Origin of the sequence: Arcanobacterium buesumense (assembly GCF_012563545.1) — a bacterium.
In the GTDB taxonomy this organism is placed as follows: domain Bacteria; phylum Actinomycetota; class Actinomycetes; order Actinomycetales; family Actinomycetaceae; genus Arcanobacterium; species Arcanobacterium buesumense.
Genome location: NZ_CP050804.1, coordinates 230,687 through 288,357 on the forward strand (window position 1 = coordinate 230,687; position 57,671 = coordinate 288,357).

A 57,671-nucleotide genomic window follows, 5' to 3' on the forward strand; every position below is an offset into this window, starting at 1 on the left:
CTCGGTGGGCACCGTCGTTTCCGTCGTTCAGACATTGTTGCTATCCTAGAAAACAACACCACTGAAATTGATTAATCTTTAGTGTTTCCTCCGATAATAGTTGTGTGGCCGAAGATCTGAGATCTTCGGCCACACAACTATTATCGACACGATGGTTAATCGGTGAATGCCATGATTTTTATCGTGACTATTTCATGGCTTTACGTACAATCAGAGCACCAAGTCCTAGAGCAACGCCAGCGATAATGCCGATCGCTTTCATGTCTCCGCTAGCTGCATCATGCGCAAGCGCCTGGGCCTTGGCTTTGATAGAATCAACTTTCGCCAGCATTGCTGTTTTAAGATCCTCTTTCAAAACCTCAGGGTCTAATTTAGCTGCCAAGTCATTAACTGTTGCTGTTAGTTCCTCACGGACCCGTTCAATATCGCGTTGGATTTCTTCGGCTGAGCGGGTGTCTTCGATCCCTACTGGGGCTTCATAATCCGCAGCTGTTTTTGATTGCGCTGCTACTCGGGCAGATTCGTTAATGCTACTCACTTGTCAAATCCCTTCTTGATTGCTTCAACGTTTTTAGCAAGCCCATCTTTAGGAGCGATTTTGGCCTGCGAAGCCTTCGTTAGAGACCTCTTACCAAGAAGAGCCAAGATGAGAATGACGAGGAGAATAATGCCGGCGGTGATCAGGTACCCTGCCCAGACCGGAACGAGTTCCGCAAAAGCCCAAGCAATACCTGCAAATAAAAAGCCGAGCATGTAGAGGGCCAAGACGCCAGCGATAGCAAAAAGTACGCCTCCTGCGCCGAGCTGTTTGACTTTAGTTTTCGCCTGTAGGCCAGTGTATTTAATTTCATCACGGACAAGAGCGGAAAATTGACTGGTTATTTTGGCGACCAGCTCACCAATGGAACTACCAGCGTGCGAGGTTGAGGATTTTATGCCATCAAGCTTCTTCGCTGGATCGGTATGTTCAGTAGCCACGAACTACTCCTTCACGGGCTATACCAGCCCCTGGGTAGATTAAGATTATGTCCCTATTCTGTCACGAATTAGCTCAAAAGTTCGACTCCCTAGGGTAAAACTCCCCACAATCACGCACGTTTATCGCCTTGAGCGAGAAAGAATCTTGCGGAAAATCGCCCGAATAGGACCGAGGAGAATTTCACCTTCAGGCATTTTTGAAAGCTTTAAAAGTACGACGAAGATACTGGACATGACGAACGTAACGACGATAATCGAGACTATGGCTAATGAGAAAGAACTTGCTACCGCGTCATATCCGAAACCTAACATGATGGCGTATCCAACCAGGCTCACGATGATTCCCAATCCGCCAAGTTGGAGATGGGTACGGATGATTCGTCGCGTATCAAGTCCGCCAAGACGGCGACGAAGAACCCACGCGTGAATACCAATGAAAATAACATTTTCAAAGGAAGAGACTAAACACAAGCCGACAACCGTCCACTGTGGCGGTAGGAAAACGGTTTGTAGATATAAAATCGGAGTCAAAATATGGAGTGGTAAGACGGTTAAAAACGCTGTTTTCGTATCTTCGAAAGCATAAAAAACTTTCATCAATACTGCGTCAGCTGAACCGAAAACTAGTCCGAGAGTCAGGGCTGCCAAAACCCAGGCTAACGCCCATGCTTCTTGCGAGGTCGACGTCGGCGTCACAACTTTTGCTACCGGAACAGCAAGAACGAAAATAAGCGCAGAGGCTAAAACGTTAAAAACACCAATAGTTCGAATAGATATAGAAACGTCGGAGCGCACCGCTGCAAAATCGTTACGTGCGGCGGCTCGGGACATGCGGGGGAAGACTGCAGTGATAATCGAAATAGCTACGAGTGAAGATGGCAGCGAGTAAAGTGCATAGGCGATGGTATACATAAAATTGCCCGCTACCAGCGTTGTGTCTTGTCCAGCGTCGATCGCGCGTTGGGTTGCACCAGCAGCGATATTAAGCAAAATCATAATGGGAACCATGCCGGTGAACATCAGAGCCAAGACCCAGCTCCCGGCCCGGCCCACGGCACCAAGGCCTGAATTGCGCCATTGGAAATCAGGTCGATAGCGAATGCCTAGGCGATAAAGCGGGACAAATAAGATTAATGCTTGAACAACAATGCCTAAAGTGGATACGCCAGCCAAGATCATGGTGGGGGCGCCGGCCCAATCGGCTGCTGATGATGGGTTCGTTGAATCCTCCGGACCAAACAGAGCGAGCATCGTGATTAAGCCGCCAATAGCGACGACGTTATTAAGCGCCGGTGACCACATATATGGCCCAAACTTTTCGTATGCATTAAGGATCTGTCCCAGCACTGCATAAAGCCCGTAAAAGAATATTTGTGGCAAGCACCAAAAAGAGAAAATAACCGTTAACTGATACCACTCAGATGACATTGTTGAGGCGTAAAAATTAACGATCAGTGGTGCTGCTGCCGTAATGACAAGCGTCATTGCGCCGAGCGTGACAAAAGAAAAAGTTAAAAGTTTATTGATGAAAATAGCACCGTCAGTCCGCGATTTCTCAGTTGCCCGCACGATAGCAGGTACGAGGACGGCGTTGACTAGGCCGCCGGCAATAATGCCGTACAGCAAATTTGGCACATTGTTGGCAATATCGAAAGAATTAGCAACCGGCGTTGAGACACCAACAACAGCGCCGAGTAAAATCGGCGAACGAACCATTCCGAGTGCGCGGGAAATGAGCGTACCCAAAAACATAATGAGTGACGAACGCGCAGCCGACGTCTTCGGTGCGTGAGACTCAGTGTTAGCCTGTGGAGGCGTTGACGGCTCGGTGCTTGTGTGTGGTGCCGTTAGCGTACGTATGGACCGCGTCCCAGATACTGGAGTAGATCCTTGTCCGTGCCGAGGATTGAAGCGGTTTCGAGAACGAAAGTGCATGAAACTAGTGTACCGATCTTTACGATGAAGGGGAGATATGAAAAGTCCCCTTGCAATAACGGCAAGGGGACTTTTCAGAGCGACCCTGACGGGACTTGAACCCGCGACCTCCGCCGTGACAGGGCGGCGCGCTAACCAACTGCGCTACAGGGCCAGAGAAACATCTGGCGATGCTTTGACCGAAAATCCCCTGCCGTGGCAGGGGATTTATCTGGTGGCTCCGACCGGCGTCGATCCGGTGACCTTTCGATTTTCAGTCGAACGCTCTACCAACTGAGCTACAGAGCCAAGATAAGAAAACACCCGGTTTCCCGGGAGTTCCTTAGCGACCCTGACGGGACTTGAACCCGCGACCTCCGCCGTGACAGGGCGGCGCGCTAACCAACTGCGCTACAGGGCCTTACGGCCGATATCTTGCGATATCTTAACTTCCTGACGGAAGTAGTACCCCCAACCGGATTCGAACCGGTGCTACCGCCGTGAAAGGGCGGGGTCCTGGGCCGCTAGACGATGGGGGCGAAACCCTAAGGTCTCTCGTTCCGAACACTTGCGTGTCAGTGGAACCCCTATAGCTTAGCCAGATTTCGGGTCAGAATGCAAAACGAATGAGGTGTGTTGCCTGTCACTGTTCGCTAGAAGCCTGTTTTTCGTTGATAGTACGCGGGTTTAGCATAAGCTAGGAACATGACTGTATCGATTATTTCCCAGATCGCGCCGTATTTTTTCTCCCCCTTGGCGCAAGACCCGCCGGATACTCCAGCTGCCGAAAAAGCCGAAGCAGTTGTGGAAGCAACGGTTGACGTTTTAAGCGTGCTCATTTCGGGTGCTATCGGCGCTCTCATAGGAGCTTTCACCACAATCGTCGTCATGTCGATCAGCCACGTCTTCGCCAAACGTTACAAGTATTACGCACCCGTTCACAGCACGATACGTAAACCATTAGGATTGACACTCATCACCTTAGGCGCCTGGATCGGCTTCGATCTAGCAACAAAAAATCTTGACGATGCCACCGCACCCGAATGGTTACCGTTATTCGATCACGGATTCTTAATCCTCTTTATTGCCGTATCGGCAGCAACCATCGTGGCCTTAACCAACGGCCTCGTGAAATCGGTCTACCTTCGGATGGAGTTTTCCTCCGAAGAACGAGCCAGCCGAATCGAAACTCAAGTACAAGTCATTCACCGCGTCGTCGGCGCAATCATCTGGGTTTTAGCCTTCGGTGCAATATTACTCACATTCCCGGCTGCAAGAACTGCAGGAACGTCCCTTCTCGCATCGGCCGGCTTGCTCTCCGTCGTCGCCGGTCTAGCCGCTCAATCGGTACTCGGTAACGTCTTCGCCGGTCTGCAACTGGCTTTCTCCGACTCAATGCGCGTAGGCGATATCGTCGTCTTCAACGGGTCAATGGCAACAGTCGAAGAAATCACCCTGACATACATCGTCCTCGCCGTGTGGGATGGCCGACGCATTATGGTGCCATCAACCAAAATGACTGCCGAACCATTCGAAAACTGGACCCGGCGATCCCCAGAAATGATGGGCGTCGTCGAATGGGAAGTAGATTGGAATATCCCCGTCAAACAAGCCCGCAAACAGCTTGACTACCTCCTCCACGCCACCGACCTCTGGGACGGTCGCACAGGCGTCCTCCAAGTAGCTGAAGCAGTCGACGGCACAATCCTTATGCGTGCCGTCGTTTCGGCCGCCAACGCCGGAGCCATGATTGACTTGCGCCACTACCTGCGCGAAGCAATGGTTCAATGGATTCAAGACGAAGCCCCGCAAGCCATTCCGCACTATCGCAGAATCGTCGACGAAGCTCCCGATTTTAAGACCGTAACTGACGCCACGGCAGCCCTAGTCAATAAACGCGTAGCTGTAAAAGCGCCAGTGTATACGCCAGACCCCGCAGTTGTAGAAACCGCCTCAACCGTTGTCATATCTCAAGCCGAAGTGGAAAGCTTTTCCCGGACGCCGCTTGCCCAACGGGTAGGAGATGACGACTTCCAGGTACACACAACCTCCGCTGAGTTCGCCGTCGTGCCCGACGACGATGATGACGGTCCCGCTGGCTACCAATCAGCGATTTTCCACGGTTCAGAAGAAGCCGAAAAACGCGCTGAACAATATGCCGGGCCAGGTCAAGACGTCTATGAAGAACGCAACAGAAAACTGGAACAGACCGACGATATGAAAAAATTAGCCGATAGTGGCGAACAAAAAATCGACGAAGAAGAGGAAGGAAAATAACCATGGGATACGCCGACCAAACTCCACAGCCAACAGACGACATCAACTACAAGCTCAACAAAACCCCACAAGAGTGGCGCAACCTACTAACCGATATGGAGTTCTTCGTACTACGTGAAGCTGGGACCGAACGGCCCGGAACCGGCGAATTGCTCTACGAAAATCGCCCCGGAACTTACCACTGTAAGGCCTGCGACGCCCAACTCTTTAGCGCCGACAAAAAATTTGACTCCCACTGCGGTTGGCCGTCATTCTACGATCCAGATGAAAAAGGCGCCGTGGTCTACATCGAAGATCGCTCTCTTGCTCCGCGAATTCGCACCGAAGTGCGCTGCGCAACATGTGGATCCCACCTCGGTCACGTCTTCAACGACTCACCACAAACACCAACCGGTTTGCGCTACTGCATGAACTCCGTCGCACTGCGATTCGTACCAGGAGAAGACCACAACGAATGACACTTCGGTGCTTGACGCTCAACATTGAGCATGGACGATCCGCCAACAGTGAATCTCATGCTTTTAACAAAGCATTAGACGAGCTACAAGAGCTGGCACCGGACATTCTTATGCTTCAAGAGGTCGATGGGCGGCGCCGAGTGCAATTAACCACTCGGAATGCCACACGAGTTAGTCAAGCAGAACAAATAGCGCAAAAACTCGGCATGCACTATGTTTACGCTCCTTCCGCATTCGGATATGGCGTAGCAATACTTAGCACAATGTCGATCATGGCAGCGCGCTTTTTGCGCCTGCCACCAGTTGTGCTACCACTTCAGCGGCCAGCGGGCGCGCAACTAGTGCGCGCCCGCTGGCCGGAACCACGTACGGCGCTCTATGCCTATCTGAACCATCCACACAAGCCGCTTATCGTGGCTACTACCCACCTTGATATTGACCAAAATGCCGCCCCGCATCAACTTGATATTGTTGCTCGCGGATATGAAAAAGTTGCCCAATATTGGCAAATACCTGGTGCGGCCACATCCTCATCGCTTCTATTAGCTGGTGATCTTAACCTGCGGCCAGCAGCCGTATCTAAAGTTCTGGAACAGATCCCAAGCAAATATTCAATTCCACGCGTCCCTCTGGCGGCAGGGTTGACCTATCCGCGCCGCAATCCGAAGTGGCAAATTGATCACATGTTGGGCTACCGACTCACATCAAGTAGCTCTAGAGTCATTTCTACAGCAATATCTGATCATGTTGGACTGCTAGCGCATATTGATATTTCGTGAAAGGGTATTTGTGATACGGAGTGAAAAAACTAGTGAAACTTGGCCGTTAGCGCCATTCATTTTACTTCTCACGGCGGCTATTCAATACAGTGGCGCAACGATTGCGGTTGGTCTATTTTCATCCGTTGCGGTTATTGCTGTTGCGTGGGCGCGCGGATTCTTTGCCTCTCTTATGCTCGTTGCTTGGCGTCGCCCATCTCTTAACCTCACCACTCCACAAGGTCGGCATGCTTTTGTTTTATCGTCAATCTACGGGCTATCCATAGTGTCAACTAATGTTATTTTTTATTTAGCCATTGCCCGAATTCCCCTTGGGACGACAGTAGCTTTAGAATTTTTAGGGCCAGTTATTCTTGCCGCCATTGTCGGTAAAGGGTGGCGCATTCGGCTAGGGATAATTCTTGCTTTGAGTGGAGTTTTTCTTATCTCCTGGATTGGGGTAGATATACATGCTCCGGGAGTAAGCACGGGAATAGTGATCGCATTAATCGCTGGATTATGCTGGGCTATTTAATTTATATGTATGTTGGGCGGCGGATTGCAGTAACTGGAAATGGTCTGGATTCGTTGGCCGTTGGGATGCTGACGGGATCTTTGCTGTGGTTGCCAATCGCTGGTATGTCTTTGGGGCCAATTTTTTCTAACCAACGGATATTCTGGTTAGTGATGCTAGTGGCGCTTTTATCTTCGGTCACGCCATATGCTATGGATACGGTGATTATGAGACGCATTAACGCCTCAACATTTGCTCTGTTGAACTCTCTTCTACCAGCTACTTCATTTGTTGTTGGGCTTGTTATCTTGCATCAGGTTCCGACGATTGGGGAACTTGCTGGGCTGGTGCTTATTACTGCTGCTGTTGGTTTGGTAGGAATGCGTCCCAATGCAAAATAATGCCTGAGGTAGCTCAAAATAGGGTTTTAGAATGTGGGCGCAATAAATCTATTAACAGGGTGTAGCAACCAACAGGGTGGGGCAACCTGGCAGTGGGGCAACGGAATTTTAGACAAGGAAAAATCGCTGGTTATGAAAGAATTCGTAACCAGCGATACTAGTAGGCCCCGTGGGACTCGAACCCACAACCTACGGATTAAAAGTCCGCAGCTCTAACCAGTTGAGCTAGAGGCCCCCGCTTGAAACAAGCGTGATTTCGCCGGGTTGGCGACGAAACTTTTACTAGTATAGCTCCTAAAGTGTGTTGTGTAAAAATCAAACGACATCTGAATTCAGGTGAGGAAATTGTGGGAAATGCAGATAATTCTGAGAGTTTATGTGCCATAAAGACATTTTCTTCCGTTGTGATGTGTGTGACAATGTGGTGAGATGGTAGTCAGTAATATGAATACTAGGAGCTTTAAAAAATATTTTGTGACAGTCGACACTAGCCTGAGGAGGTTTGTCTCATGAATGCAGTATTTCGCCGGCCAGCACAACTTCGCCCAGAGCAGTTAGAAGTTATTGATGGTGACGTCAACATCGAAGCGCGTTCAGAATTAGCGTACACAACTGCACATGCCTTAATTCCACATGGTGGAGAAGTAGATAATGAAGTCATTGCACGCTTACGCGCATTAATAGCAGAAGAAGGTGTTGATGTTATTGCCGAATCGTGGGTTGATTCACCAGAAACATCATTGCCTGGAATCTTATGGCGGGGGTATCTGTTACGCGAATGGATACGACGATTCTCAGAAGATGTTCACCAGCGTTTTATAGCTGCTCAAAAAGCCGGGGCGTCTCAAGAAAATGTGCTTGAGCCAGAAAACGTCATGAAATTGTGGGACAGCGTTTTTGGTGGTTCTTTTGCTGGTGATTTCATTGATGTTATACGCCAGTCTGCTCGACTAACTGATTTCTTGGCGAGTGTAGAACCTGTGTGGATTGACGAGGATGATCATCCACTGGCTACATTGGTTACGCGACGGGCAACTGGTATGGCACGGACGTCCCAAGAGTTCCGTGAAGCGGGGGAGAAAATATTCCGTGAAGGTGTTGTTCCGCCTAGTGGTAGTGACGTGCAATCCAAGTAGTGCCGTTTAATTCAAGCTGCTATCAATGAACGAGGTGTATGAGCACCTACGTTCATTGTGGCCTACATGAGCAATCTTCCTGCATCAACAATTTATCTTGTCTCAGTTTGCCGGTGCTTGCGTTATTCGCAAGCACCGGCAACTTTTGTGCTGTTTCAAAGAGGGAATGCGGCAAGGGACATTTTGAGATGATGTGCTGTCACAAAAACTCGTTAATATGCAACGGTAGGTGATATCGAAGCGTATCTGCTCTTAATGGCGAGTTTTAGTGACAGTGGGGAAATTAGGTAGATATGAGCCGGAAGGCAATGATAATTGGGTAATTGGCAATCGGGTAATAGTTTCTATAGGGGGCATTCAACGAGGATATGTCTGTGGCATTAGGGGTTCATGTCAACAAAAACGTGGGTGGCTAACCGTAACGGTTAGCCACCCACGAAGTAAGTATCATATAGCTACATGATACTTATTATGCTTCTTCCCGAGCGCGCCGATTAAAGGCAATACCAGGGCCCAAAAGCAACAAGGCAAAAGCTCCAAGAGCTGTAGCGTCTATTCCAGTGTGGGCAAGTTGTTGCTCACTTGCAGTGGTTTTTACTACAGGTTCTTGAGGTGTTTGAGCTGCTGGGCCTAGTGGTAGCGCTGGGATTGTGGTGGTTGCCGGTGCTAGCTTTAGCGCCGGAATAACCTCTACTGCTGGAGTTAGCGGAATCAAATCGGTTGGCGCATTCTTGGCGGTTAGCTGCAGTTGGATCGACATTGACTTCATCGGTGGCACCTGGCGTAGAACTGTAGCTGGTGCGGGAAGCTGCATGTCAATCGTAACGGTGATCTGGCTCCGGTTGGCTACTGCTTCGGACGCCGCGTATGAGAGCACTGATTCATCTAGCGCGATTGTCCAGCCTTTAGCACTTTCCTGATCGTAGCTGAGGGTAATATCTGTTGCTCCAGGGAAGAGCGTGTGGACATCGAAGCTTTGAGTCTTGCCATCTATTGTTACCTCTTTGGCAAGCTCGATTTGGTTGATCGGGTCGCAGGCGTCGCCGATGCCGTCGCCGTCAGTATCGAGCTGGTCTTCGTTAGCTACATCAGGACAGTTATCAACATCTTGGGCGATAAGGTCGCCATCTTCGGTTACGGTCACCGTGATGGTCGTGGTTGCACTTTGCTGATCGGCGTCGGTCACGGTCACTGAAACCTGGTATTCGCCAGCGGAGCCGAAGGCGAAGCTGGTTGTTGGTTCAGTTGTTGTTTGGGTTGCGGCTGGGTCGTTTCCGAAGTGCCATTCGTAGCGAACGATGTCACTGTTGGGTGACAGTGATCCATCGGCGCTGAACTCTATGGCGTTGCCGATTTTTTGGGTCGGTACTTGACCAAGTTTGGCTGTGGGGGCTTCCAAAATAAGTGGACGTAGGTCGCCAAGTAGTTGGATGCGCCCGCCGGTTCGAGTGAAGAGCATCGTCAATGGTTTGGCACGCTCGGTGTCCAGGTCAATGAGATTGAATTCGACGGTGTTGGCCGCAAAAGCACTCAAAAGTAATTGTTCGACGGATTGTGAGACGCTCTCGGTATTTTGGTCAGTTTCAGCATCCCCAATAACGACGACGATCTTGCGGGCTTGGGCGCGCCATGGCGACGATTGTGTTACCTGTGTGAGTGTGGTGAATAGGTCTGTCGCGTTTTCTTCAGTTGTTGTGTTGAGGTCGTCAAGTGCGCTGAGCACGTGGGCGAGGGGACCAAAATCAGAGTGTGCTGCTGGACCAGCCGGTGGTGTTGGTTCGGTATCTTCCGGGGTATCACTGGGCAGGTCAGGGACTGTTGCGTCAGGTAGGTCAGTAACAGTTGTGTCAGGTAGGTCAGGGACTGTTACATCAGGAACTATGTCTGGTGCGGATTCGCTGTCACCATTGTTTTCTACCGGGGTGAGGTTTTCTTCCTCAGCTAGGTCAGCAGGAGTATCTTGGGCTAGTTCTGGCCGAATGTAGGATCGCAGGCTGAAGCGAGCATCTTGGTTTGCGTTGGTTGATGCGTCGTGTGTTTCTTGCGCGATTCGCTTGATCTGCTTTTTAATCTCCCCGATTTTTTCTTGGGTTTTAGGTGAGGATTCGACGAGGAACGTCACGTCAATTGGTCGGGCGAAGCTAGGTTTTGTGCGGGCAGAATCAGGCACGCCAACGACGTTGTAGACGAGTTTGCCGATTTCTTCATGTCCGGTGATGTTGGGATGGTAGAACATGAGTGTTGTGCCTGACCATTCGGAGACGAGTTTTCCGTTTTCGTCAATGTACCCGTTGGTTTCGGCGAGTTCGTTAAACCATCGTTGTGGATTTGTTCCCCAGAAGTACGGGTCAGGTTCGTGGCCGGCAAATGCGGTATGTGTGGGAACAAAGGTGACCTGTGGATGGGTCGGGTCGGTGTTCCATTTTTTGGTCAGCTCTGTTTGCAGCTCGACGGCTTTGAGTCCGAACTTGCGCACTTCTCGGGCAGCATCGAAGCTACCCCAGGCGAATGATGTGTCGGTTGAGAGGTAGGGGTAGCCAACCATCACGATTTGTGCGTCAGGTGCGAGGCGCTCGGCGAGTTTTTCGAGGATGTGTTCGACGTTGGCGAATGTTTCATCGATTTTGGATTCAGCCACATTCATCGCAGTTTTGCATTTGCTGGCTGAGGAGAGGACTCCGGCGAAACAGCCGGTAATAATGTTTTGGAATTCGATATCGTTACCGCCGATGGTGAAGAGGACAATATCGGTATCGACGGGGACTTTAGGGATTTGGTTTGTTAGCACGCCGTCAGTGATTTGCCCTGATTCGGCGAGATTATGAACGGTGGTATGTACGCCGTTTTCATTGAGTTTATTGGCATAAATATGACCCCAGTTACGCATCGACCGATACGATTCTTCGGGGCCATAGTAGAGACCGATACCGTTTCCGGCGGTGTATGAATCACCTATGAGTGTAAGGGTGAGGTATTTTTCATCCTGTTGGGTTGTTTGGTCGGCAAGGGCAGGTGCGGCCGTGAAAAGAAAAGTCGTTAAAGCGACGAATCCGGCAAGTAACTTCGTTGTCAGAGTTCTCATGCCCTTAATAATAAGTGATAGACACTGCTATGGGAATGTTTTTTCCGGAATTTCCGATAACTTCTTGGGAAGATATTGTGAGCCACTTGGTAGGCTCGCCGGCTGTTTTCTTGGTAGCGCACCATAGTTGCGGGGCAGCGCAAGAGTTATCTGCCACCCAGCCGTCTTGCTCGGCAGTCGTTGTTAGCTCAGTTAGTTTTTCGACGTCGATGCTTCCGGTGCTTTGGTAGCGCACCTCATAGGGGCGAGATTTGCCAAGGAAACCAGCCGAAGGGGTGTGCCAGACTGTGTCGGTTTCAATTCCGAGTTGGTCTGGGTGGGCGACCTTTTCGTTCATGAGAGAAGCAAGAGCTGGCGGTGTTCCCCAATAGTTTAGATGCTGCCCCCAGCGCCAGATGCCACCACCGGCGATTGTGACGAGGACAAGAAAAACAATGAGCACAATAACTACTCGGTTCGACAAAAGAGAAGCGTGAGCAGACGTCGGGGTGGTCATGATGTCTCCTTTGAACAATAGCCGATGATAGTAACTATAAAGGTTGGGTAGCTAAATCGAAAGATTTAGCTACCCAACCTTGAGGTTTGAAGAGTGTTAGATGAAAATGACGTGAATGATTGTATAGAACAATGCCGACACAATTGCGGCGGCGGGCATTGTTAGGAACCATGCGCCGACGATAGACTTTGTCACGGACCAGCGAACCGCAGAAAGGCGTTTTGTAGCACCAGCACCCATAATCGCTGACGTGATTGTGTGGGTAGTTGAGATCGGTGCGTGATAAGCAAATGCGGTGACGTAGAGAACCGATGAGGCGACAGTTTCCGCGACGAATCCTTGCGATGGATCAAGATCAATAATCTTAGACCCCAAGGTCTTCATGATACGCCAGCCACCAGAATAGGTGCCCAAAGAAATGGCAGTTGCAGCGCCAAGCTTGACCCACAAAGGCACCTCATGGCCTTCATGATATCCGCCAGCTACTAGCGCTAACACAACAACACCCATCGTTTTCTGAGCGTCTTGCAGGCCGTGGCCGAGTGCAGTCGCAGCTGCCGAAATCGTTTGGGCATAGCGGAAGCGTCGCATGGTTGGCCGGTATGCGAAATTCGCAAAAACCCGGATAACTACAGACATCAGCGCGTAGGCCAAAATGAAACCAACAAACGGCGAGATGAACATAGGAAGTACAACTTTTTCACCGATAACGGACCAGTGGACAGTAATCGAAGCCGCAATGCCGGCTCCAGCCAATCCACCAATAAGCGCGTGGGAAGATGAGGAAGGTAAACCCAGCCACCAGGTAATGAGGTTCCAAATAACCGCGCCAATTAGTCCGGAAAGAACAACAAATAATGCCACCATTTGATCCGGAACATCTTGAATATCAACGATTCCAGAACCGATGGTTTCGGCGACGCCAGTACCCAGTAAGGCACCGACGAAGTTCATAATCGCGGCCATAATAAGTGCCGTGCGTGGTGCGAGTGCGCGGGTTGCAACCGATGTTGCGATCGCGTTCGCAGCGTCGTGGAAACCGTTGGTGAAATCAAAAGCGAACGCAATGATGATCACCATGGCCACGAGGAGCAAGATTGGATCGAGCATCAGGACTCCTTGATCGCAATACCTTCAATTGAGACAGCGAGAGTTTCAAAGCTGTCGATTGCTGCTTCAAGGGCGTCAACAACGAACTTGATCTTGATGACCTCTAAAGCGTTGGCGTCGTCGTCGGCAAAAATCTCGCGCATAAGTTTGCGGTAGATAATATCGCCTTGGTTCTCCAACTGGTTGATTTCCAACGCATACTTCTTGGTATGTTCGCCCATGGATGCGATGAGTTTCATTGCATCGTTTGTCAGCGCAGCACACTTGGCAATAATGTCAATCATTTCCAGTGCTTTAGCTGGAAGCTCGTCAACCCGGTAAAGAACCATGTTGTCGCCAGCTTCGTCGATAAGATCGACGATGTCATCGACGATCGATACTAGGGCGTAGACGTCTTCGCGGTCATACGGAAGAACGAAACTATGCGCAACCTTCTGTAGGACGTCATGGGTGCCGTCGTCAGCAAGGTTTTCGATTTCGTGGAGTTTCTTGTTCAATTCTTTACGAGTTGAACGATCGGCACTACCCATCTGCACCAATATTTCGGCTGCAGATACGATGTGGCTAGCTTGTTTTGCAAACATTTCTAGCACGGCTTTACCCGGTGCGAATTTACTTAGACTCACAATGCCCTCAGAACACTAAGTGAACAGTTGTCACCTTCACCTTACGTTGCTGAGCTCGAACGCGCTTGTTAAATTCAAAATTTGCGTGGATCGAGTCGTATACTTCACAAGGCCTTTTGTCGCTAACAGAACTTCGGCGCTACTACTTTTCGGTGATAAATCACAGATATTACATGCTGGACAGGTTGAGTATGTAGATAGTCAAGAGGGTAAGATAGTGATGTTTTATATCGATAAATGATGCTGAAAGAGAAGAGGTGTAGGTAATGGCCGGTTATGAGACGATTCAGGTGATGACTGCTTGGTTGGGGAGTGTAAATGATTGGCTCTACACCTGGGTAATGATATTTGCCTTGGTAGGTACTGGTTTGTATTTGACGGTCCGAACCCGTGGCATGCAAGTGCGGCATTTTGCCGGCATGGCTCTTTATCTTGGAAAATCTCGACGTGGGGCGCACGGCGGTATTTCCTCTTTCCAAGCGTTTGCGATGGGTATGTCAACCCGAATTGGGATAGGGAATATTACCGGCATTGCGCTAGCGATGATTTTAGGCGGGCCAGGTTCGTTATTCTGGATGTGGTTGGTTGCTCTTGTTGGTATGGCAACTGCTTTTTCTGAGGCGACCTTGGCTCAGATTTTTAAATTCCGCCACCGAGATGGTTCATTCCGTGGCGGTCCGGCGTCCTATATTATGGATGGCCTGAAATCTCGCCCATTAGCTGTCATTTTCGCTTCGGCGATGGTTTTTTGTATGTTTGTGGCGATGCCGATGGTGCAAGCTAATACGATCGCCCAAGTTATTTCCGAGGCGCATGGGGTAGCTCCATGGAAGATTGGCGTGGTGATCGCCGGGCTAACCGCACTTGTTCTCTTTGGTGGTGTGCGGCGAGTTGCGCAGGCAACGGAAGTTATTTCACCCGTGATGGCATTGTTCTATATCGGTGTTGCAATCATTATCATTATCCTCAATTTTGCTGAAGTGCCACGTTTTTTCGCAGATGTTTTCGCTTCAGCTTTTGGCCTTCGTGAGGCATTTGTAGGAACTGGCTCAGCCTTTGTTGCTGCGTTTCTTAACGGTACTCGGCGTGGGTTGTTTTCTAACGAGGCGGGTATGGGCACCTCACCAAATGCTGCTGCCACCGCAACGGTAGCCCATCCGGTCCAGCAGGGTCTTATCCAAGCCTTTGGAGTGTTCTTGGATACGGTTGTTATCTGTACTGCCACTGGATTTGTCATCTCGACTACTGGAGCTCTCGATTACTCTGCGATCACCCCGGATGATGCTGCGCATATAACGACTGATGCTATTACTGCAACATTAGGTAGTTGGATGGCGTGGCCTATTTCAATCATGATCTTCTTCTTTGGTTTTTCTTCAATTTTGGGTGCTTATGCGTACGGGGAAGCTAATTTAGTCTTTTTGAAGAAATCTCGGCCATTGGAACTAATATCGCGAGCCGTCCTCGTTATTTTCAGCTTCGTTGGCTCAGTCATGGCGTTGACGTTCGTATGGACTGTCATGGACACGGCAATGTTTGTGGTGACATTGCTGAATTTGATTGCGATTATTGCTCTTTCGCCGTGGATTGTAGCCCTGCTTCGTGATTATGAAAAGCAGAGTGCTCGCGGGCAGACACCGATATTTCGAGCAGATCAGGCAGATTTACCTGGGGAAATTCCCACTGATGTTTGGTGAGCCTAGCAATTAGGGAAGTAACGAGCGTAAAGAACAAAGAGCAACAAAGAGCAAAGATAACGCAACAGGGGTCGCAGCCATCCGCCGCGACCCCTGCCGAAGTCTAGGACACCGGATCCGAGAGCGCCTGTCGGCGCGAAGGCCGCTCGTAGCGGCAAATATTTGGAGCCCGGGGCTTTCACAACCCGGTGTCTTGACTAAAACTATAGACGCTCTCATCGTTATTTTCTAGTCTTAAAAGTGCACGTTTTCCATCAGTGATGAACGCTTGTGCGGGCACGTGTTTGAGCGGTGCAGCCTTGTGACCGAGTTTCCTCACGATAGGGCAATAACACCCGCCACAACTGTAAATCCGATTGCTATTACACATCTCGTAGCTTTCTTATGAAACAATGTTTATTGTGAATACGAGTGAACTGCAACCACCTATTGATAACCCGGACGATACATCTGAGTTGGCACACGTCCCGTCAGCCCAGCTATTAACCGCAGCGTGGGAAAAAAGAGCTGGCTATGCCCGGGCATTAATTGGCATTTATGGCGCAACCTCATTGGCAGTAGGTGCTGTTTTTGGTCCGTATGCAATCGCGCTCGCGGTTGCAATCTTGGGTGCCATTCTTATTAGTGGCTGGCCAAATCTTCTTTATCTACCTAACCGCACTATCCCGCGCACTATGTTGACCTTGTTGGCGATAGCGCTTTTGGTGACCGCGTTATTTGGCACGGTGGAGCATACAGCTATTGTGATGGCTGGCAGTGTGATTGCGGCATTTATAGCGGAAATGTTTCGTACTGATGGGCGCAAGCAGTTAATTGAACAGCTGTCGGGCGGTTTTGCTGGGGCTGTGGTTTTAGTAGCGGGTTCATTATGGATTCATACGATGCGTCATGCTCAAGGCAAAGATGTGGTGATTGTTGCTGCGGTGTCTTTAGCAATTGTGGCATTAATGCACGCATTTGATTCGTGGGCTGCGCGGGTTGCTGGGTTTATTAATGGCATTGCGTTCGCGCTAGGGTTTGGTTATTTAACGGAGTTATCTTTTGAGCCTTCATTATTGATTGGAGTCTCGACGGCGGGTGCGTATTTGCTTACTGCACGGGCAGTGGCAGATTTGCCCCGTCCTTCGCCAGCTATTAACGGTGCCTCTCGGGCAATGATTCCGTTGTTAATTGTGGGGCTTTTTAGTTATTTGGCTATCCATCTCTAGGCAGGTTGGGTGGTTGTCGTTTAGCCTTAGACTATGGCTATTCGACTTCCTGAAAATTTAGTTCCTGAAAATACTGCACTTGCGTGGCTGATCGATTCGTGGGTTGGTGGTGGGATTCTCGAGTATGAGAATGTAGAGCCGGCAGCATATATTCACGAGGTGCGTTTTGATGCTTCCGATGGCGGACCATATCTGAAAGTTACCTCGAAGGTATGGCTAGCGAATGAACCGGCTGGCATTGTTGATAAGGAGCTTTCTGGCCAGACAACCTATAACCAGTTGTCTAAGCGTGAGTTGTGGATTCAACATACGGGTTTTATTCGCGTGAATCCGCAAAGTAGTAAGCGCGCCGATGGCTCGATGGAGCTGGAAGCAATGTTAGCCTCCCCGGTTGGTGTTTCACATGCGTGGGTTGGTTTGATTAATGGCCCGCGGTTGCAGATGGTAACTGATTCGGTGATGCGCTCCGGTTCGGGGGCACAGATCGATGCGGCTAAATTGATGGCTGGTTCAGTTGCTTCGGATTTGTTTTATGCAGTTGATATGGCGGCTTTCGGAGCGGATATGCGTTCATATATGGCAGGTAGATTGTCGCGGATGTTCGATGAATCAGTCGATCCAGTTAGTGACGACGGGGAGCGCGCGTGAATATTGGCGACGCCGGCGTGGTTCGATCGCATTATGGCAGTCCGTTTGCTGAAGAACGACGGTTGCGTTCCGGAGATGCTTTCACATTACTGGCTAGGGACGTGATCAGAGTTTCGGGGGCTGACCGGGGGAAGTTACTCCATCTGATTTCCTCGCAAAACTTTGAGGATTTAGCCGTTGGTGATTCTTCAGAGATGTTAGTTCTTGATGCCCAAGGCCACGTTGTTCACGGTAGTGACGTGGTGGTGGCTGAGGATGCTATCTGGTTGATCACTGAGCAGGGACGTGGTGCTGCGCTGATTGAGCACCTTAAGCGCATGACATTCATGATGCGGGTGGAGACGGTTGCAGTAGACTCGATGGCCTTTGGTTTGATGGTTACCGCCGCACAATTGCCTGATGCATTTACTCACATTGCTACGGTTGTGTGGCAGGATCCGTGGCCTACCACAGCTCCTGGAGGAGCCCATTACGGAGTGAAGGATGCTGATCATCCAGCTTTCAATAGCCGGCGCTGCGTCGTCGTCGTTCCACGTGGTGAAACTGAGCATGCGATTGAAACGTTACTAAATGCGGGGCTTTCCGCAGCAGGTACTCAAGCGTGGGAAGCTGCGCGTGTGATGGATTGGCGGCCGTCATTATCCGGCGAAGGTAGTTATTCGACATTGCCGAATGAAGTGGATTGGTTACGCACAGCTGTACATACTGAAAAAGGCTGCTATCCGGGCCAGGAAACGGTGGCGAAGTTGATTAATCTGGGCAAGCCTCCTCGTCGTTTAACGTTTTTATATTTGGAAGGCGACGAAGAACTGCCAGAACCGGGCACGCCGGTAACAGTGGGTGGTAAGCCTGCAGGGATAGTGACATCGGTGGCGCGTTCGGTTGATGATGGGCCGGTTGCGTTGGCATTGCTTAAACGCTCGGTGCCACTCGACGTTGTGGTTGAGGTTGGTGATTTTGTTGCATCTCAGGTGGCGGTTGTCAGCCGGGAGGGGAAGTCTTCAGTCTCACCAAGTGAGCGGCCAGGAGCAGGATTGAGTGCTCGGCGATTGGCTAGTTCGCCATCGGCTGTAGAAAATAAATCAGTGAAAGGACGCTGATGCGTGCGGTTATCCAGCGCGTTACGCGAGCAAGCGTGACGGTTCAGGGGCAGATTGTTGGCCAGATTGATACCGGGTTGGCGGTGTTGGTGGGAATTACTTACGACGACGAGCCAGAGCAGGTTGCGAAGTTGGCACGCAAAATTACGCAGTTGAAAATTTTGCGCGATAGTTCTGGGTCGGATGAGCCAAAGCAGCGAGTTGATGTTGTTCAGGCCGGTGCTAGTGTTTTACTCGTTTCACAGTTTACTTTGTATGCTAACGCGAATAAAGGGACAAAGCCGTCGTGGACGCATGCGGCACCGGGGAAGATTGCTCAACCATTATTTGACACGCTTGTGGCAGAAGTTGCCAAGTATGGAATTGCTGTACAAACTGGGCAATTTGGGGCAATGATGGATGTTGAGATCCATAATGATGGCCCGTTTACGATCATCCTCGATATTTAATTGTCATGCCTGTGGCGAACGCATTACCGCAAGAATGAATTTTCTGGCTAAAGTAGGGGTCAGTTACACAATTTTGAAGGAGAAACCACATTGTTTGAAAGGTTCACTGACCGCGCACGCCGAGTGATCGTGTTGGCGCAAGAAGAAGCACGCAACCTCAAGCATAATTATCTTGGTACTGAGCATATTTTGCTTGGCTTGATAAAAGAAGGCGAAGGTGTGGCAGCCAAGGCGCTCGAAGCGCTGGATGTTTCCTTCGATGCTGTGCGTGAGCAGGTTGTAGAAATTATTGGTGAAGGCCAAGAGCAACCTTCTGGCCATATTCCGTTTACTCCGCGAGCGAAGAAAGTTTTAGAGTATGCGATGCGGGAGGGCCTGCAATTAGGTCATTCATATATTGGTACTGAGCATTTGCTACTTGGTTTATGCCGGGAGCAAGAAGGTGTTGCTGCCCAGGTTCTAGTCAAGCTAGATGCTGATTTGCCGAAAGTTCGCCAACAAGTTACTCAGCTTTTGAGCGGGTATCAAGGTGGCAAGGAAGCTGTTGGCGTTGGTGGCGGTGGCCCTCGTGAAGGCGTTAAAGCTGGATCAACTATATTGGATCAGTTTGGCCGTAATCTCACGCAGTCAGCGCGTGATAATAAGTTGGATCCGGTTATTGGCCGGCATAACGAAACACAGCGCGTGATGCAGGTTTTATCTCGCCGTAATAAGAATAATCCGGTTCTTATTGGAGAACCTGGTGTGGGTAAAACTGCAGTCGTTGAAGGTCTAGCTCAAGCTATTGCGCATGGTGATGTTCCGGAGACGTTGAAAGACAAGCAACTGTATTCACTCGATATGGGATCGCTGGTGGCCGGTTCGCGTTACCGTGGCGATTTCGAAGAGCGCATGAAGAAGATCTTGAAAGAGATTAATACTCGTGGCGATATTGTCTTGTTTATCGATGAGATTCACACGTTGGTAGGCGCCGGTGCTGCGGAAGGTGCTCTTGATGCAGCTTCGTTGCTCAAACCGATGATGGCTCGTGGTGAACTACAGGTTATTGGTGCAACTACGCTTGATGAGTATCGTAAGCATATTGAAAAGGATGCGGCGTTAGAACGCCGTTTCCAACCAATACAAGTAGAGCAGCCGTCCGTGAAGGAAACGATTGCGATTCTGGAAGGCTTGCGGGATCGTTATGAAGCCTTCCATCGGGTGACTATTACTGATGAGGCGCTTGAGGCAGCTGCTACGATGGCTGATCGCTATATTAACGATCGTTTCTTGCCGGATAAGGCGATTGATTTGATCGATGAAGCTGGTGCTCGGTTGGCTATTCGAAAGATGACCGCGCCACCAGAGTTACGTGAACTTGATGAGGAAATTGCGGAAGTTAAGCGGCAGAAGGAAGCTGCTATTGACGGCCAAGATTTCGAAAAAGCGGCTTCGCTGCGAGATCAGGAACAACAATTGACGCAAAAGCGAGACGAGCGTGATAAGGCGTGGCGCGAAGGCGATCTTGATGTTGTTGCAGTGGTTGATGAGGATCTTATTTCGGAAGTTCTTTCGATGGCTACTGGTATTCCGGTCTTTAAGCTCACTGAGGCTGAGTCGGCTAAGTTACTGCGGATGGAAGACGAACTCCATAAGCGCGTTATTGGCCAAGATGCAGCTGTGAAGGCGTTGGCTCAAGCGATTCGTCGTACCCGTGCCGGGTTGAAGGATCCAAATCGTCCTGGCGGTTCGTTTATTTTCGCTGGTCCGACTGGTGTTGGTAAGACGGAACTTGCTAAGGCTTTGGCTGAGTTCTTGTTTGGTGACGAAGATGCCTTGATTACCTTGGATATGTCTGAATTCCAAGAGAAGCATACGGTTTCGCGGTTGTTTGGTGCCCCTCCGGGCTATGTCGGTTATGACGAGGGTGGCCAATTGACGGAAAAGGTTCGGCGTAAGCCTTTCTCGGTTGTGTTGTTTGACGAAGTTGAGAAGGCGCATCAGGATTTGTTCAATTCTTTGTTGCAGATTCTCGAAGAGGGCCGATTGACTGATTCGCAAGGCCGCGTTGTTGACTTTAAGAACACAGTGATTATCATGACCACGAATTTGGGTACCAAAGACATCGCCAAGGGTGTTGCTACTGGTTTCCAAATCGATGGTGACCAAACAACGTCCTATGAACGGATGAAGTTGCGGGTTAATGATGAGCTAAAGAATCATTTCCGTCCAGAGTTTTTGAACCGTGTGGATGACATTATTGTCTTCCCGCAGTTGCAGAAGCCTGAGATCTTGCAGATTGTTGATTTGATGATTGGTAAGCTCGATGTTCGGTTGGCAGATCAGGGCATGAGCATTGTGCTCAGCGAGAAGGCAAAGAATCTGTTAGCTGAGCGTGGGTATGATCCAGTTCTTGGTGCTCGTCCATTACGCCGGGCAATTCAGCGAGACATTGAAGATGAGTTGTCAGAGAAACTGCTATTTGGCGAGTTTTCTAGTGGACAGACGATCGTCGTCGATGTTGATGAGGAAAATATCCCGATGTCGTTTACGTTTACTGGACAGGATTCGGACTATCGATTGCCTGAGGGGGTTAAGCCGGCTGCCGATAAGGAAGTAATCAATGGGCTTGCTCAACCTGCATCTCTAAATCCGGATTCAAATTCGACGCAACCTGGAACTGAATCGAAGCCGGCAGCGTTTCCAGAGGTTGATAGTTAATTTTTACACATAGAACGAGTCCAATTTAATTGGAATTTATGTGCTGAGAGTGGGATAGTTAAAAGACTATCCCACTCTTGGTTTCGGATGGGTAGCTCCAAGATGGTGAAGGTAAAACGTTTGGCGAAAAATACTGGCCGTAGATATCTGTTGTTCCCAAAGCATGGCAGATTATCGAACGAAAAATCGACACGGTTAGCAAACCGGAGAACATGGCTAGGGTGCTGGCTTACGTTAGCTGTGCTTTCAACTGTTTTTACTATTGTTCCGACTACGCTACCTTCTGCGTATGCGCTTTATGGGGACGGCGGTTCGTCTGCTGAACACAATTCGCCATATGTAGGAATGATTGATTGGGTAGACTGGTCTCAGCCTGCGAGCGAAGAAGATGCACAAACATTAGAGGCATCTGGAACCGGTGTGTTTAACAATGATCGCGGGACGGTTAATTGGTCGCGCCAAGATGCTGGAACTATTCGTGGTAAAGGAATCCACACTCCAAAAAAGGATGGTTCTGTTGGCTATCAAGTGCGTAGCAAAACCGAAATGGGTGCATCTACTATCGAAACCACTTGTACGTTGCAAAACTTTTATGAAGATGCAGATAAACGTAAGGCTAGCAATAATGCTTGGTTGAATATTCATATTCCGGGCGCCTATACAAAAGACGGTTGGGATGATGTTTACAGTAGTTTCAACGAAAAACAAAAAGTCGGATTGCCGGTGGGAATTGGACGTACTGCAAATTCGCGTGCCCGTTTCGATATTTCGTGTTATGCGCAAATACGGCGTCCGCAAATCGGGTCTGGTAGCGAAGAGCTTGTTGATTTACCGATTAAAGGTCTTGTTTTTGCTGATGCGGAGTCGATGAGTTTACGCGAGTATTCTTATATAACTCCGGCAAAGATTGATTCAAATAAACCGGTTACGTGGCATTTGCTTGAGCAGCATAAGGCCGACGGAGATACCACAACTACCGCTATCGATACGAGCGAACAAGATCAGTTATATCAGTACTCCGGTCTCAAAGATCGTTTAGATACAGCTCACCCGCTCAAATTTAGCGTTGCCGATTATGAAACCAAGGCCGATTTTTCTCAAGTGACAACGTTCTATGCTTCCAATGCTAATGGTGCCTACATTGATTTACGTGGCCGGCCAGGTAATATATTGCCCAATTTGCAATATTTAGGTAATTATCTAGCGATTGGCGTGGTTATTGGTGCGGATCTTGGCGATGGTCCGGAAAGCTATGGGCAAGCTGGGGCGATAGTCCAGCCGGAGGTGACCGATAATATTATTACCGGTTCAACTACAGCTTCGGATCAACCTACTGCAACTGTTAAAGAGGCTGGTCCGCCTTTCCTTGGTTCTCGAGGCCCTGATCTTGATACTCAGTTTGTGCGTGGCAAAGATGGTAAATCGAAAGCTCGATGGAATCCGCTGATTGGCGACGATCGGAATAATTCGACGTCGTCGGCGAACCAGTTTAATGATGAAGACGCTTTTGATCAACCGTTATTGGTTTCTGCTCAACCGGGTAAGGTTGAGCAGATCGTTGCGTGCGTTCCGGCGCAAAAAGGAACGACGACGGTTTCTGGTTGGCTTGACTGGAATGCTAACGGTACTTTTGAAGACACTGAGCGTGCCAACGGTGAATGTCGCGGTAAGCAAGCATCATTGGTGTGGGACGTGAAAGAGCAGATGCTTCCAGCTGCTGATAAGCCTAATGCTGCACCGAGCTTATTGCGGTTAATTGCTACAACTGAATCGCCAGAATCGTTTACGTTTAATTCGATGGTTATTGGTGGCGAAGTTGAAGACCATGCGGTGACTTTGGTGCGTCCGAATCTTACGGTCACTAAGCATATTGTTGGTAGCGATGGTGTAGTAAATCCTGCGGGAGTTCTTGCTGGTTTTCCTTTTACCGCAACCGGATCAGGCCTGACAGTTGCGACTCCAGAGCAGACTACGAAAAATGATGGAAATGTTTCCTGGCCGTTGATTTTTGATCAGCCTGCAACAGGCAAACGTCCTCTCCTAATACCGGACGGAATTCAGGGAGATGTAGCAGATGTAACAGTTCATGAAGGTTCTACGCCCGGTTATACGCCATATTCGGTTCAAAAATGTTCGTCTGCAGTTAAGCCAGACTGGGTTGAGCAAGTTGTTAATAATCGACAAGAACAAGTTTATGCGTGGCCGGCGGTTCAAGAATACGATGTGGTATTAAAAGACGGTTCATTCACGTTGCCGATGACTCCAACATCAATGGTGTCATGCGCGGTTAATAATCAGCCGTATGGCCAGATAGCTGTAACTCCGACTGTGGAATCGACTGAGCTTGAGCCTGGCGTAGTTATTGATCCACAGCTTGAGTTTCAGGGAAAGTACACCTGTACTGCGCCGCAAGCTGGACCGCTTTCCGGGGGTGGAACAGTTACGGGTACGTGGGGTCCAATTAAAGCTCATGAAGTGTGGACTTCTCAGGCTGATAAGGATCGTATCATAGCGGGTTCTTCGTGTACGATTCAACAAGATAGCCCAACCAAGATGCCAGTTGCTGGTAACGCGCAGTATATCTGGAAAGATCGTGTTGACTACCAGGTTGATGGTACTGAAGGTGCAACTATTGTTGCTCAAGCAGGAGCGGTGGGCGAAACTATCCACAAGGTTACTGTTGTTAATACAGTTGAACGTGTTAAGGCGACGGACGTGCGGTGGACGAAAGTTGATGAGGGTAATCGTTCATTGACAGGAGCAGTTTTTGAACTGCGATCTTCGGTAGATCCCACGCAATCGATTCAGAATATTTCCGATTGTACAAGTGAACCATGCACTGGTCCTGATAAAGATCCTCAAGCTGGCGTCTATAAGCTGACGGATATTTTGTTGGGATCATACCAGTTAACTGAGACTGAAGCTCCAGCTGGTTTCACAAAGCTTGAAGCGCCGATTACTTTCACGGTAGCGGCGAAGGATCTTGCTAATGGCAAGGATTTGGGCTCAATCAAAAATACGAAGATTACTGCTTCTTTCTTGCCTAGTTTGCCTATGAGTGGTGGAATGAGCACAGTAATCTTTACTATGTTTGGGCTCGGTACGGTGGCATTAGCTGTCCTATTAGGAGTTATAGCGTTTCGAAAGAAGGTGCGTAGCTCATAGGGTGGATAACGAATATTTTAACGAAATAAGATAAACGCAATATACAAATAACAACAGATAAGGTGAACATGAAGAAGATGAATATTCGCAAAAAGCTCCTCGCTTTTGCGGTAGGAACACTTACGCTTGCAGGGTTGGTGAGTGTAACGCCAGTAGCTTTTGGCGCGGAAGGCAATATTGATACCACGCAAAAGGGCAGTATTACAATCCACAAGCTACAAAATCCTGATGATGGTAAGCATGGAGATGGTACCCTCCAAGACAGCATCGCTAATGAACCTGTTGCGGGAGTTACGTTCTCATATGCGAAAGTTACTGATATCGATCTGACGAAGTCGGCAGGCTGGCAAAAGCTTAAAGAGTTAAAGGTTGATTCTTCCGGAAATGTTAGTTCCGAGAACCAGGATCAATACACGCTTTCGCAGGAGGCTGATACTGCCCCTACAAATGCTTCTGGAGAAACCAAGATTAGTGATTTAGAGCTGGGTGTATACCTGATAAAAGAGAAGACTGGGCCAGACAATATTGTTAAACGCTCTGCGCCATTTTTAGTCACTGTTCCTTACCCAGGAGCAGACACAAAAGGTGGGTGGCTGTACGATGTGCATGTTTACCCAAAGAACACGGTGATCAACCCTTCGGAAATGCCTGTTAAAATCGTAAAGAATTCAGAAGAAGTTCATTTCCCTGGAGATACTATTACCTGGGCTATTACTCAAGTAGTTCCTGGTTTAAGTACCACTGAGCATTTCACCGTTTTTGATATCGTCGATGAACTTCCACAAGGGGTTAATGCTGTTGATGAATCGAACGTTAAGGTTACTGTCGAACAAAATGGTGTTTCGAAGAATATTTCGCCAAATATAACAGTCGAAAACCAAAAGGTAACTGTGTCGTTCTCCTCAGTTGCTCAACAACTCCTGCGTGGAGATAAAATTACTGTTGAAATTACTGCAGTAGTGTCCGAGAATGTCATGGCAAATCTCTCGAATCAGTCACATACTAAGATTCGAGTAGGTGACGATCAAGGTAGCGAAAGCCCAGAAAAAGACTTACCTTCGAAGCCGAATGATCTTGGGCCGAACCCTGTGCCAACTGAAACTAAATTTGCTCCAGTGACAATCACAAAAGTCAACAAAGCCAAACAGAAGCTAGATAGTGCTCAATTTGAAATCTATCCGGCAGGCGAGAATGATCAATGTGTAGCACCGCAGTCTGAAAATGCTAAGCGAACTTTAATCACTGGTGGCAAACCAGGACATAAAGAAGCTGAAGCTGGTGTCGCTGCGATTATGGTTGTTCCTGGAAAATACTGTCTCTTCGAAAAAGAAGCTCCTATCGGTTACACGATTGATCCTGAGTGGGCTGACGCAAAAATTGTTACTGTCGCCGATGATGGATTAAGCACAACGGTTACTAACTTGAGCAATGAGGATGCTGAGGGCAATTCTTTACTACCTAAGCTACCACTGACAGGTGCTGCTGGCTTCATTCTTTTAACTTTCGCAGGTATCGCTATCCTTGCAACCGCGGCGGGCACTGGCTTTGTTGCTGTTGGACGCAAGAAGCGTGAGCGTGAAGCGTAAGTAGATATATCCTCTTCATGTTGTTCTTATATGGTGGCGCACAGTATGGTGTTGATACTGTGCGCCACCATAGTTGTTTGAGATCAAGAAGGTCTGCGTGAGTATCCAGAGTTCACTGCCATCGGCCGCAAAGCCAGCGAAACGTGTGAGGGGTTTTCGTCCGAGCATTATGGGGTTATTAACTGCTGTTTTGCTGATACTTGGGACAACAGTTTTTCTCTATCCGTATGCCGCCCAGTGGGTAAGTCAAGCAAGGCAATCAGCGATCGTTAGCGCGTATGAAAAAGTTGTGGACAAGGTTGAACCTGATGAAGCAACTCAAATCAAGGAAGCTCGCAAGTACAACGAGTATCTAGCTAAAGAACAACTGGTTGATATTGAAGGGCGAATACCGACGGTTCGAGAATCTGCTATCACTCCAGAAAACCTCGGTTTAGCTCCATATAAGGAACAACTTCTGGCGGATAATACTGGATTGATGGCGCGTATTCGGGTGCCTTCGGCTGATATTGATTTACCGGTCTACCATGGCACATCAGATGTGACGCTATTGCGCGGTGCGGGGCATCTTCAAGGTACCGCCTTGCCGATAGGGGGTGAAGGAACGCGGACAGTTATTACGGCACATCGCGGGTTGGCAGATTCAGCAATGTTTACCTATCTTGACCGTGCAGATATTGGAGACACGTTCAGTGTTGAAGTTTTCGGTGAGTTGCTGGTTTACAAGATCAATGACATTAAGGTGGTTCCGCCAGAAGAAACTGAAACTATTAGGCCGGTGCCTGGCAAGGACCTCGCGACGTTAATTACCTGTACGCCATTAGGGATTAATACGCATCGTATCGTCGTGACTGGAGAGCGAATTCTCCCTACTCCGGCAAGTGATTTAGACACTTTGGGGGTCGAATCTGATCTTCCGCGTTTCCCGTGGTGGGTTATCGTCTGGTTTGTTGTCTTTTCGTTCTCTTTATGGTTTGTCTGGTTTACTCGGCGCGAGAACGACGACGATGAGCCCAACGCTTAGTCCAATGTTAAAGAGTTCTGGTTTTTAATAAGTAAAAATTTGCATTTGCCCATTGTTAGGCGTATGCTCAACACATGATGAATCTCAATCGTAACTGGTGGTGGCTCGCTTAGCAGCGGGCTATGTGGTTACGATTTATTCCTGGTTCGCTGACTTCTTCGAAGTGGCGGACCATTTTTTATGAGAGCTCCACAGTTGAAGAAGTTTGTTAGACATTTTCAACGAAAGGTAGCTTTATGTCTCGTCCAACTCTTATTGACGCATATTTTGGTCAATTCGGTGGTCAGTATGTTCCTGATCAACTTCTTCCGGTACTCGATCAATTAGAGCGCGCGTATGTAGATGCCCTTGCAGATCCTAGTTTTTATCGAGAACTGGATGAATTGCGAGAAAACTATTTAGGACGTCCCACGCCAATTACCGAATGTGCAAACCTATCACGCTATGTGGAGGGGAAATCTGGTTGTAACGTGCGAATTTTTCTTAAACGTGAAGATCTCGTTCACGGAGGCGCGCATAAGGGAAACCAAGTATTAGCTCAAGCTCTTATTGCCAAGCACCTCGGAAAAACGCGCTTGGTAGCAGAAACTGGAGCTGGTCAGCACGGTACTGCGACAGCTATGATCGCAGCCCTCATGGGGATGGAATGTACGATCTATATGGGTGCTAAGGATGTGGCTCGCCAGCAACCGAATGTATTACGCATGCGCATGATGGGGGCTAATGTTGTGCCTGTGCGTGGAGATGCCGGATCGATGTCGAACGCGATTGATGTTGCTCTCCAAGATTGGGTAGACAATATGGATACCACGCATTATCTTCTTGGCTCAGCCTGTGGTCCGCATCCATTCCCCACGTTAGTCAAGGAGTTTCAAGCAGTCATTTCCCGTGAGTCGCGTGCGCAAATGATGAAGCGAATCGGCCGACTCCCGGACGTCGTCGTTGCGGCTGTCGGTGGTGGTTCGAACGCGATTGGTGCTTTTGCTGATTATCTGACGGACAAACCTGGTAATAAAGAGGTGGCATTAGTAGGTGTGGAACCAGCCGGAGAAGGTTTGGATTCAGGCAAACATGGTGCGCCGCTCGAACGCGGCCGGATTGGTATTTTGCATGGCAGTAAATCGTATGTGTTATTAGGTGAATCTGGTGTAGTGGAAAATTCTTACTCGATTTCCGCCGGTTTAGATTATCCTGGCGTTGGTCCAGAGCACGCCTATTTAATGGACAGTGGACGGGCACAATATGTTGGAATTACTGATGTTGAAGCACTTCAAGCATTCCGATTGTTGTCTCGGTATGAAGGGATTATCCCAGCATTAGAATCAGCTCATGCGTTTGCATACGCTTTGAAGCTTGCTCAATCGGATGAAAACATGTCGGTAGATGGCGGAGAACTAGCTATTTTGGTTAATCTTTCCGGACGCGGCGACAAAGACGTCGAGTACGTTCACAATATTCTTGGCGATCTATTGTATGACGATCCGTTAGCTAGCCCGGTTACTGACCCGCAAGTGGCCAAAGTGCTGGCCCAAATGACGGCAGAATCGAACGCTCGAGAAGGTATCTGATAGTTTAAAGAACCATTGCGGCAATCCATCCAGCAATCAATAAGGGGATATTGAAGTGGAGGAAGGTTGGAATAACCGAGTCTCTAATGTGATCGTGTTGGCCGTCAGCATTCAGCCCAGATGTGGGCCCGAGTGTTGAATCGGATGCGGGGGAGCCAGCGTCACCTAGGGCGCCAGCGGTGCCAATGATGGCAACGGTGGCAAGCGGGGAGAATCCGAGTGCGCTACATAGCGGGACATAGATTGTGGTGATAATCGGAAGCGTAGAAAATGAAGAACCGATTCCTAGCGTGACGATTAAACCGACGATGAGCATGGCTAGAGCTGCTAGGGCTTTGTTGCCAGCGACGAGTTCGCTCGCTGAAGATACGAGGGATTCAACGTGCCCAGTTGCGTTCATGACGGAGGCGAATCCTTGGGCAGAAATCATGGTGAAACCAATAATCGCCATCATTTTCATGCCGTTTGTGAAGGCTTGGTCAGCTTGGCGCAGTTTGAGAGTTCCGGTAAAAAGAAAGACGCTTAATCCTAATAGTGAGCCGAGGAGGAGAGCGTCGGCTTGATACCCAAGGGTGTTAAGCAGCAGCTGAGTGCCAAAGGTGACGAGTACAGCAAGCACGGCAACAACCGTATTTTTTGTTGGTACCTGAGTTACTGGCGTCGTCGTCGACGACGAAGAAACGTCACTGGAGCTATAAATGCGCGGATTGCGATACGAAACTGTGATCGCAATCAAAACTCCTATCAGCATACCTGTTGCTGGGATAGCCATTGCGTGCATGACGTTAATGCCGGAAATATCTAGGCCAGCATCGGCAATATTCCCCAGCAAGATGTCATTGAGGAAGACCGAACCGAAGCCCAGCGGAATAAACATGTAGGTTGTGACCAGTCCGAAGGTGATGATTGAGGCGACCACTCGCCGGTCTAGTTGTAGCCGATTAAATACTGGAAGTAGTGGTGGAATTAAGATCGGAATGAAAGCTATGTGAACTGGGATGAGGTTTTGGCTAAAAATAGCCATGAGTAAAATACCACCCAGTAGACCGTATTTAACAGTCGCTGTTGATTTGGCGCGTGCATTATTTCCGGTTCGGGATATGAGCCAGGAAGCGAGCAAATCGGGCAGTCCTGATTGTGCAACCGCCATAGCAAAGGCGCCGAGAAGCCCGTAGGAAAGGGCAATTTTCGCGCCAGCTCCTAATCCGTCTTGGAAAGCAAGCATTGTTCCATCAAGGCCTAGGCCAGCCGAAAAACCACCTACGAGGGCGCCGATGAAAAGTGCAATAACTACATGCACGCGTACTAGGGCTAGTACGAGCATGGAAATCACAGCGAGTAATACAGCATTCATGAGGCTACTCTAACTATCCGAGATATATTTTCGTACCAATCTCGAAAACTTCTCACGATGTGGGAAATAATAACTTAGGAAAGTCGCTTTTGCTGGAAAGTTTCTTCTCAAGTTTTTACCGTATTCCTTTATATCGCTTATCTTCTACAGGTAAGACTGGTAATCTTGATATTAAGTTTATATTCTAGCTTCCACTTACTAGGAGAATTTTATGAAGAACCCGATGAAACGGGCTGTTTTATGTGCACTTGCAACAGTCTCGTTAGTTGTGGCGCCGCTGTCTGCTTGGGCAGCAGAAGAAGTTGGTGAAAAGCCTGCACAACCAACTGAGTCTGTACAAGATCCTGCAGAAGCAAACCCGAGCGAAGCCGACAATGTTGTCACGCTCAACCTTTTTAACCTCACTGATATTCATGGGCATATTGAGCCGGTGGAAAAATATAAGAATCCGGGTGTTTATGCGGAATCTGGTTTGGCGGCAGTTAAGTGTTATATTGATGCGGCTAAGAAAGAGAACCCGAACACTCAGTTCACTTTGCTAGGTGATAACATCGGCGCTTCGCCATTCACCTCTGGTTCGGCGATGGATAACCCAACCATCGAAGCATTGAATGCTATGAATGTTTTTGCCTCCACGATCGGCAACCACGAATTCGATAAAGGTATTCCGGCACTGAAATCGCGTTTTGCTGGCACTGATGGTTTTGTCAAGATTGAATTCCCATACTTGGGTGCCAATGTTGATGGATTAGATGAGTTGGGCGACTACAAGATTTGGAAATCGCCATCTGGCGTGAAGGTTGGTTTTATTGGAGCTATCGAGAATGATGTTGCTACCAAGCTTCCAGCTGGAACCGTTGACTCGCTGACGTTCAACGAAGCTGCACCTGTGATCAATCGAATCGCAGACCAGCTCAAAGACGGCGATGAGGCTAATGGTGAAGCCGATATTGTTGTGGCTATGTATGACAATGATGTCAAGCTTTCTTACCCGAAGATGAATGCCAATGTTGACGTTATTATGGGTGGAGATACCCACGTTCCATACTTCGGCTTGGATATGGTTCCAGCTGAAGACGGTCATTTGATTACCGCAACAGCTTCTGGTTCTTTCACTGATAACTTGTCTAACGTTGTCGTTCAGTACGATAAGACAACAAAGAAGGTTGTGAAATCTTATGCCGAGAAAATCACTGCTTCTCAGGTTGTTGCCTGCGGTCAAGACACAGTGGTGAAAGCGATTGTTGACAAGGCAGCAAATAATGCGAAGGCGGAGAAGAGTAAGGTTGTTTCGAAAGGCACCGGTAATTTCTACCGGGGTATCCACACAACTGATCCAAATAAGAATCCGGCGTCAGGCTCGAATCGTGGAGTGGAATCGACAATTGGTGGTCTGATAGCTGATGCTATGAAGGATTCCTTCCAAACTCTTGATAAGAAGCCAATTGATATCGGCATTATCAACGCTGGTGGCATTCGTGCGGATCTGACGCCGAAGGAAGGCGAAGTAACTATTGGTGATGTATTCGCATTCATGCCCTTCTCGAACGAGGTTGGCTATGTGACGTTGACTGGTGATCAGTTCAAGACGTTGCTAGAAGAGCAGTGGAAGACGTTGAGCAAGGACTCGACTCGACCAATGCTTAAATTAGGCTTATCGAAGAACGTTACCTACACCTTTGATCCATCTCGCCCAATGGGGGATCGTATTACCTCCATTATGGTTGACGGGAAGCCGATCGATCCTACAGCTAAGTACACGGTTGGCTCGGTAACCTTCTTGCTCACCGGTGGCGATTCGTTCAATATTCTCGCTGATCCGGCAGTGAAGGCAACATACACTGTTATTCCAGATGGTTTGGACCGCGACTGGATGAAAACTTATCTAGAAAAGAATCCAACAGTTCAACCACGTGATTACACCTCGTCTATCGGCGTTACTATCACTGATGTGACCACCAAGGATGGTAACGTCAGTGCGAAGCTTTCCTTGCGTGGCTTGTCGTTTACGCAACCGACAGAAGCGCAGGTTAAGAAAGTGACTGTGGAATTTGGCGGTCAAACTTTCACGGCTGATGTGGATAATACGGTTGTAGATATTAAGGCAGTTACTGAAGAAGCTGTCGTGGTTGCTGATGGAGCTGGATTTACTCAGCCATTCGCTATTCAAGCGAATGTCCAGTGCCCAGACGGAGCGAAGAGCGTACGGCTTCCGATTGTGGTGAAGAACGAAGCTGGCAAGGAGCTAGTTAAAGCAGCTCAAGATGTGAGTGTTGAGGTGGCATGTCCGAAGCCTGCTGATCCGAAGCCGCAGCCATCTGATCCGAAGCCGCAGCCATCTGATCCTCAAATAGTTGATCCGCAGCCGCAGAGTCCTTCGCACGAAGCAGGGGATAAAGTGGATACTCCAAAGCTGGCAAAGACTGGCGCAACCGTCGGTGTTCTTGCTGGATTAGCAGTTCTTGGTGTTCTTGGTGGAGCGGTGCTGTTGCGGTATCGCAAAGAAAAAGAAGAAGACTAAGAAAAATTAGCTATGAGTCTCAGTGAGGGGACAGGTCACTTTTGGGATCTGTCCCCTCAACCGGTTCTCGCCGGGAAACGATGGAACTGAAAGAAAGTTTCCGACAAGTCGGGTCTTTTAGAATGATGGTCGCGACTAAAGTCCTAAGAATAGTGGCTTGCATCGCATAAAAGTTCTCAGGCGTGGGACTAAGGTGGTAGATTTATCGAGGACTACAGCGGCTGTGTCCGGCCGTTTTCATTTGACCCACTGGAGGGCTACTACATATGACGAAGTATGTTTACAATTTCACCGAAGGCGATAAGGATCAGAAGGATCTCCTCGGAGGAAAAGGTGCAAACCTTGCAGAAATGACAAAACTAGGGTTGCCAGTGCCACCCGGCTTCACCATCACCACTGATACGTGCCGCTACTATTTGGCACAAAACAATGTTCCAGCAGAACTTGATGGGCAAGTAACCGAAGCTATCGCCGGCGTCGAAGAAATCATGGGGAAGAAACTGGGCGATCCACGTGACCCGCTGCTCATGTCAGTACGTTCCGGTGCAAAATTCTCCATGCCGGGCATGATGGAAACCGTGCTAAACATCGGCCTGAATGACCAATCAGTAGAAGGCCTAGCTACTGTTGGAAATGAACGTTTCGCATGGGACTCTTACCGTCGTTTGATTCAAATGTTTGGCAAGACGGTTATGGATATCGACGGTGATCTCTTCGCCGACGCACTCCATGGTCTCCAAGATCGAAAAGGATACACTGGCGATCTAGACATGACCACCGAGGATCTTAAAGAACTCGTTACCATCTTTAAGGAAATTTTCAAGAAAGAAACCGGCCAAGACTTCCCGCAAGATCCACGCCAGCAGCTCAATCTTGCCGTCGTCGCTGTTTTCAATTCTTGGAACACTGACCGAGCCCGCATTTATCGCCGTCGCGAACATATTCCAAATGATCTAGGCACCGCTGTTAATGTCCAAACTATGGTCTTCGGAAACATGGGCGAAGGCTCAGGTACCGGTGTCTGCTTTACTCGCGATCCTTCCACCGGTGATTCTGGAGTATATGGTGACTACCTAGAAAACGCCCAAGGTGAGGATGTTGTGGCCGGCATTCGCAACACTCTCTCGTTAGCTGATTTAGAGCGCCTCGATAAGAAGTCTTACGATGAGCTTGTTGCCATTATGAAGAAGCTCGAAAACCACTACCGCGACCTATGCGATATTGAATTTACCATTCAGCAAGGCAAGCTTTGGATGCTCCAGACCCGCGTTGGTAAACGAACTGCCGCTGCCGCATTCCGTATTGCCAAACAGCTTGTTGAAGAAGGGTTGATTACCGCTGATGAAGCAGTAACTCGAGTAACCGGTGAGCAACTAACGTCACTGCTCTTCCCACAGTTCGACAAGAAGGCACCAAAGACCCTTCTCACCCGTGGAATGGCAGCCTCTCCAGGTGCTGCAGTAGGCGAAATTGTCCTTAACAATGAACAGGCCAAGACGCGAGTAGCTGCTGGTGCATCAGTTATTCTCGTGCGTCGGGAAACCAACCCAGATGACCTCGAAGGGATGGTGGCAGCTTCTGGCGTACTAACTGCACGTGGCGGTAAGACATCGCACGCCGCCGTCGTTGCCCGTGGAATGGGCCGTTGCTGCGTGGTTGGCGCCGATGAACTTCTCGTTGAAGAAGTTGCAGGCACTGTGTCCATTAAGGGCACCGACAAGGTCTTCAAGGCTGGCGATGTAATTTCCATCGACGGCACCACCGGTGAAGTTTTTGACGGTTCTGTTGCCGTGACAAACTCGCCAGTTATGACTTATATTGCACAGGGACTTGATGAGGCACTCAAGGTTGCTGAAGACGAAGATACTAAGGACTTGGTCCGCGCAGTAGACCTTATCCTGACCCGCGCAGACAACGCTCGCAAGCTCCTCGTTCGTGCTAACGCTGACACTCCAGAAGACGCTCAGCGCGCTCGCGAATTTGGCGCTCAAGGTATCGGCCTGTGCCGTACCGAGCACATGTTCCTCGGCGATCGCCGTAAGCTCATTGAAACTGTCATTTTGGCGAAGACCGATGAAGCCAAGCAGGCCGCATTCGATGCGTTATTGCCACTACAAAAGGGTGACTTCTTAGGAATCTTCGAGGCAATGGACGGCATGCCGGTCACAGTTCGTCTCATCGATCCACCACTTCACGAGTTCCTCCCAGATATGACAGCATTGTCAGTCGAGCTTGCCGTCAAGGCAGCTAAGGGCGAAGAAATTACTGAAGAAGAACAAGTTCTGCTTGCCGCGGTGAAGGCTAACCATGAGCAAAACCCGATGCTTGGACTGCGTGGTGTGCGTCTTGGATTGAAGCTCCCAGGCTTGATCATTATGCAGGTTCGGGCAATTGCCGAAGCAGCTGCTGAATTGAAGAAGGCCGGCAAGGATCCACGTCCAGAAATTATGGTTCCGCTTATTGGTTCTTCGCGTGAAATGCAGATTGTTCGCGATATGGCTGAAGAAGTCTTGGCAGAGGTTTCCGCAGAGCATGGCATCGAGTTAGACTTGCCGATTGGTAACATGATTGAGTTGCCGCGTGCAGCTATGTCTGCCGATACAATTGCCCGTGAATCGGACTTCTTCTCCTTTGGAACTAACGATTTGACTCAGACGACGTGGGGTTTCTCGCGTGATGACGTCGAATCGACCTTCTTCAATGAGTACTTCGATTATGGTGTCTTTGGTATCTCGCCGTTCGAGTCCATTGATGTTCACGGCGTGGGTGCGGTTGTTGAGATGGGTGTTGCTCGCGGTCGGGCAACTAAGCCTGGTTTGAAGATGGGCGTATGTGGGGAACACGGTGGCGATCCGGCATCGATTCACTTCTTCGCAGAAATCGGCTTAAACTATGTTTCTTGCTCCCCATTCCGGGTACCAGTTGCTCGTCTTGAGGCCGGCCGGGCAGCGATTTCTAACGAATCGCCGCGGGTAGCTGGCGGAGCTGCGAACCATACTGCATAACATGGCGTAACTGCCGATATTACTCATAGTGCTGGCGCATACCTTCTGGTGTGCGCCAGCACTTGTGTCTGTTCAGATCAGGTGGTGAAGATTCTTACAGTCAGTCATCGAAGGGTTTGTGGGACCGGGAAGTGAGGAGGATCGACGTAGGATAGTAAGTCGAGTAAATCGGAGGTGGGAAGTGGAAAAAGTGCCGCACGGACGCATCTTAGGATTAGATGGTTTACGTGCTATTGCTGCTTTTATCGTTGTGGTTTACCACCTCATTCCGGGGGTAGCCGATGTTGGATATATCGGCGTCGATATGTTCTTCGTTATCTCTGGTTTTCTGATTTCGTCATTATTGATGAAGGAGCATGAAGCCCAGGGTTCTATTTCGATCGGTCGGTTTTGGGTTCGGCGTATTCGTCGCTTAGTGCCTGCAGTGCTTGTGGCCACTATGGGGGCTTTAGCGTTGGCGCGGCTCTTTGGTGGGGATACCCTTACCCAGCTGCGGTGGCAGGCGTTGGGTGCGGTTACCGGTTCATATAATTGGCTACAGATTGTTCATTCGTCATCTTATTTTGATCAGCAGTCGCCGCTGTTGCTTAATAACATGTGGTCGTTGGCCGTTGAGCAGCAGTTTTATATTTTTTGGCCGCCGGTTTTGATTCTACTTTTACTTTTTGCGCCGACGGCGGTGCGTAGCCTAGTGGCTATTGGCCTAGCTATTTTTTCGATAGCAATACATGCGTTGACTGTGGGCACTGATCCGACGAGTGCATACGTTTCTACCATCACTCATTCTTTTGGATTGATGATGGGGGCGGGGTTGGCATTGAACTTGCCAGGTCTGTTAGCTGGCAAGCGTCGGGAGACAACTCCGCTGTGGGGATATGCTTCGTGGATGGCGTTGATTGCGCTCCTAGTTTTGAGTTTTGTGCTTCCTGATGGTTGGGGTATGTATCCGTGGGGGATGGTGTTATTTTCGATTCTCTCCGTGATCATTATTCGAGGTATTTTGCCAGATGTTCCAGGGTTTGGCACTCGATCTTTGCAGGCGATTTTGGAATATCGGCCGATTGTGTGGCTGGGCCATCGTTCTTATGGCATCTATCTGTGGCACTGGCCGTTGCATGTGATCAGCTTTTATCATTCGCCTTTTGGGGCTCGGCCGACGGCGATCGTCGTCCTACTCGTAAGTATCGTTTTTGCTGATATTTCCTTCCGCTATATCGAAACTCCAATTCGTCAACTAGGTTTCTTTGCTTGGTTAGCTAGTTGGCGTGGCACTAAGTCGCACGGCCTGGTGTGGGTAATAGGTTTGATTCTTTTGCTGATTTTAAGCGTTACTGCGTTGGCTACTGAACGTGACGTGTCTTCTGGAGAGAGTATTATTCGTGATGTTCAGACCCAGGTGATTCGGGATGCAGAAAAGCAGGAGCAGGAACAGTCTGAAAGTGATACGCAGGCTGATCAGGAGGAAGAAAAGCCAGAACCGGCCGTATCTCTTCCGGAGGTAGTTGGCGATAACATCACAATTATTGGTGATTCGGTTACGGTGGCATCACAAGCGGCGTTGGTGGAGGTGTTGCCGGGTGCAATTATTGACGGTGCGGTTTCTCGTTCGATAGCTGATTTTGCGCAAATTGCCTCGCAATATGAGCACAATGGTCAGTTGCGCCCGTATGTTGTAGTTGCGCTGGGAACTAATGCAGTGATCACTGCTGATGACGGCGCTGAAATTATGCGTATTGTGGGGGAGAATAGGCGAGTTGTTTTTGTGACTGCTAGTGCGCCCGAATATGCAACATGGGTGCCTATTGCTAATGCCACGATGCGAGATCTGGCCGCTCAATATCCGGACAAAGTGGTGATTGCGGATTGGCAAAAAATTGCCTTAGAACATCCAGAAAAACTCGCTGGTGATCGCATTCACCCCGATAATGAGGGAGCAAAATTATTTGCGGATGCAGTTTTTCAGGCTTTACACAGTTTTCATGCGTAAAATAGAACAGGTATAGGGATAGTTACTTTATCGGGGTATGATAGAGGGCGCGGAGACGTCGATCATTCGATACTATGAGAGCTAGTGGCAGATCAGAAGGGACATTAGGAGCATGGCAGTGTTTGCACTACATAACGGTAGACTTGTCGAAGCTCCGGAGTATGCGCAGTCTTCAGCCGATTTTGCACGCGATATTCTTCGTGCAGTTCAATCCCAGACTCTGGCATTGATCCAGCGGCCGTTGTTTCCAATCGGATATGTAACGAATCAAGATTCGCGTGAACCGCAACAGTCGTTGGTGACGATGGATTCTGACAAGCGAGTCGTTACTATCGAAGTTTTTCATACACTGAATGCGCAAGCTCTTGTGCAAGCAACTGCACGCGCTGGGAGATTTAGTGCTCTTAATCGGCAGCAATTAACCGATATTTATCCTGGCACAGAACAAGATTTTGCGCATAGGTGGGGACTATTTTTAGATAGTACAACGCCCACGCCGCATAAAGCCTCACGACTATACATTTTCTGCCTCGAGATTGATGATCAAGCGCGTAATTCTCTTAGTGGGGTTGATATCGATGTTAAATTGATCCTTCCTCATGATGGTGCTGAAGGTACGCTCGTTGAGGTTGTTGACGTGGATCGCTACGTACCTTGTTTGCTAAATAAACCTGTAGCTCCATGGATGATTGGTTCGAAAGCTAGTGAGGAAGGCTCTGAAGATGAGCTTCTGGATCAGTCTTTATGGAATATTCAAGGGTGGGCACAGCGTCCAGATATTCCCTCATTGCCTTATCATCAGGCAGTTGCCCAGACCTCGCCAAAAGTTGTCATGCCACAAGATGCCCCGGACTTTGTGGCAATATCAGCTGATCGAGCGGATGATTCCGAGGAAAGCACTACACCTGCTCCGCGTGCAGATACGGCAATTATGCTTGCTGAACTATCCAATCCACCGCGGCGCTTGAGCAGGCGAGCACGCCGTCTGGCAAACAATCAATCAGCTACATCAGATACGTCTGCAGATGCTCCCTCTCAAAGTGAAACGTCAGCTATTCCTTCGTTTTCTGAGCCTACTTTGCCAAATTCAAAATCTGGCACGGTGCTTTACGAGCAACTGCTTGAGCGCTCTAAGCGTGCTGAACAACGTTTATGGGATCAGTCTGCTCCAAAAATGCATGCCGAAACAACCATCTATTCAGAAGGCGAATCTGCAACTGAGGCTGAACGTGCGGTGGCGGAAGCAGCCGAGCATGATCGTACGAAGCTTGCTGATTGGATATCTCATCAGCGAGCTGCGTATAACAAATCTAGTATCCGTAGATCACGCAGATCTCGTCGTCACTAAAGACGCGCGTAATGTGCAATCCATGTGCACACTTGTGCGTAGGCTTCAGCGCGAACTTCAGCGCGAGAGAACATGACGTCGTGGATGGCGCCGTTAAGTTTTACTAACGTTGTGTGATTTGATAAGTGCGCTGCACGTTGCCGAATAAGATCTACATCTAGCACACCATCAACGCTACGTTGGCTTGCGTTCCACGTATTCGTAATCTCTGAGCGCGCCGATGTGAGTACCAAAACTGGTAGATCCATCTGCAAGCCTTTGGCTACCTGAGCGTGGCCGTGAAGAACTGCGGAAAGCCACCCTGCGCGAATTGGAAATGACGGGAAGTGGCGGAATCGCGCATCAGGTTTCCAGCCTCCTTCAAAGAACGGATCACCAGGCTGATGAACTGGCATCGGTCCATCTTCGTCTTTCCAACCAGTAAGCACGCGTTGGTAGAACCCGTTGTCTGACGTAGAAATGATTTTCGTTGGTGAAATCCGAGCAATTGCATCGATAGCTGGACGTCCCAGATAGTGAGCGAAGAAAGAATCTTGATATTCCAACCAAGGAGAGTTGAGAATAAGGCCAGCTAACTGGGTAGTGTTGCGGGCTGCCCAGAGGGATGTTGTTAAACCGCCAGTCGAGTGACCGTACAATATCACAGGAAAATCTTGACCGTGCTGCGCCGTGATAATATCGATGGCTGCTTGGATTTCTTCGTCGTAATTTTTCAAATCGCTGGTGTAACCCCACATCTGGCCTTCACGATGGGAACGACCATAGCGACGTAAATCCAGTCCATAAAACCGGCCACCATAATCAGTAATTGCCTGAGCGAATTCAGTTTGATAGAAGTAATCGTTCCACCCATGAACTGCAAGTAGTGCAAAATGTGGCTGTGCACTATCAGTAGGTGCGCTCTGGCTGGCGTCAGCTGGCAGGTGGCGCACAAGTGTAGCCACAACTGGACCTTGGTCATCAGGTTCAAGGTTAATCGTTGTGTAAGAGAAATCGTTTCCAAGAAAGTCGGGGTACCACGTTGTCATGTTTTAAGATTAACGATCTGCGAGGTGTCGCACAAGGCGGGAACTGATAGCGAAATACGGCAAAAAACCTGTGTGTAATTCGTCAGACAATTGGGTTAACGTGTAAAATTTATTCCGTTACACACTAAAGCATGAAAACATAGGGGTTTCCATGGGCTTTCTTCAGCGCAACGGCTTCCATAGTAAACAGCAAATTGCTGCGTTTTTGACAGTTGTATTTTCGGGGCAAATTGTTTATTCCGCCTTTGAATCGTTCAAAATACCGTTTTATCAACGCCTTGTTGAATATTATGGCTTGACTGATACGCAATTTGGTTTGCTCTTCACCATGTTAGGTGTAGCAGTATTCTTTTATATTCCTGCCGGTTGGGTGAATAACCGATTTAATACCCGCACAATTTTAATGTGGGGTTTAGCGTATCGATGTGTTACGGCGCTTTTCATGATTATCGTCAAGCCGGCTTTCATAGTAATGTTAGGGATCACTTTTAGCTGGGGAATTATTGACGCTATTTTCTGGCCGGCAGTAGTTAAAGGTGTGGTGCTCTTTTCTTCGAAGGAAAATAAGGGATTTGCACTCGGAACGTTGACTGCTTTCCGTGCCGGTGGAGAGGCGACCTTAAACGGCATTCTCATTGGTGTCATGGCAATTGCAAATGGGTCTATGTTGGCCTTCCGTGGCGGGATGATTGCCTATGCGCTTCTTGCGCTTCCTCTTATTTTCTTTATTTATCGTTTCGTTCCAGCTGATCCGCAAGAAGACGGCGATGTTTCTGCCGATGCTGGAGTGGTGGAATCTACCAGTAAAGAAGCCCTAGCTGGTTTAATTCAGACGTTGAAGATTCCTCGTGTTTGGTTGGCAGGTTTTGCCGGTATGAATGTCTATTGGGTGTATACGACGTTAATTTACACGACTCCATATTTTGTGCGGGTTTATGGGATGGATCCGGAATTTGCGGCGTTATATGCTACAGTTAATGCGATTTTCTTGGGGTTAGGTGGCGGTTTAGCGGGTGGCTTAGTGGCTGATAAGGTCTTTAAGTCTTCTGCTAAGACGCTGGGAGCAACGTTATTTGGCGGAGCAATTTTCTTAAGTATTTTGGCTTTCTTACCAGCCCAGAAGCACAATGTTTATGTAGCTTTTGCTCTGATTTCAGTTTTTGTCTTCTTAACGATGATGGCCAAAGGGATTCAGCAGGCTCCTGTTGCTGAATTAAACTTGCCAAATTCTATTGTTGGTTCGGCAATGTCGGTGAATTCCTTCTTGGCGTTTGCGTGTATCTTATGGGCGCCTACACTCAATGGGGCCATTCTCGATGCCTATAAGGATGATCCAGCTACCGGCTTTAGTATTATTTTCATTTTGGTTGCGATTATTGGAATGATTGGCGCTGGTCTTTCATGGTGGTTGGCGGTATTGAATACGCGGCATGAGCGTGCAGCGATGAGACTGGATAATGATCTGCAGTGAAGCAGATCTATGTCGATTCTTCAGCTCAAGTTGCATGAGGTGTGCGAGGTGTCTGCCATTTTATGGTGGACGCCTCTGGCGTATATACCCAAAGGCAGTGCAGTGTAGCGATAAAAGAAGATGCCGGAAATGGGAAATAAGTGACTGATGTGACAAGTGTTAAACGTGTTAATCACGTGAATTTTGTTTTACGTGTTTCTTTTTAGTGCAATTTGTTATACGGTCGTTATGTAGCAGTATCAAGCTGGCGGCATAAATCAAGTCGACACGCGGTAGATATCGAAGCAAGTGGAGGTTTTTGTGAAGAAACGTGCCTATAGTATCGCAGGCGCTATTAGTGCTGCGATGCTCGTCATGTCATCGCAGGTGGCGATTGCAGCGCCAGTGACGGATGATGATGTCACGCAATCTCGATCAGCTGAAGAGACAGCAAAAATGTCAATTGCTGATGCAGAACTTGAGCTAGCAAAATTGTCTGGCGAATCTACAAAACTTGAAATGCAGGCTGCTCAAGCAAAGGCAGAGAGTTTAAAAGCTCAAGGTGAGCTAGCGGATTCTATCGCGCAAGCGATACGTACGCAGGAGCAAGCTAATAAGGCGCAAGAAGATGTTGATCGTGCTCGACAGCAGCTTGGCTCGGTGTCTCAAGCTGTCTACCGTGATTCCGCCGCTCAGATTACGTCATCGTTCTATCTCCTCGGTGCCGAAAGCTTCCGGGCAGCTGATCAAAAGACCCGCGCTTTCGATGCGGTCGCAACCCAAGCAGATTCCAAAGTAAAGCACTTCACTGCACTTGAAGAAGTGGCCCGTGTTCTCCAGGGGCAAGCCGATAAAGCAGCAGATGAGCAACGCGACATAGCTGATGAAGCTGCGCAAGCGGAAAAGAAAGCTGAAGAACTTTCTCAACAGGCTCAACAACAAGTAGATATTGCAAAAGATCGGCGAGCTGCACTCGTTACCGTTCTAGCTCACCAGCGTGGCACAACTGAGGCTCTTGAAGCTCAACGTTTAGCAGATATCGAAGCCGATCGGGCAAAACGCTCCCAAGCGGCCGCAGCGGCCCTCATTGCCAGTGCAAATGCTGACCGTTTTGACCAAGCTGTTGAAATGGCACGACAGACCACTCAAGAAGCAAATGCGACAGTTGCGAAAGTGCGAGCAAATCTTGAGGCAGCAGAAAAGTCTGGAAATCAAGAAGCGATCCGTCAAGCCCGCGAAGCTCTAGCGAAAGCTGAGCAATCAAGCCAAGCAGTCGCGGCGAACCAGCGAGCAGTTGAAGAGCGTGCAGCAGCCGAACGCGCGGCAGCTGAACGCGCTGAAGCAGAACGTCGTGCCGAAGAGGCCCGCAAGGCAGAAGAAGCAGCGCAAGCTCGTGCTGAAGCAGAACGCAAAGCTCAAGAAGAGCAAGCCGCCCGAGATCGCGCAGCCGCTGAGCAAGCAGCAGCTCAGGCTCAGCAAACACCTTCGTATTCTGCGCCAGTGGCACCCGCGCCACAACCTTCAGGGAATGCTTCCGGTCAAGCTTTAGTGAATTTTGCTCGGAACTATATTGGAGTTCCGTACGTATGGGGAGCAGAGACTCCAGCAGGTTGGGACTGTTCTGGATTCTTGAAGTACATTTTTAATCAGCATGGGATTTCGGTACCGCGTACTTCTGGTGGATATATCTCGTACGGATACCGGCAAGTTTCAGCTGCTGAGGCGCTACCAGGAGATGTACTCTGGTGGCCAGGGCACGTTGGTATGTATACCGGCAATGGAATGCATATTGCCGCCTATAATCCGGCTATGGGAACTCAAGAAGGTCCAATTTACGGTAGTCCAGTCTACTTGCGCGTAGTTGGAGACTGAGGAGCACTGATATAAAAGGTGTGGGCTGACTCGAAGGTCAGCCCACACCTTTTATATCAGTACTATATCTCAGTGGGTGTGAATATAGTATCCGGTGTCCTCAGCGCGTTTAAATGAAGCGCGGATTTCTTCTTCCGCAGCTTCACGGCCAACCCAGTGTGCACCTTCAACTGATTTTCCTGGCTCGAGATCCTTGTACACTTCGAAGAAGTGTTGGATTTCTAGACGATGGAACTCTGAGACATCTTCGATCTCGGTACGCCATGAAGCGCGCTGATCAGCGGCTGGGACGCATAGAACTTTATCGTCGCCACCGGCTTCATCAGACATGCGGAACATGCCCAAGGCGCGGCAACGAATAACACAACCAGGGAAAGTAGGCTCGTCAAGAAGAACGAGGGCATCTAAAGGATCGCCATCTTCACCGAGCGTGTTATCAATAAAACCGTAATCATCGGGGTAGCGGGTAGATGTGAAGAGCATGCGATCAAGGCGGATACGACCCGTTTCATGATCGACTTCGTACTTATTACGATTGCCCTTCGGAATCTCGATGGTGACATCAAACTCCATAGGTGGCTCCTTTGAGGTGTCAATTATTCTGCTTTTAATGATTGTAGCCGGTGTTTGGCTTCAGCGTGTGGGAGACTTGTAAGGTGAAGAAAGTAAAGATCGGAATTTGCGTATGTTTGGCCGCCGTTGGTAGCTATGTCGTTGCCGACGCGTGGGATGTTGTCCCCGGACTTTTTACTACTAAACCGCCACTTACTGAGCCTTTGCCATATCCAAATTTGACTGAGTGGGAATTCACTGAAAAACAAATTCCACAGTTCGACACACCTGGCAAGCTCGATGATGCACATGTGCGCACAATTATTGATGAATTTCGCACAGATGCGCGAGTAAGTGGGAGTGTTTCCGTCGTCGTCGCTGATCCAACTACAAACACAACGCTTGCCGCGTTCAACGAACAAACCCCAATCCGTCCCGCGTCAACAATGAAATATCTCACGGCAGTGGCGGCATTAAGTAAGCTTGGGCCAAATGCCACTCTTGATACGACAGTTCAGCAAGACGGTTCAACTCTCTACTTGACTGGCGGTGGTGATGTCACACTTGCTGCCGATGCGGGCGATAACCAGGAGATTATTGGCCGAGCTGGATTGGCGGACTTAGCATCGCAAGTTGCGGAAAAACTCGCCGCCGCTAATACGTCCACGGTGAGCGTCTACGTCGATTCTTCACGCTATGCAGAGCCAACTTTCCATCCCACCGTCGTTGCAGAAGGTAATACAGAATTTGTTATGCCGCTGCGTCCTATCGCTGTTAATCGAGGTAAAGTAACTCCGGATAAATGGTCTCGTTTTGTTTCTGACCCAGATATTGACGCTGGGCAGATATTTGCTGATCATCTAGCATCTCATGGTATTTCGGTTAGTTTTGAAGGCCGTGGCCACGCGCCGGCTCAATCACATGAGATCGGGCGCTCACACAGTGCGCCGATTCGTGAACTCGTTGAGATGCTGATGGTGGAGTCAGATAATACGATCGCGGAAGTTTTAGGCCATGAGGTGGCTATTGCGAGCGATAAGCCAGCGGACTTTGCGGGGGCAAGTGCAGCGGTGACGGAAGTTTTAGTATCTGAAGGTTTTCCAACCGGTGGAATGCTGATAGATGATAATTCTGGACTGTCGGAAAATAATCGAATATCTGCATCTTTGCTGGCTGAGATTCTGCACCGTGCGTGGGATTGTGACAAGTGCCCGATTAATGCTATTGGTGCCGCGTTGCCGGTTGGGAGCTTAGATGGAACGCTTCATAATCGCTTTTTAGATTCAGTTGCGCGGGGTCGAGTTAGGGCGAAAACCGGTACGTTGTCGACGACGACGGCATTGGCGGGTTTCGTGACAGCACGTAGTGGGCAACCATTAATATTCAGCTTTATTGTTAGTGATCATGAAGAAAACACGCAGTTAGAGATTCGTGCAGCAATGGATGACGCGTTAGCAAAAATCGTTGACGCAATGTAGTTAGCCTGACTGTGTACTGCATACTGTGGTGGAGGTACGTTATAGAGTGGGGCCAAAGAAAGGCTGAGGTATGAGCAGAAGTATAACAGTGTTATCGCGTCTTTTTACCGGCGGTGGGCCGGATTGGAAGCGTGAACAGGCTCAGCAATTCGTGGCCCAGTTATCTGCTGGATCCGAGTTAGCGCCAAAGATTGTTGAGGAGACCAGTGGCCTTCAGGTGCCAGATATACCGGTACGAGTTGTTGATCGGGGATGTTGGGCAAAAGTCGCTGTGACATCTATTGAAGCGATGCTTGGCATAAAACGAGACGATAGTAGCAGTAGAAATTCCCAGATTGCTTTTGCGGCATCTGTGCTATCAATGAAAGTTTTAGGGCAGTGGGATCCTTATTCGTCACGCAAATGCGTCTATCTTGTTGCTCCTAATATTGCAGATTTCCAACAGCAATGCGGATTGGATAAAGCGGATTTATCAGTGTGGGTGGCTGTCCATGAGCTTACTCATGTCGCCCAATTTTCCGCAGCTCATTGGTTAGCTGACTATATCGCACATAGAGCACAGGTGCTCTTTGCTGGCGATGAAGATGCTGATGATGAGCAGGTTCTTGATGAGATTACTGCGGTGATGTCTTTACTAGAAGGGCATGCCACATACGTGATGAATCAGGTTCCGCTTTCCGCGATACCCTCACGAGCACAGATGATTGCAGCTATGGTTAACCGGCGGGCTAGCAGTGGCATAATTATGCGGTGGATGAGCAACTTGACGGGCTTGGCGAAGAAAAAACAACAATATGTGCAGGGGCATGAATTTGTGAGTGCAGTTATCGATTCGGTTGGATTGGAAAAATTCAACATGATTTGGCAAGATCCTCGGTTTGTTCCAACAATCGATGAGCTTGCTCATCCGCATCAGTGGATTGGGCGGGTTGTCGGATGAGTGGCCCGCATCATCTAGTGAATACCACCCGCATAGCAGTGCGTGAGGCTCTGACAGAGCATCCGGCTGGTGTTCCGGTCATTGTGGGGGTTTCTGGTGGCTCTGACTCGATGGCCTTAGCTGCTACTGTTGCTTTTGTTGCTCCTAAGCTTGGAATTCCAGTTCATGCGGTGTGCGTGGATCACAGACTACGTCCGGAGTCTGCTGCAGAAGCACGTTTTGTGGTTGACGAATTGCGTTCTCGTGGCGTGATAGTGCATGTTGCGCGGGTAGCGGTTAGTGGAGAGTTGGGGCCAGAAGGTAATGCTCGGGTGGCTCGCTATGATGCTATTGCTGGCTATGCTCGAGAACTTGGTACTGCTCGTCAGCCAGCTTCGGTACTGCTAGGCCATACGCTTAACGATCAGGCAGAGACGGTGTTACTGGGATTTTCGCGCGGTTCTGGTGCGAAGTCGATTGCGGGGATGCCGGCGCGGGGCCACCTGCCTTTGCATTCTGATGTGCCGATGTTACGGCCCTTGTTAGGATTTAACCGCCAGGAATTACGCGTAGTATGCCGTGAAACTAAGGTTGAGTGGATAGAAGATCCCAGCAATGATATCGATGGTCCGTGGCGCTGTGCGGATGGTTCAGCGTTACGTCGTTCGGCAGTCCGTCACAATCTTTTGCCACTGATGGAAGATATTTTAGGGCCAGGGACAATCGCGGCTATTAGCCGAACCGCGGGTTTGCTTCAAGATGATAATCAAGCTTTGGAGTTTTATGCCCGTGCAGAATTTGATCGAGTAGTTCTCTCTCGAAATCCGCTGAGGATTGATTGTTTGTCCTTGGCTCCGGTACCACAAGCGGTTCGACGGCGAGTATTAAAATACGCCATTGAAGAAAGTGGCGTACGTAGTGGTGAACTGGTGTACTGGCATATTGCAAGACTTGATAAACTCGTAACAGATCGGAAGAACAACAGTGGGCTTGATCTGCCTGGGTTGCGTGTCACTCGAGAATCTCACCAGTTGAGGTTTGAGTCTGGCGCACAATCACGGCATCATCCACACGGCACATCTAATCCGGTGACGCAAGCACCGATGGAGGATACATGAGCAACCCTGAAAAGGAAACACCGCAGTCGGGAAATCGTCGCAAGTTAGAAGAATTTAATTCAACTGGGCGGCGGAATCGACGTGGAAGGTTCGCTAAATTATCGGGTCCAGATAAGCAGAAGGATCCGAAAAATTGGCGTACCCGGTGGGAGGAAGCCAAACGACTTGCAGAGAGTGCGGATAAAAAACCGAACAACAAACAGGGCTCTAAAGAGGGATCTAAAAAGCGCCCTAAGCGATCGATTTTTGGTTCCCTCATGATCATCTTCGTATTGGTGTCAGGTTTGATCTGGTTTTTTGCGCCGGGTGGATTCACCACTATTAAGACTTCTGAAGGTGTTGCTATTTTAGAAAATAGCGAGCTGGATAAAGAACGCATCCAGGTAACTGATGGCATCCAAGTTGTTCAGATATGGCTGGACCAGGAGTTTATTCCGCATGATCTTGAGGGGAAGAAGGGTTCTCCAACGAAGAAAGTGCAATTCCAGTTTGTCAATGCGCAAGCGGAAAATGTACAAGATCTAGTTGCTAAAGCTGAAGCGAAAAATGGTTACAATTCGGTTGTTCCGCAGCAGTCCTTCCTCGGATCGCTATTTTCGTTAATGTTGCCATTGCTTATCTTGTTTGGCTTACTTATGTGGATGCTACCTAAGATTCAGCAAGGAAGCATGGGTGCTTTTGGGCGCGTGAAAAAGGATGGTATGGAAGAGGACCGTCCTGATGTTACTTTCGCTGATGTTGCTGGTGCTGATGAAGCAGTTGAAGAACTCAAAGAGATTGAAGAATTTATCGATCATCCAGATAAGTTCCGTAAAATGGGAGCAAAGATTCCGCGCGGAGTTTTGCTCTATGGCCCTCCCGGAACCGGAAAAACATTGCTTGCTAAAGCGGTAGCAGGAGAAGCCGGAGTGCCTTTCTTCCATATCTCCGCGTCAGAGTTCGTTGAGATGTTTGTTGGCGTGGGTGCTTCTCGAGTGCGTGATCTTTTCACTAAGGCAAAGAAGTTGGCGCCATCGATTATTTTCGTCGATGAAATTGACGCGGTTGGACGTAATCGCGGCCAAGGTATGGGTGGCGGAAACGATGAACGCGAACAAACCCTCAATCAGCTTTTGGTGGAAATGGACGGCTTTGATGAGCGTGCGAACGTGATTGTTATTGCTGCTACAAATCGTCCCGATGTTTTGGATCCGGCACTTTTACGGCCAGGGCGTTTTGACCGGCAGATTACGGTGGCTGCCCCTGATTTGAAGGGACGTACCGAAATTTTGAAAGTTCATGCCAAAGATAAGCCTCTAGCAGATGATATCGAATTAGAGTCGATTGCTCGGCGGACGCCCGGCTTCGCCGGTGCTGAACTGGCTAATCTTCTAAATGAAGCTGCACTACTTGCTACCCGGCGGGAGCATGATCGAATCGAAGAAGAAGATCTCGATGAAGCAATTGATCGTGTTATTGCTGGACCACAGCGGCGCACTCAGGTCATGAACGCTGAAGAAAAGCGGATGACTGCCTATCATGAAGGTGGTCACGCAGTAGCAGCTGCTGCTTTGAATCACACTGATCCAGTAACAAAGGTTACTATTTTGCCGCGTGGTCGTGCCTTGGGATACACCATGGTGATGCCGACTGAAGATAAGTATTCGGTCTCGCGCAATGAACTTCTTGACCAATTGGTGTATGCCATGGGCGGGCGAGTTGCTGAAGAAATCGTATTCCATGATCCATCTACTGGAGCTTCAAACGATATTCAAAAGGCTACCGATATAGCCCGCAAGATGGTGATGGAATATGGAATGTCCGCCAAGGTTGGTTCGGTGCGGCTTGTGCCGAACGAATCTGATCCAATGACTCGTCTTGGAGGTGGCGGACAACGCGAATACTCTGAAGAGATGGCTCGTGTTATTGATGAAGAAGTTCGTCTCCTGCTAGACACCGCTCATCAAGAAGCATGGGAGCTGATGATGCAAAATCGTCACGTTCTTGATGCGCTTGCTGCAGTGCTTCTAGAAAAAGAAACAATCTTAGAAAAAGAACTTGCTGAGTTATTTACCCAGATTGTTAAAGCTCCACAACGGCAACAGTGGCTTTCTGCTGAAACACGGCCGGTATCAGATTTACCACCAGTGCCTTTCCCGCAGCAATCTGCCAATGCTGGTCAAGAAGCTGAGATTGATGAACAATCCCATGAGAACAGAGAATAACCATGAGTAAACCAGCGGTACATATCGGTCGTTATGATGAGCAAGAAGTTGTTGACGCTATTGAGCAACTTCTTATCGCAGTAGGTGAAGATCCACAACGCGATGGTCTTATTGATACCCCAGAGCGGATGGGACGAGCCTATAAAGAAATATTTGCTGGACTGGGACAGGATCCGGCAGACGTTTTGAATACGACCTTCGATATCCACCATGAAGAACTTGTTGTGGTGCGAGATATTTCGCTGTATTCGATGTGCGAACACCATTTGTTACCCTTTCACGGAGTAGCGCATATCGGTTACATTCCCGGCGCAGATGGACTTGTTACCGGGTTGTCAAAACTTGCTCGGTTAGTTGAGGGATATGCTAGGCGTCCACAAGTCCAAGAGCGGCTTACATCCCAAATCGCTGACGCGATTATGGAGCGGTTGCGTGCGCAAGGTGCGATCGTCGTCGTCGAAGCCGAACATATGTGTATGTCAATGCGCGGAGTGCGCAAACCTGGCTCACGCACAATGACATCGGCAGTGCGTGGCGTCTTGCGGTCATCTGCAACTCGAGCAGAGGCGATGAGCCTCATTATGGTTAAATAAGGAGCGCGGTTTATGCATCTTATGGGGATCATTAATGTCACCCCAGATTCCTTCTCTGACGGTGGGAAATGGGCTAACGCTCAACAGGCTATCGCCCACGGCATTGACCTGATGGATCAAGGTGCAACAATTTTAGATATCGGTGGTGAATCCACTCGTCCCGGCGCTCAAGCCCTGACATGGGACGAAGAATGGGCACGCATTGAAAACGTTGTTAGCGAGTTAGCTCGTCAAGGAGAATCGCGAGGTGTTGTCATTTCAATTGACACCTACCACTCTCAAACAGCTCGGCGCGCTGTAGCTAGCGGTGCTGGCATCATTAATGACGTCACTGGTGGGGCAGATCCAGATATGTTTGCAACAGTCAGTGAATTAGGGTGTGATTACATCCTGCAGCATTCGCGTGGCAACTCTCAGACGATGAATGCCTTAGCGACCTATCACAATATTGTGGACGATGTTTGTGCAGAACTGCGTGAACGTCGGGATTTAGCTGTGGCTGCGGGGATTTCTCCAGAGCGCATCATTATTGATCCAGGTCTTGGTTTTGCAAAGATGGGCGATAATGATTGGGATATCCTGGCTGGGATTGATCAGTTCAACGCCTTAGGTCACCGAGTATTAGTTGGCGCTTCACGCAAACGTTTCATTGGCCGGCTGGTCGGGGATGACAGCGCTGATCGAGACGTTTCCACAGGTGTTATTTCAGGATATTTAGCTCAACACGGTGTATGGGCTGCACGTGTGCATAACGTTCGCTCCTCAGTAGCGGTTCTTGCTACGCTAGAAAAACTTCATCAGCATACTAACGTGCGGTAAAACAACGAGGGAGGTGCGCAGTGGCTCTCAATGATTCGATTCGACTTACTGGGATTCGCGCGTATGGAACGCATGGCGTATTAGATTACGAACACAGTCAGCCGCAGGAATTCGTCGTCGATGTTGATCTGTTGGTTGATACCGATCGTGCAGCTCAAACTGATGATATTGCTGATACGATCAGTTACGCCGATGTGGCCGATAAAGTTGTGGCGCAGATCCAAGGCGAACATTGCAATCTGATTGAAACACTGGCCCATCGTATTCTCACTGCGATTATGGATGCGCGGATTGTTAGCGCTGAAGTAGTTGTTCATAAACCACAAGCACCGATTCCACATCAATTCGGTGATGTTTCGGTGTCGATTATGCGTGAAGGTCCGCTTTTTAGTGAACAGCCACGCAAATATGTGATTGCTATTGGTTCGAATTTAGATAATCCAGAAGAACACGTTCGCCGAGCAATTGCAGAACTGTCGGATTTTGGTGAGTGGGTTGATGATGTGTCTTCGTTGTATCGCAGTGAGCCACAATTAGCACCGGGTCAAGAAACACAACCGGATTATATTAATGCGGTTGTGTCGATTACGTCTTCCACTCCGCCAATGGCGATGCTCAATTTTTTGAATATGGTAGAAGAAGCTCACGGTAGGGAACGCAGTGAACGCTGGGGTGCACGTACGTTAGATTTGGACATTATTGATGTTTCTGGTGTTACCTCAGATTATTCAGTTTTGACCTTGCCGCATCCACGGGCCCATCAACGTCGATTCGTTCTTGAACCGTGGCTAGAGATTGATCCAGATGCCCACCTCAACGGTGTTAGTGTGCGGGGACTTTTAGATAAAGTGCTCGATCAACGCGTGATTAAAGTTGGGTTTGGCGATGGAAGCTGACAAGCGCAATGAGTTAGAGCCAACCTCGTGGCTATGGTTAGCTACGGTTGTTATCGTGAGTGCGGCGGTGTCATTCTTTGCCACAGACGCGTGGTTGGGATATGGGAACTTGCCACCGCTTTTCCCGGTGTTTACTTTCCTTGTTCCTCTCCTAGTTACTATTTTCATGCTGTGGCAGGGCTGGCGGGTGCGTTCGTATCGTAAAGGCAACCGGATGCTCAGCATGCTTAGCGCCGCGCGGATCTGGCTGCTTTCCCAGGCCGTGTCGCGTACTGGAGCGATAACATCAGGTTTGTGTGCCGGGGTAGTAGTGAGCTATCTGCGCTATTCACATTCGGACGTTATGATCGATCAAGCGATTATCGTCAGTAGTGCGGGTGTGGCTTCGATGCTCATGATGGTTGCCGGGATGATTGCCGAAACATGGTGTAAGAATGATGACGACGATGAGCCGGTACCACCAGCAGCGGCAGCATAAGTTTTATCTCTTTTAACGAGAAAACCTATTATAGGATGTGGGTATGCGTAATCGTTTATTAGCAGGCACTGAATTTCAGTCGGTAGATCCGGCCTTCGTCAAAGTAACATTTATCCGCCATATTCTTTGGTGGATATTAGTAGGCATCAGCGTAGGTGCGGCCTTTTATTTCTTTGTCGATGATGTTTCTAGCTGGTTCGGTATTATTAGTTTAATCGTGGTTGGTGGTATTGCGATAGGCGCTATTTGGGACGTGTGGCTTGCGGTTCGCCGGGCTCAAGCATTGGGATATGTGGAGCTTGAAGAGGAGCTCTTGATACGCAAAGGGATCATGTTCCAAGAAGTCACGATGGTTCCCTATGGCCGGATGCAACAAGTAAATCTCGCTACCGGACCGTTATTGAATGCTTACGGTTTAGCATCTGTAGAATTGATTACCGCGTCAGCCGGATCAGATGCGTCCATTCCGGGTTTACCGCTTGCTGAAGCTGAACGGTTACGGGAAAAGCTGACGCGGATGGGCCAAGCGAAACTGGAAGGCTTGTAATCCATGGCAGGCAAGCAAGCTTTAGGTGAAAAAAGTGTACCGGCAGGTGCCTGGCGAAAATTCCACAAGGTGACGCCACTGGCAGACGCCGGAAGTTTTTGGCTCGCGCTTATTGCGGGTGCGTTCTATATTGTTACCCAATGGATTGAAGATGCGTTCAATAATATTGGGTTATATATCGAGCTTATTACCCCCTTCCGGCTGGCTGTTGGCATTGGTATCTTACTTGGCGTCACATTGATTTTCCTTGGCATCGGCACAATCATGTGGCGATATAAGTCGTATGCGATTGTGCCGAGCGGAATCCACTATCGCAACGGTGTGTTTATCAAGCAATATCAGCATGTGCGCTGGGATCGGATCCAGTCAGTTGAGATAGAACAGAAGCTTTTCGCCCGTATTTTTGGTTTCGGTGCAGTCAAGATTGATGCGGCTGGTTTTAATGAAGATCCAGTGGAGCTCGGATTGCTTCGCCGTGACAAATGCGAAAGACTGCGCCAAGAAATTCTGACCGGCTTGGCTGATGCGCGAACAGGCAAGGATATCACCACCCAAGACGTATCCCAAGCGTCGGTAGTAACACCTGTTGATGAGCATCAGGTCTATCAGCTTTCTACTAAGCGGCTTGTGGGATCGACTGTTCTTACTGGCCATGCTTGGTTTGCCTTTGCTGGTTTGATTTTGGCTGCTGTTTGGCAGTTTGTTTTTGACAGTGGTTTCTCCATTGGTTTTCTTTTGGTTATTTTGGGTTCCGTGGTTAACTCGATCCAATATGTTTCGAAGTCGTACGGCACTACATTATTTGTTGCTGAAACTGGGCTGAAATCTCGGCGCGGGCTAACAAAACTGGTAACTCGATCGTTACCGCCTACTCGAATCCATGCGGTGAGTATTAACCAGCCGTTACTTTGGCGACGTTTTGACTGGTGGCAGATTCGCGTCACGATCGCTGGTGAATCTATATCGGATGCGGTGGAAAATGGGAATATGTTCGTACCATGTGCGAGCAAGGAAGAGGTCATGCGGATTTTGGCCACTATTTTCCCGACACTCGGGACTGATAATGACGCATTGTTGTTGCATGAGCTGTTGTATCGCCGCGGTGAGAACCGCTATGTTCGCACTCCTCCGAAGCGGGCGCAATGGATTGATCCGATAGCTGCAAGAGTAGGTGGATACTATGCTAATGTCGATGTTTTTGCGATTCGGTGCGGTAGGTTCTGGCGCCAAGTACAATTGATTTTCCAAGACCACACTCAGTCAGTTGCCATTTCTCAAGGCCCACTGCAACGCATTTTGGGACTGTCATCGCTTAATATTCATCTTCTTGCTGGACCTTGTGATGGAGTGGTGAAGAACTTTGGGCTTGACGATATGCATCAATTATTACGCGAACAAAACCAGTTAACGAAGCAAGCCCGCACTATTGAAGTCAGTGAGAACATTGAAGAATGGAAGACACGGCTAGGGCTGACCACACAAACCCGGGAGCATACTCATGGAGAATAAAACTGGCCGATTAGGCGTAGGTATTATTTCAGCAGGGAAAGTTGGAGCTGCCCTTGGTGCGGCATTGCGCGGTGCCGGGCATCAGATTATCGGTGCTTATGCAACATCCGAAGCAAGCATTGATCGGTTAGAGACGCTGCTTCCAGGTGTTCCGGCGCTTGATGTTCGCACCATTGTGGAACGCAGCGAGGTTGTTTTGTTGGCTGTTCCCGACGACGAACTTGCCGGCATCATTTCCGGTTTAGCGAAAAGTGGCTCTTGGCATTCTGGGCAATTACTGATCCATGTGGCAGGCCGTTTCGGCACCCAAATTTTGGCGCCGGCGCTAGCCCAAGGCGCACTCGGTATCGCGATTCATCCAGCTATGACGTTCACCGGCACAACGTTGGATGTGACACGATTGCGTGGATGTCCATTCGCGGTAACAGCTCCGAGGATGCTTCAACCTATTGGGTTGGCGTTGGTAGGTGATATGGGTGGCGAAGGCTTTATCGTTGCGGAAGGCGATAGGCCGTTGTATCACGCAGCCCTTGCGCATGGAGCGAACCATGTTGTGACGGTTATTGCTCAAGCTACCCGGTTGCTTAATAGTATCGGATTAGATGCGGAGTATATGCGTCCGTTACTTACTGCCGCTGTTGAAGGCGCAATTAGTTCGGGAGAAGCATTACAAACTGGGCCGGTTGTGCGTGGCGATGCTGGAACAGTGGCCGAACATATCGTCACATTGACAACTGTTGGCGAAGAAGATCCGGAACTGGCTGATGTAGCACCAGCTTATCGGGCACTTGCTCACGCAACTGCGGAGCGTGCGTTGGCTCGCAGAGTTATTACTCAAGATGCGTTTGATGCGATTGAGAGTAAACTCTAATCCGGCAATAGTTACTACAGCGTAGGAAAGATCGCACGGTAGATCGGAGAAACGATGATTATCGCTACCACCCCAGCAGAACTTCTTGCTGCCCTCAAACCATTGACTGGACGTATCGGGTTAGTGATGACGATGGGTGCGCTTCATGAGGGACATTTGTCATTAGTTGAGGCGGCTCGTCAAGAGTCTGATCACGTCGTCGTCTCTATATATGTCAATCCGCTTCAATTTGGTCCGGGGGAAGACTTCGATGCTTACCCGCGTGATCTGGAAGGTGACGTGGCAAAGTTAGAAGGTGTCGACGTCGTCTTTGCACCCACTGACGAAGCTATGTATCCGCGCACTCCGCTGGTACGTATCGATCCGGGCCCAGTTTCCACAATTTTGGAAGGTAAGACGCGCCCGACTCATTTTGCTGGTGTGCTTCAAGTTGTGCACAAGGTCTTTAATCTCGTCCGTCCGCACGCTGCATGGTTCGGGCAGAAAGATGCTCAGCAGTTGGCACTTATCCGCACGATGGTTGCGGATTTGAATATGCCGTTGGAGATCAAATCGGGGCCGATTAAGCGTGAGCCGTCTGGTTTGGCGATGTCTTCCCGAAACAGCTACCTTTCAGATATTGAAAAGGAGCAGGCGTTGGGGTTGTCGCAAGCTCTTGCGGCCGGTAAACGGGTAGCAGATAACGGTGGTAGCCCAATGCAGACTTTGGCAGCTGCCCGAGAATCGTTAGCTCATGCTCCGGGAGTAAAGATGGATTATCTCGAGCTTGTTGATCGTGATACGTTCATGGAACTAACTGGCAGTGGTAAGGGGTTGCTTGTTACTGCCGCATGGGTGGGTACTACCCGGCTCATTGACAACTTGGAGGTTCTCATTGGCTAAGACACGTCTGCGTAAGATGGTGACTGGAAAGATCCATCGTGCAACGGTGACCGGCGCTGAGTTGCATTACGTTGGATCGGTTACTATCGATGCTGATCTGCTTGACGCGGCTGACATCTTGCCCGGTGAAGCGGTTGATATTGTTGATGTTAATAATGGTAATCGGCTTACCACGTACACGATTCCAGGCGAGCGCGGCAAGGGAGAGGTTATCCTGAATGGAGCCGCTGCTCATTTAGTGTCAGTAGGGGATCTCGTTATTATCATGTGCTATTCGTTGCTTGACGACGAAACTGCGCGCACTATTGAACCACATGTAGTGTTTGTCGATAGTGAAAATAAGCCGATTGAGATCGGCACTGAACCAGGCCAAGTCCCGCCAGGAACGCCCGGGCTCTACTCCTCAGGCGTGCCGTTTGACCAGGTGCGTTAATTCGCGCTCCATCTCACGTCCGATTCGCTGAATAAGCTCACGTTTTCCTTGTAATCTTAAAGGGTGAATATGAACGAAAATAATACTCCATCTGTTGCTGACGATACCTCGGATCAGATCCAGGTTCGTAAAGATAAGCGTTTGCGTCTTTTGGCGGAAGGGCGGGAAGCCTACGCCGCTGAGTTGCCTATTACGTCATCGATTTTGCAGGTTCGCGAAAGTTATGTTGTTGCGGAGGTGGATGCGGAAGGTAACGTCGTCGCGCCATCTGATCACAACGCACGGTTATTGACTCCCGGTGAAGAAACTGACGATATGGTTGGTCTTGCTGGCCGAGTCATGTTTATGCGACCATCGGGCAAGATTGCGTTCACTGTTTTGCAAGACGGTGCGGGCAACCGGCTTCAGGTTATTTTTTCGCTTGCCAATGTTGGTAAGGAGGCCTTTGATGCGTTGAAGGCCGACGTCGATCTCGGAGATTTTGTTTTCGTTCATGGGCACGTTGGAACATCGAAGCGTGGTGAGCTGTCGATTTTCGCACACGAGTGGCAGATGGCGTCAAAGGCTATTCGCCCACTGCCTAAGACGTTTACTACTGCCGACGGCGTGGAGATGGTATTGAGTGAAGAGTCGCGGGTGCGTGCTCGTCACCTTGATTTGATTACTCGCCAGAGCGCTCGCGATATGGTGCGGATTCGTGCGAAGGTTATGCGGTCATTGCGTAAAACTTTCGAAGAAGGCGATTATATCGAGCTGGAAACGCCTATTTTGCAGGCTTTACATGGTGGGGCGGCAGCTCGTCCGTTCATGACGCACATTAACGCCTATGATCAAGATCTTTATTTGCGTATTGCTACTGAATTGTACTTAAAGCGTGCAGTTGTTGGTGGTGTTGATCGGGTTTATGAAATT

General features: G+C 49.2%; 47 protein-coding genes and 5 tRNA genes (2 of these 52 running past the window's edge). 37 read left to right on the forward strand and 15 right to left on the reverse strand.

The window, feature by feature from the left end; all coding sequences use genetic code 11:
* A protein-coding gene (locus HC352_RS01020; RefSeq protein WP_168917182.1) for a BldC family transcriptional regulator crosses the window boundary here: on the forward strand, nt 1–75 show its final stretch. It extends 117 nt beyond the left edge of the window; 75 of the gene's 192 nt are visible here — the last part of the coding sequence; the start codon falls outside the window, past its left edge; the stop codon is at nt 73–75.
* A gap of 112 nt (nt 76–187) precedes the next feature.
* Here the strand turns inward: HC352_RS01020 and HC352_RS01025 are convergent, their stop codons facing one another.
* The 7 genes from HC352_RS01025 to HC352_RS01055 all read right to left on the reverse strand — a co-directional run bounded on the left by HC352_RS01025 (nt 188) and on the right by HC352_RS01055 (nt 3,431).
* Nucleotides 188–538, reverse strand: a complete 351-nt coding sequence (locus tag HC352_RS01025) for a DUF3618 domain-containing protein (protein ID WP_168917183.1) — start codon at nt 536–538, stop codon at nt 188–190.
* Entirely contained in the window at nt 535–978 is a 444-nt protein-coding gene (locus tag HC352_RS01030) for a phage holin family protein (protein ID WP_168917184.1), read from the reverse strand. The genes HC352_RS01025 and HC352_RS01030 overlap by 4 nt, the downstream gene beginning before the upstream one ends.
* A 120-nt stretch (nt 979–1,098) precedes the next feature.
* Entirely contained in the window at nt 1,099–2,913 is a 1,815-nt protein-coding gene (murJ, locus tag HC352_RS01035; protein ID WP_168917185.1) for a murein biosynthesis integral membrane protein MurJ, read from the reverse strand.
* A gap of 80 nt (nt 2,914–2,993) precedes the next feature.
* Nucleotides 2,994–3,067 (reverse strand) — tRNA-Asp (locus HC352_RS01040).
* 58 nt (nt 3,068–3,125) lie between these two features.
* Nucleotides 3,126–3,201 (reverse strand) — tRNA-Phe (locus tag HC352_RS01045).
* Nucleotides 3,202–3,239: 38 nt separating this feature from the next.
* Nucleotides 3,240–3,313 (reverse strand) — tRNA-Asp (locus HC352_RS01050).
* Between the two features lie 45 nt (nt 3,314–3,358).
* Nucleotides 3,359–3,431 (reverse strand) — tRNA-Glu (locus HC352_RS01055).
* 166 nt (nt 3,432–3,597) lie between these two features.
* On the opposite strand from HC352_RS01055, the gene HC352_RS01060 reads away from it, so the two are divergent.
* From HC352_RS01060 to HC352_RS01080, 5 genes are read left to right on the forward strand one after another with little or no spacing between them, the layout of a single operon-like run.
* Entirely contained in the window at nt 3,598–5,169 is a 1,572-nt protein-coding gene (locus HC352_RS01060) for a mechanosensitive ion channel family protein (RefSeq protein ID WP_168917186.1), read from the forward strand.
* A 2-nt stretch (nt 5,170–5,171) separates the two neighbouring features.
* Nucleotides 5,172–5,627 (forward strand): peptide-methionine (R)-S-oxide reductase MsrB, encoded by a 456-nt coding sequence (msrB, locus tag HC352_RS01065; RefSeq protein ID WP_168917187.1) that lies wholly within the window; start codon nt 5,172–5,174, stop codon nt 5,625–5,627.
* Nucleotides 5,624–6,406, forward strand: coding sequence for an endonuclease/exonuclease/phosphatase family protein (locus HC352_RS01070; RefSeq protein WP_168917188.1), 783 nt, complete (start codon nt 5,624–5,626; stop codon nt 6,404–6,406). The genes msrB and HC352_RS01070 overlap by 4 nt, the downstream gene beginning before the upstream one ends.
* Before the next feature lie 10 nt (nt 6,407–6,416).
* Nucleotides 6,417–6,920: an EamA family transporter gene (locus tag HC352_RS01075; RefSeq protein ID WP_168917189.1), complete on the forward strand. Its 504-nt coding sequence runs from the start codon at nt 6,417–6,419 to the stop codon at nt 6,918–6,920.
* Complete coding sequence (locus HC352_RS01080) at nt 6,905–7,300, forward strand: EamA family transporter (RefSeq protein WP_168917190.1); 396 nt, start codon at nt 6,905–6,907, stop codon at nt 7,298–7,300. Before HC352_RS01075 ends, HC352_RS01080 begins: the two co-directional genes overlap by 16 nt.
* A gap of 161 nt (nt 7,301–7,461) precedes the next feature.
* Here the strand turns inward: HC352_RS01080 and HC352_RS01085 are convergent.
* Nucleotides 7,462–7,535 (reverse strand) — tRNA-Lys (locus HC352_RS01085).
* A 274-nt stretch (nt 7,536–7,809) separates the two neighbouring features.
* Here HC352_RS01085 and HC352_RS01090 point away from each other — a divergent pair.
* On the forward strand, nt 7,810–8,436 hold the full coding sequence (locus HC352_RS01090) for a hypothetical protein (protein WP_168917191.1): 627 nt from the start codon (nt 7,810–7,812) through the stop codon (nt 8,434–8,436).
* A 469-nt stretch (nt 8,437–8,905) separates the two neighbouring features.
* Here the strand turns inward: HC352_RS01090 and HC352_RS01095 are convergent, their stop codons facing one another.
* The 4 genes from HC352_RS01095 to HC352_RS01110 form a co-directional block, all read right to left on the reverse strand.
* On the reverse strand, nt 8,906–11,518 hold the full coding sequence (locus tag HC352_RS01095; RefSeq protein ID WP_168917192.1) for a GDSL-type esterase/lipase family protein: 2,613 nt from the start codon (nt 11,516–11,518) through the stop codon (nt 8,906–8,908).
* 4 nt (nt 11,519–11,522) lie between these two features.
* On the reverse strand, nt 11,523–12,014 hold the full coding sequence (locus HC352_RS01100) for a hypothetical protein (protein ID WP_168917193.1): 492 nt from the start codon (nt 12,012–12,014) through the stop codon (nt 11,523–11,525).
* 96 nt (nt 12,015–12,110) lie between these two features.
* On the reverse strand, nt 12,111–13,124 hold the full coding sequence (locus HC352_RS01105; protein ID WP_168917194.1) for an inorganic phosphate transporter: 1,014 nt from the start codon (nt 13,122–13,124) through the stop codon (nt 12,111–12,113).
* Nucleotides 13,124–13,750, reverse strand: coding sequence for a DUF47 domain-containing protein (locus HC352_RS01110; RefSeq protein ID WP_168917195.1), 627 nt, complete (start codon nt 13,748–13,750; stop codon nt 13,124–13,126). The genes HC352_RS01105 and HC352_RS01110 overlap by 1 nt, the downstream gene beginning before the upstream one ends.
* Nucleotides 13,751–14,016: 266 nt before the next feature.
* On the opposite strand from HC352_RS01110, the gene HC352_RS01115 reads away from it, so the two are divergent.
* The 10 genes from HC352_RS01115 to trpB all read left to right on the forward strand — a co-directional run bounded on the left by HC352_RS01115 (nt 14,017) and on the right by trpB (nt 28,895).
* A complete protein-coding gene (locus HC352_RS01115) occupies nt 14,017–15,447 on the forward strand; it encodes an alanine/glycine:cation symporter family protein (RefSeq protein WP_247645204.1) in 1,431 nt (476 codons plus the stop codon).
* A gap of 401 nt (nt 15,448–15,848) precedes the next feature.
* On the forward strand, nt 15,849–16,655 hold the full coding sequence (locus HC352_RS01120; protein WP_168917196.1) for a hypothetical protein: 807 nt from the start codon (nt 15,849–15,851) through the stop codon (nt 16,653–16,655).
* Nucleotides 16,656–16,688: 33 nt separating this feature from the next.
* Nucleotides 16,689–17,303 carry a heme-binding beta-barrel domain-containing protein gene (locus tag HC352_RS01125; protein WP_168917197.1) on the forward strand — a complete coding sequence of 205 codons (615 nt, stop codon included), beginning with the start codon at nt 16,689–16,691 and terminating at the stop codon, nt 17,301–17,303.
* Nucleotides 17,300–18,403 (forward strand): CAF17-like 4Fe-4S cluster assembly/insertion protein YgfZ, encoded by a 1,104-nt coding sequence (ygfZ, locus tag HC352_RS01130; protein ID WP_168917198.1) that lies wholly within the window; start codon nt 17,300–17,302, stop codon nt 18,401–18,403. The genes HC352_RS01125 and ygfZ overlap by 4 nt, the downstream gene beginning before the upstream one ends.
* Nucleotides 18,403–18,852 carry a D-aminoacyl-tRNA deacylase gene (gene dtd, locus HC352_RS01135; RefSeq protein WP_168917199.1) on the forward strand — a complete coding sequence of 150 codons (450 nt, stop codon included), beginning with the start codon at nt 18,403–18,405 and terminating at the stop codon, nt 18,850–18,852. Before ygfZ ends, dtd begins: the two co-directional genes overlap by 1 nt.
* Nucleotides 18,853–18,942: 90 nt before the next feature.
* Nucleotides 18,943–21,552, forward strand: coding sequence for an ATP-dependent Clp protease ATP-binding subunit (locus HC352_RS01140; RefSeq protein ID WP_168917200.1), 2,610 nt, complete (start codon nt 18,943–18,945; stop codon nt 21,550–21,552).
* A gap of 102 nt (nt 21,553–21,654) precedes the next feature.
* Nucleotides 21,655–24,717, forward strand: coding sequence for a CshA/CshB family fibrillar adhesin-related protein (locus tag HC352_RS01145; protein ID WP_168917201.1), 3,063 nt, complete (start codon nt 21,655–21,657; stop codon nt 24,715–24,717).
* Between the two features lie 68 nt (nt 24,718–24,785).
* A complete protein-coding gene (locus HC352_RS01150; protein WP_168917202.1) occupies nt 24,786–26,303 on the forward strand; it encodes a SpaH/EbpB family LPXTG-anchored major pilin in 1,518 nt (505 codons plus the stop codon).
* Between the two features lie 97 nt (nt 26,304–26,400).
* Nucleotides 26,401–27,327 carry a class C sortase gene (locus tag HC352_RS01155; RefSeq protein ID WP_168917203.1) on the forward strand — a complete coding sequence of 309 codons (927 nt, stop codon included), beginning with the start codon at nt 26,401–26,403 and terminating at the stop codon, nt 27,325–27,327.
* Between the two features lie 236 nt (nt 27,328–27,563).
* The gene (gene trpB, locus HC352_RS01160; RefSeq protein WP_168917204.1) at nt 27,564–28,895 is read left to right on the forward strand and encodes a tryptophan synthase subunit beta; all 1,332 of its coding nucleotides are present in this window, start codon (nt 27,564–27,566) and stop codon (nt 28,893–28,895) included.
* A gap of 4 nt (nt 28,896–28,899) precedes the next feature.
* Here trpB and HC352_RS01165 read toward each other — a convergent pair whose 3' ends face one another.
* A complete protein-coding gene (locus tag HC352_RS01165; protein WP_168917205.1) occupies nt 28,900–30,249 on the reverse strand; it encodes a Na+/H+ antiporter family protein in 1,350 nt (449 codons plus the stop codon).
* Nucleotides 30,250–30,460: 211 nt separating this feature from the next.
* Here HC352_RS01165 and HC352_RS01170 point away from each other — a divergent pair, with 211 nt between their 5' ends.
* The 4 genes from HC352_RS01170 (at nt 30,461) to HC352_RS01185 (ending at nt 39,110) form a co-directional block, all read left to right on the forward strand.
* Complete coding sequence (locus tag HC352_RS01170; protein WP_168917206.1) at nt 30,461–32,770, forward strand: bifunctional metallophosphatase/5'-nucleotidase; 2,310 nt, start codon at nt 30,461–30,463, stop codon at nt 32,768–32,770.
* Between the two features lie 266 nt (nt 32,771–33,036).
* Nucleotides 33,037–35,775 (forward strand): pyruvate, phosphate dikinase, encoded by a 2,739-nt coding sequence (gene ppdK / locus HC352_RS01175; RefSeq protein ID WP_168917207.1) that lies wholly within the window; start codon nt 33,037–33,039, stop codon nt 35,773–35,775.
* A gap of 181 nt (nt 35,776–35,956) precedes the next feature.
* On the forward strand, nt 35,957–37,762 hold the full coding sequence (locus tag HC352_RS01180; protein ID WP_168917208.1) for an acyltransferase family protein: 1,806 nt from the start codon (nt 35,957–35,959) through the stop codon (nt 37,760–37,762).
* A 112-nt stretch (nt 37,763–37,874) separates the two neighbouring features.
* On the forward strand, nt 37,875–39,110 hold the full coding sequence (locus HC352_RS01185) for a hypothetical protein (RefSeq protein ID WP_211080685.1): 1,236 nt from the start codon (nt 37,875–37,877) through the stop codon (nt 39,108–39,110).
* On the opposite strand, the gene HC352_RS01190 is transcribed toward HC352_RS01185, so the two are convergent.
* Nucleotides 39,107–40,138 (reverse strand): alpha/beta hydrolase, encoded by a 1,032-nt coding sequence (locus tag HC352_RS01190; protein WP_168917210.1) that lies wholly within the window; start codon nt 40,136–40,138, stop codon nt 39,107–39,109. The two genes, HC352_RS01185 and HC352_RS01190, sit on opposite strands and share 4 nt — an antisense overlap.
* A gap of 151 nt (nt 40,139–40,289) precedes the next feature.
* On the opposite strand from HC352_RS01190, the gene HC352_RS01195 reads away from it, so the two are divergent.
* Entirely contained in the window at nt 40,290–41,609 is a 1,320-nt protein-coding gene (locus HC352_RS01195; RefSeq protein WP_168917211.1) for an MFS transporter, read from the forward strand.
* A 300-nt stretch (nt 41,610–41,909) separates the two neighbouring features.
* Nucleotides 41,910–43,460, forward strand: a complete 1,551-nt coding sequence (locus HC352_RS01200; RefSeq protein WP_168917212.1) for a C40 family peptidase — start codon at nt 41,910–41,912, stop codon at nt 43,458–43,460.
* A 69-nt stretch (nt 43,461–43,529) separates the two neighbouring features.
* On the opposite strand, the gene HC352_RS01205 is transcribed toward HC352_RS01200, so the two are convergent.
* Complete coding sequence (locus HC352_RS01205; RefSeq protein WP_168917213.1) at nt 43,530–44,033, reverse strand: inorganic diphosphatase; 504 nt, start codon at nt 44,031–44,033, stop codon at nt 43,530–43,532.
* Between the two features lie 83 nt (nt 44,034–44,116).
* Between HC352_RS01205 and dacB the strand changes: the two genes are divergently transcribed.
* The 14 genes from dacB to lysS all read left to right on the forward strand — a co-directional run.
* Nucleotides 44,117–45,490, forward strand: coding sequence for a D-alanyl-D-alanine carboxypeptidase/D-alanyl-D-alanine endopeptidase (dacB, locus tag HC352_RS01210; RefSeq protein ID WP_168917214.1), 1,374 nt, complete (start codon nt 44,117–44,119; stop codon nt 45,488–45,490).
* A 70-nt stretch (nt 45,491–45,560) separates the two neighbouring features.
* On the forward strand, nt 45,561–46,430 hold the full coding sequence (locus HC352_RS01215; RefSeq protein ID WP_168917215.1) for a zinc-dependent metalloprotease: 870 nt from the start codon (nt 45,561–45,563) through the stop codon (nt 46,428–46,430).
* A 17-nt stretch (nt 46,431–46,447) separates the two neighbouring features.
* Nucleotides 46,448–47,527: a tRNA lysidine(34) synthetase TilS gene (gene tilS, locus HC352_RS01220; RefSeq protein WP_168917216.1), complete on the forward strand. Its 1,080-nt coding sequence runs from the start codon at nt 46,448–46,450 to the stop codon at nt 47,525–47,527.
* The gene (gene ftsH / locus HC352_RS01225) at nt 47,524–49,731 is read left to right on the forward strand and encodes an ATP-dependent zinc metalloprotease FtsH (protein ID WP_247645205.1); all 2,208 of its coding nucleotides are present in this window, start codon (nt 47,524–47,526) and stop codon (nt 49,729–49,731) included. The genes tilS and ftsH overlap by 4 nt, the downstream gene beginning before the upstream one ends.
* Nucleotides 49,732–49,733: 2 nt before the next feature.
* Nucleotides 49,734–50,324, forward strand: coding sequence for a GTP cyclohydrolase I FolE (folE, locus tag HC352_RS01230; RefSeq protein ID WP_168917217.1), 591 nt, complete (start codon nt 49,734–49,736; stop codon nt 50,322–50,324).
* A 12-nt stretch (nt 50,325–50,336) separates the two neighbouring features.
* Nucleotides 50,337–51,143 (forward strand): dihydropteroate synthase, encoded by an 807-nt coding sequence (gene folP, locus HC352_RS01235; RefSeq protein WP_168917218.1) that lies wholly within the window; start codon nt 50,337–50,339, stop codon nt 51,141–51,143.
* Nucleotides 51,144–51,163: 20 nt separating this feature from the next.
* Nucleotides 51,164–52,039, forward strand: a complete 876-nt coding sequence (gene folK, locus HC352_RS01240; protein WP_168917219.1) for a 2-amino-4-hydroxy-6-hydroxymethyldihydropteridine diphosphokinase — start codon at nt 51,164–51,166, stop codon at nt 52,037–52,039.
* Nucleotides 52,029–52,517 carry a DUF3180 domain-containing protein gene (locus tag HC352_RS01245; RefSeq protein WP_168917220.1) on the forward strand — a complete coding sequence of 163 codons (489 nt, stop codon included), beginning with the start codon at nt 52,029–52,031 and terminating at the stop codon, nt 52,515–52,517. The genes folK and HC352_RS01245 overlap by 11 nt, the downstream gene beginning before the upstream one ends.
* A 43-nt stretch (nt 52,518–52,560) precedes the next feature.
* Nucleotides 52,561–53,064, forward strand: a complete 504-nt coding sequence (locus HC352_RS01250) for a PH domain-containing protein (protein ID WP_168917221.1) — start codon at nt 52,561–52,563, stop codon at nt 53,062–53,064.
* 3 nt (nt 53,065–53,067) lie between these two features.
* A complete protein-coding gene (locus tag HC352_RS01255; RefSeq protein WP_168917222.1) occupies nt 53,068–54,573 on the forward strand; it encodes a PH domain-containing protein in 1,506 nt (501 codons plus the stop codon).
* On the forward strand, nt 54,563–55,444 hold the full coding sequence (locus tag HC352_RS01260) for a Rossmann-like and DUF2520 domain-containing protein (RefSeq protein WP_247645206.1): 882 nt from the start codon (nt 54,563–54,565) through the stop codon (nt 55,442–55,444). The genes HC352_RS01255 and HC352_RS01260 overlap by 11 nt, the downstream gene beginning before the upstream one ends.
* Before the next feature lie 54 nt (nt 55,445–55,498).
* The gene (gene panC, locus HC352_RS01265) at nt 55,499–56,326 is read left to right on the forward strand and encodes a pantoate--beta-alanine ligase (RefSeq protein ID WP_168917223.1); all 828 of its coding nucleotides are present in this window, start codon (nt 55,499–55,501) and stop codon (nt 56,324–56,326) included.
* 16 nt (nt 56,327–56,342) lie between these two features.
* Nucleotides 56,343–56,759 carry an aspartate 1-decarboxylase gene (panD, locus tag HC352_RS01270; RefSeq protein WP_168918553.1) on the forward strand — a complete coding sequence of 139 codons (417 nt, stop codon included), beginning with the start codon at nt 56,343–56,345 and terminating at the stop codon, nt 56,757–56,759.
* A 69-nt stretch (nt 56,760–56,828) separates the two neighbouring features.
* A protein-coding gene (gene lysS, locus HC352_RS01275) for a lysine--tRNA ligase (protein ID WP_168917224.1) crosses the window boundary here: on the forward strand, nt 56,829–57,671 show its 5' portion. 741 nt of this gene lie beyond the right edge of the window; 843 of the gene's 1,584 nt are visible here — the first part of the coding sequence; its start codon is at nt 56,829–56,831; its stop codon lies beyond the right edge, outside the window.

What these genes read in the sequence shown, in the direction of transcription:
- HC352_RS01195 (WP_168917211.1), top strand. Translation starts at nt 40,290, where the DNA reads ATGGGCTTTCTTCAGCGCAACGGCTTCCATAGTAAACAGCAAATTGCT.
- HC352_RS01250 (WP_168917221.1), top strand. Translation starts at nt 52,561, where the DNA reads ATGCGTAATCGTTTATTAGCAGGCACTGAATTTCAGTCGGTAGATCCG.
- HC352_RS01245 (WP_168917220.1), top strand. Translation starts at nt 52,029, where the DNA reads ATGGAAGCTGACAAGCGCAATGAGTTAGAGCCAACCTCGTGGCTATGG.
- HC352_RS01090 (WP_168917191.1), top strand. Translation starts at nt 7,810, where the DNA reads ATGAATGCAGTATTTCGCCGGCCAGCACAACTTCGCCCAGAGCAGTTA.
- HC352_RS01260 (WP_247645206.1), top strand. Translation starts at nt 54,563, where the DNA reads ATGGAGAATAAAACTGGCCGATTAGGCGTAGGTATTATTTCAGCAGGG.
- HC352_RS01205 (WP_168917213.1), bottom strand. Translation starts at nt 44,033, where the DNA reads ATGGAGTTTGATGTCACCATCGAGATTCCGAAGGGCAATCGTAATAAG.
- HC352_RS01145 (WP_168917201.1), top strand. Translation starts at nt 21,655, where the DNA reads ATGGTGAAGGTAAAACGTTTGGCGAAAAATACTGGCCGTAGATATCTG.
- HC352_RS01095 (WP_168917192.1), bottom strand. Translation starts at nt 11,518, where the DNA reads ATGAGAACTCTGACAACGAAGTTACTTGCCGGATTCGTCGCTTTAACG.
- HC352_RS01070 (WP_168917188.1), top strand. Translation starts at nt 5,624, where the DNA reads ATGACACTTCGGTGCTTGACGCTCAACATTGAGCATGGACGATCCGCC.
- HC352_RS01215 (WP_168917215.1), top strand. Translation starts at nt 45,561, where the DNA reads ATGAGCAGAAGTATAACAGTGTTATCGCGTCTTTTTACCGGCGGTGGG.
- HC352_RS01100 (WP_168917193.1), bottom strand. Translation starts at nt 12,014, where the DNA reads ATGACCACCCCGACGTCTGCTCACGCTTCTCTTTTGTCGAACCGAGTA.
- msrB (WP_168917187.1), top strand. Translation starts at nt 5,172, where the DNA reads ATGGGATACGCCGACCAAACTCCACAGCCAACAGACGACATCAACTAC.
- HC352_RS01115 (WP_247645204.1), top strand. Translation starts at nt 14,017, where the DNA reads ATGGCCGGTTATGAGACGATTCAGGTGATGACTGCTTGGTTGGGGAGT.
- HC352_RS01165 (WP_168917205.1), bottom strand. Translation starts at nt 30,249, where the DNA reads ATGAATGCTGTATTACTCGCTGTGATTTCCATGCTCGTACTAGCCCTA.
- HC352_RS01105 (WP_168917194.1), bottom strand. Translation starts at nt 13,124, where the DNA reads ATGCTCGATCCAATCTTGCTCCTCGTGGCCATGGTGATCATCATTGCG.
- HC352_RS01185 (WP_211080685.1), top strand. Translation starts at nt 37,875, where the DNA reads ATGGCAGTGTTTGCACTACATAACGGTAGACTTGTCGAAGCTCCGGAG.
- folE (WP_168917217.1), top strand. Translation starts at nt 49,734, where the DNA reads ATGAGTAAACCAGCGGTACATATCGGTCGTTATGATGAGCAAGAAGTT.
- trpB (WP_168917204.1), top strand. Translation starts at nt 27,564, where the DNA reads ATGTCTCGTCCAACTCTTATTGACGCATATTTTGGTCAATTCGGTGGT.
- HC352_RS01255 (WP_168917222.1), top strand. Translation starts at nt 53,068, where the DNA reads ATGGCAGGCAAGCAAGCTTTAGGTGAAAAAAGTGTACCGGCAGGTGCC.
- HC352_RS01190 (WP_168917210.1), bottom strand. Translation starts at nt 40,138, where the DNA reads ATGACAACGTGGTACCCCGACTTTCTTGGAAACGATTTCTCTTACACA.
- dtd (WP_168917199.1), top strand. Translation starts at nt 18,403, where the DNA reads ATGCGTGCGGTTATCCAGCGCGTTACGCGAGCAAGCGTGACGGTTCAG.
- folP (WP_168917218.1), top strand. Translation starts at nt 50,337, where the DNA reads ATGCATCTTATGGGGATCATTAATGTCACCCCAGATTCCTTCTCTGAC.
- ppdK (WP_168917207.1), top strand. Translation starts at nt 33,037, where the DNA reads ATGACGAAGTATGTTTACAATTTCACCGAAGGCGATAAGGATCAGAAG.
- HC352_RS01080 (WP_168917190.1), top strand. Translation starts at nt 6,905, where the DNA reads ATGCTGGGCTATTTAATTTATATGTATGTTGGGCGGCGGATTGCAGTA.
- panC (WP_168917223.1), top strand. Translation starts at nt 55,499, where the DNA reads ATGATTATCGCTACCACCCCAGCAGAACTTCTTGCTGCCCTCAAACCA.
- ftsH (WP_247645205.1), top strand. Translation starts at nt 47,524, where the DNA reads ATGAGCAACCCTGAAAAGGAAACACCGCAGTCGGGAAATCGTCGCAAG.
- HC352_RS01125 (WP_168917197.1), top strand. Translation starts at nt 16,689, where the DNA reads ATGGCTATTCGACTTCCTGAAAATTTAGTTCCTGAAAATACTGCACTT.
- panD (WP_168918553.1), top strand. Translation starts at nt 56,343, where the DNA reads ATGGTGACTGGAAAGATCCATCGTGCAACGGTGACCGGCGCTGAGTTG.
- murJ (WP_168917185.1), bottom strand. Translation starts at nt 2,913, where the DNA reads ATGCACTTTCGTTCTCGAAACCGCTTCAATCCTCGGCACGGACAAGGA.
- HC352_RS01170 (WP_168917206.1), top strand. Translation starts at nt 30,461, where the DNA reads ATGAAGAACCCGATGAAACGGGCTGTTTTATGTGCACTTGCAACAGTC.
- HC352_RS01150 (WP_168917202.1), top strand. Translation starts at nt 24,786, where the DNA reads ATGAAGAAGATGAATATTCGCAAAAAGCTCCTCGCTTTTGCGGTAGGA.
- HC352_RS01060 (WP_168917186.1), top strand. Translation starts at nt 3,598, where the DNA reads ATGACTGTATCGATTATTTCCCAGATCGCGCCGTATTTTTTCTCCCCC.